At 60.5% G+C, this 57,671-nt stretch carries 47 protein-coding genes and 4 tRNA genes (1 of these 51 running past the window's edge); 21 read left to right on the plus strand and 30 right to left on the minus strand.

Annotated features, from left to right (window positions below):
- From V2391_RS08215 to V2391_RS08225, 3 genes are all read right to left on the minus strand, one after another.
- The coding region (locus V2391_RS08215) for a GH25 family lysozyme (protein WP_329738934.1) at positions 1 to 1,950 on the minus strand (1,950 nt) is incomplete at its 3' end.
- Positions 1,951 to 2,187: 237 nt separating this feature from the next.
- A complete protein-coding gene (locus V2391_RS08220; RefSeq protein ID WP_329738935.1) occupies positions 2,188 to 3,219 on the minus strand; it encodes a glycosyltransferase family 2 protein in 1,032 nt (343 codons plus the stop codon).
- Between the two features lie 7 nt (positions 3,220 to 3,226).
- Positions 3,227 to 4,330 (minus strand): glycosyltransferase, encoded by a 1,104-nt coding sequence (locus V2391_RS08225; RefSeq protein ID WP_329738936.1) that lies wholly within the window; start codon positions 4,328 to 4,330, stop codon positions 3,227 to 3,229.
- A gap of 112 nt (positions 4,331 to 4,442) precedes the next feature.
- Here V2391_RS08225 and V2391_RS08230 point away from each other — a divergent pair, with 112 nt between their 5' ends.
- A complete protein-coding gene (locus V2391_RS08230) occupies positions 4,443 to 5,573 on the plus strand; it encodes an acyltransferase (protein WP_329738937.1) in 1,131 nt (376 codons plus the stop codon).
- A 170-nt stretch (positions 5,574 to 5,743) separates the two neighbouring features.
- Positions 5,744 to 6,763: a glycosyltransferase gene (locus V2391_RS08235; protein ID WP_329738938.1), complete on the plus strand. Its 1,020-nt coding sequence runs from the start codon at positions 5,744 to 5,746 to the stop codon at positions 6,761 to 6,763.
- 27 nt (positions 6,764 to 6,790) lie between these two features.
- Here V2391_RS08235 and V2391_RS08240 read toward each other — a convergent pair whose 3' ends face one another.
- The 5 genes from V2391_RS08240 to V2391_RS08260 all read right to left on the minus strand — a co-directional run bounded on the left by V2391_RS08240 (position 6,791) and on the right by V2391_RS08260 (position 11,683).
- Complete coding sequence (locus tag V2391_RS08240; protein ID WP_329738939.1) at positions 6,791 to 8,587, minus strand: AAA family ATPase; 1,797 nt, start codon at positions 8,585 to 8,587, stop codon at positions 6,791 to 6,793.
- A 201-nt stretch (positions 8,588 to 8,788) separates the two neighbouring features.
- Positions 8,789 to 10,423 carry a hypothetical protein gene (locus V2391_RS08245; protein ID WP_329738940.1) on the minus strand — a complete coding sequence of 545 codons (1,635 nt, stop codon included), beginning with the start codon at positions 10,421 to 10,423 and terminating at the stop codon, positions 8,789 to 8,791.
- Positions 10,424 to 10,549: 126 nt separating this feature from the next.
- Entirely contained in the window at positions 10,550 to 10,969 is a 420-nt protein-coding gene (locus tag V2391_RS08250; protein ID WP_329738941.1) for an HI0074 family nucleotidyltransferase substrate-binding subunit, read from the minus strand.
- A complete protein-coding gene (locus V2391_RS08255; protein ID WP_329738942.1) occupies positions 10,956 to 11,243 on the minus strand; it encodes a nucleotidyltransferase family protein in 288 nt (95 codons plus the stop codon). The genes V2391_RS08250 and V2391_RS08255 overlap by 14 nt, the downstream gene beginning before the upstream one ends.
- An 8-nt stretch (positions 11,244 to 11,251) precedes the next feature.
- A complete protein-coding gene (locus V2391_RS08260; protein ID WP_329738943.1) occupies positions 11,252 to 11,683 on the minus strand; it encodes an RrF2 family transcriptional regulator in 432 nt (143 codons plus the stop codon).
- Between the two features lie 223 nt (positions 11,684 to 11,906).
- Between V2391_RS08260 and sufC the strand changes: the two genes are divergently transcribed.
- Genes sufC through sufU form a run of 5 tightly spaced genes read left to right on the plus strand, consistent with a single transcriptional unit; the run spans position 11,907 to position 17,152 of the window.
- On the plus strand, positions 11,907 to 12,707 hold the full coding sequence (gene sufC, locus V2391_RS08265; RefSeq protein WP_118346006.1) for a Fe-S cluster assembly ATPase SufC: 801 nt from the start codon (positions 11,907 to 11,909) through the stop codon (positions 12,705 to 12,707).
- Positions 12,708 to 12,719: 12 nt separating this feature from the next.
- Positions 12,720 to 14,132: a Fe-S cluster assembly protein SufB gene (sufB, locus tag V2391_RS08270; protein WP_117848423.1), complete on the plus strand. Its 1,413-nt coding sequence runs from the start codon at positions 12,720 to 12,722 to the stop codon at positions 14,130 to 14,132.
- Positions 14,132 to 15,403: a SufB/SufD family protein gene (locus tag V2391_RS08275; protein WP_329738944.1), complete on the plus strand. Its 1,272-nt coding sequence runs from the start codon at positions 14,132 to 14,134 to the stop codon at positions 15,401 to 15,403. The genes sufB and V2391_RS08275 overlap by 1 nt, the downstream gene beginning before the upstream one ends.
- A complete protein-coding gene (locus V2391_RS08280; protein WP_329738945.1) occupies positions 15,400 to 16,725 on the plus strand; it encodes an aminotransferase class V-fold PLP-dependent enzyme in 1,326 nt (441 codons plus the stop codon). The genes V2391_RS08275 and V2391_RS08280 overlap by 4 nt, the downstream gene beginning before the upstream one ends.
- Positions 16,718 to 17,152 (plus strand): Fe-S cluster assembly sulfur transfer protein SufU, encoded by a 435-nt coding sequence (sufU, locus tag V2391_RS08285; RefSeq protein ID WP_329738946.1) that lies wholly within the window; start codon positions 16,718 to 16,720, stop codon positions 17,150 to 17,152. The genes V2391_RS08280 and sufU overlap by 8 nt, the downstream gene beginning before the upstream one ends.
- A 76-nt stretch (positions 17,153 to 17,228) precedes the next feature.
- Here sufU and V2391_RS08290 read toward each other — a convergent pair whose 3' ends face one another.
- Positions 17,229 to 18,038 carry a transposase gene (locus V2391_RS08290; protein WP_329738947.1) on the minus strand — a complete coding sequence of 270 codons (810 nt, stop codon included), beginning with the start codon at positions 18,036 to 18,038 and terminating at the stop codon, positions 17,229 to 17,231.
- Between the two features lie 392 nt (positions 18,039 to 18,430).
- On the opposite strand from V2391_RS08290, the gene V2391_RS08295 reads away from it, so the two are divergent.
- The 3 genes from V2391_RS08295 (at position 18,431) to V2391_RS08305 (ending at position 21,970) form a co-directional block, all read left to right on the plus strand.
- Positions 18,431 to 19,165: an iron-sulfur cluster assembly scaffold protein gene (locus tag V2391_RS08295; protein WP_006235554.1), complete on the plus strand. Its 735-nt coding sequence runs from the start codon at positions 18,431 to 18,433 to the stop codon at positions 19,163 to 19,165.
- An 18-nt stretch (positions 19,166 to 19,183) separates the two neighbouring features.
- The gene (locus V2391_RS08300) at positions 19,184 to 20,188 is read left to right on the plus strand and encodes a GGGtGRT protein (protein WP_117640944.1); all 1,005 of its coding nucleotides are present in this window, start codon (positions 19,184 to 19,186) and stop codon (positions 20,186 to 20,188) included.
- 255 nt (positions 20,189 to 20,443) lie between these two features.
- Positions 20,444 to 21,970, plus strand: a complete 1,527-nt coding sequence (locus V2391_RS08305) for an FAD-binding protein (protein WP_329738948.1) — start codon at positions 20,444 to 20,446, stop codon at positions 21,968 to 21,970.
- Positions 21,971 to 22,189: 219 nt separating this feature from the next.
- On the opposite strand, the gene V2391_RS08310 is transcribed toward V2391_RS08305, so the two are convergent.
- From V2391_RS08310 to V2391_RS08320, 3 genes are all read right to left on the minus strand, one after another.
- Positions 22,190 to 22,262, minus strand: a tRNA-Lys gene (locus tag V2391_RS08310).
- 43 nt (positions 22,263 to 22,305) lie between these two features.
- Positions 22,306 to 22,381 (minus strand) — tRNA-Lys (locus V2391_RS08315).
- A 22-nt stretch (positions 22,382 to 22,403) separates the two neighbouring features.
- Positions 22,404 to 22,480: transfer RNA gene (locus V2391_RS08320), tRNA-His, on the minus strand.
- A 166-nt stretch (positions 22,481 to 22,646) separates the two neighbouring features.
- Between V2391_RS08320 and V2391_RS08325 the strand changes: the two genes are divergently transcribed.
- Positions 22,647 to 23,828, plus strand: a complete 1,182-nt coding sequence (locus tag V2391_RS08325; RefSeq protein WP_329738949.1) for a pyridoxal phosphate-dependent aminotransferase — start codon at positions 22,647 to 22,649, stop codon at positions 23,826 to 23,828.
- Positions 23,829 to 23,969: 141 nt separating this feature from the next.
- Complete coding sequence (locus tag V2391_RS08330; RefSeq protein WP_329738950.1) at positions 23,970 to 24,860, plus strand: ROK family protein; 891 nt, start codon at positions 23,970 to 23,972, stop codon at positions 24,858 to 24,860.
- A gap of 114 nt (positions 24,861 to 24,974) precedes the next feature.
- Here the strand turns inward: V2391_RS08330 and V2391_RS08335 are convergent, their stop codons facing one another.
- The 4 genes from V2391_RS08335 to argS all read right to left on the minus strand — a co-directional run bounded on the left by V2391_RS08335 (position 24,975) and on the right by argS (position 32,402).
- Complete coding sequence (locus V2391_RS08335) at positions 24,975 to 25,424, minus strand: VanZ family protein (protein ID WP_329738951.1); 450 nt, start codon at positions 25,422 to 25,424, stop codon at positions 24,975 to 24,977.
- 7 nt (positions 25,425 to 25,431) lie between these two features.
- Complete coding sequence (locus V2391_RS08340) at positions 25,432 to 26,883, minus strand: hypothetical protein (RefSeq protein WP_329738952.1); 1,452 nt, start codon at positions 26,881 to 26,883, stop codon at positions 25,432 to 25,434.
- Between the two features lie 315 nt (positions 26,884 to 27,198).
- Complete coding sequence (gene rho / locus V2391_RS08345) at positions 27,199 to 29,757, minus strand: transcription termination factor Rho (RefSeq protein WP_329738953.1); 2,559 nt, start codon at positions 29,755 to 29,757, stop codon at positions 27,199 to 27,201.
- 791 nt (positions 29,758 to 30,548) lie between these two features.
- Positions 30,549 to 32,402 (minus strand): arginine--tRNA ligase, encoded by a 1,854-nt coding sequence (gene argS, locus V2391_RS08350; protein WP_329738954.1) that lies wholly within the window; start codon positions 32,400 to 32,402, stop codon positions 30,549 to 30,551.
- A 342-nt stretch (positions 32,403 to 32,744) separates the two neighbouring features.
- Here argS and V2391_RS08355 point away from each other — a divergent pair, with 342 nt between their 5' ends.
- Both V2391_RS08355 and V2391_RS08360 read left to right on the plus strand, forming a co-directional pair.
- Positions 32,745 to 33,230 (plus strand): CarD family transcriptional regulator, encoded by a 486-nt coding sequence (locus V2391_RS08355; protein WP_006235480.1) that lies wholly within the window; start codon positions 32,745 to 32,747, stop codon positions 33,228 to 33,230.
- 115 nt (positions 33,231 to 33,345) lie between these two features.
- A complete protein-coding gene (locus V2391_RS08360) occupies positions 33,346 to 33,945 on the plus strand; it encodes an HD domain-containing protein (protein WP_329738955.1) in 600 nt (199 codons plus the stop codon).
- A gap of 60 nt (positions 33,946 to 34,005) precedes the next feature.
- Here the strand turns inward: V2391_RS08360 and V2391_RS08365 are convergent, their stop codons facing one another.
- A complete protein-coding gene (locus V2391_RS08365; protein ID WP_329738956.1) occupies positions 34,006 to 35,292 on the minus strand; it encodes a glutamate-5-semialdehyde dehydrogenase in 1,287 nt (428 codons plus the stop codon).
- Between the two features lie 113 nt (positions 35,293 to 35,405).
- Between V2391_RS08365 and V2391_RS08370 the strand changes: the two genes are divergently transcribed.
- The gene (locus V2391_RS08370) at positions 35,406 to 36,824 is read left to right on the plus strand and encodes an alpha/beta fold hydrolase (protein WP_329738957.1); all 1,419 of its coding nucleotides are present in this window, start codon (positions 35,406 to 35,408) and stop codon (positions 36,822 to 36,824) included.
- Between the two features lie 253 nt (positions 36,825 to 37,077).
- Here the strand turns inward: V2391_RS08370 and proB are convergent, their stop codons facing one another.
- The 5 genes from proB to V2391_RS08395 all read right to left on the minus strand — a co-directional run bounded on the left by proB (position 37,078) and on the right by V2391_RS08395 (position 41,590).
- Positions 37,078 to 38,205 (minus strand): glutamate 5-kinase, encoded by a 1,128-nt coding sequence (gene proB, locus V2391_RS08375; protein ID WP_117641007.1) that lies wholly within the window; start codon positions 38,203 to 38,205, stop codon positions 37,078 to 37,080.
- A 76-nt stretch (positions 38,206 to 38,281) separates the two neighbouring features.
- Positions 38,282 to 39,787 (minus strand): nicotinate phosphoribosyltransferase, encoded by a 1,506-nt coding sequence (locus V2391_RS08380; protein WP_329738958.1) that lies wholly within the window; start codon positions 39,785 to 39,787, stop codon positions 38,282 to 38,284.
- Positions 39,788 to 39,871: 84 nt separating this feature from the next.
- The gene (locus V2391_RS08385) at positions 39,872 to 40,363 is read right to left on the minus strand and encodes a hypothetical protein (RefSeq protein WP_329738959.1); all 492 of its coding nucleotides are present in this window, start codon (positions 40,361 to 40,363) and stop codon (positions 39,872 to 39,874) included.
- A 65-nt stretch (positions 40,364 to 40,428) separates the two neighbouring features.
- Positions 40,429 to 40,501: transfer RNA gene (locus V2391_RS08390), tRNA-Ala, on the minus strand.
- Between the two features lie 150 nt (positions 40,502 to 40,651).
- A complete protein-coding gene (locus tag V2391_RS08395; RefSeq protein WP_329738960.1) occupies positions 40,652 to 41,590 on the minus strand; it encodes a radical SAM protein in 939 nt (312 codons plus the stop codon).
- Positions 41,591 to 42,117: 527 nt separating this feature from the next.
- Here V2391_RS08395 and V2391_RS08400 point away from each other — a divergent pair.
- Positions 42,118 to 43,317: a glycosyltransferase family 4 protein gene (locus tag V2391_RS08400; protein ID WP_442878003.1), complete on the plus strand. Its 1,200-nt coding sequence runs from the start codon at positions 42,118 to 42,120 to the stop codon at positions 43,315 to 43,317.
- A gap of 159 nt (positions 43,318 to 43,476) precedes the next feature.
- Positions 43,477 to 44,526, plus strand: coding sequence for a tryptophan--tRNA ligase (gene trpS, locus V2391_RS08405; RefSeq protein WP_329738962.1), 1,050 nt, complete (start codon positions 43,477 to 43,479; stop codon positions 44,524 to 44,526).
- A 446-nt stretch (positions 44,527 to 44,972) separates the two neighbouring features.
- Here trpS and V2391_RS08410 read toward each other — a convergent pair whose 3' ends face one another.
- From V2391_RS08410 to V2391_RS08435, 6 genes are all read right to left on the minus strand, one after another.
- Positions 44,973 to 45,293, minus strand: coding sequence for an MGMT family protein (locus V2391_RS08410; RefSeq protein ID WP_329738963.1), 321 nt, complete (start codon positions 45,291 to 45,293; stop codon positions 44,973 to 44,975).
- Positions 45,294 to 45,373: 80 nt separating this feature from the next.
- Positions 45,374 to 46,228, minus strand: coding sequence for a DegV family protein (locus V2391_RS08415; protein ID WP_271758558.1), 855 nt, complete (start codon positions 46,226 to 46,228; stop codon positions 45,374 to 45,376).
- Positions 46,229 to 46,347: 119 nt separating this feature from the next.
- Positions 46,348 to 46,797: a MarR family winged helix-turn-helix transcriptional regulator gene (locus tag V2391_RS08420; protein ID WP_329738964.1), complete on the minus strand. Its 450-nt coding sequence runs from the start codon at positions 46,795 to 46,797 to the stop codon at positions 46,348 to 46,350.
- Between the two features lie 170 nt (positions 46,798 to 46,967).
- Positions 46,968 to 47,687 (minus strand): B3/B4 domain-containing protein, encoded by a 720-nt coding sequence (locus V2391_RS08425; protein ID WP_329738965.1) that lies wholly within the window; start codon positions 47,685 to 47,687, stop codon positions 46,968 to 46,970.
- A gap of 224 nt (positions 47,688 to 47,911) precedes the next feature.
- Positions 47,912 to 49,582, minus strand: a complete 1,671-nt coding sequence (pckA, locus tag V2391_RS08430) for a phosphoenolpyruvate carboxykinase (ATP) (RefSeq protein ID WP_329738966.1) — start codon at positions 49,580 to 49,582, stop codon at positions 47,912 to 47,914.
- A gap of 278 nt (positions 49,583 to 49,860) precedes the next feature.
- Positions 49,861 to 51,432: an L-lactate permease gene (locus V2391_RS08435; RefSeq protein WP_329738967.1), complete on the minus strand. Its 1,572-nt coding sequence runs from the start codon at positions 51,430 to 51,432 to the stop codon at positions 49,861 to 49,863.
- 178 nt (positions 51,433 to 51,610) lie between these two features.
- Here V2391_RS08435 and V2391_RS08440 point away from each other — a divergent pair, with 178 nt between their 5' ends.
- Entirely contained in the window at positions 51,611 to 53,191 is a 1,581-nt protein-coding gene (locus tag V2391_RS08440) for a lipopolysaccharide biosynthesis protein (RefSeq protein WP_329738968.1), read from the plus strand.
- A gap of 318 nt (positions 53,192 to 53,509) precedes the next feature.
- Here V2391_RS08440 and V2391_RS08445 read toward each other — a convergent pair whose 3' ends face one another.
- The gene (locus tag V2391_RS08445; RefSeq protein ID WP_329738969.1) at positions 53,510 to 54,349 is read right to left on the minus strand and encodes a metallophosphoesterase; all 840 of its coding nucleotides are present in this window, start codon (positions 54,347 to 54,349) and stop codon (positions 53,510 to 53,512) included.
- A 323-nt stretch (positions 54,350 to 54,672) separates the two neighbouring features.
- On the opposite strand from V2391_RS08445, the gene V2391_RS08450 reads away from it, so the two are divergent.
- Entirely contained in the window at positions 54,673 to 56,274 is a 1,602-nt protein-coding gene (locus V2391_RS08450) for a potassium/proton antiporter (protein ID WP_329738970.1), read from the plus strand.
- Between the two features lie 115 nt (positions 56,275 to 56,389).
- On the opposite strand, the gene V2391_RS08455 is transcribed toward V2391_RS08450, so the two are convergent.
- On the minus strand, positions 56,390 to 56,614 hold the full coding sequence (locus V2391_RS08455) for a hypothetical protein (RefSeq protein WP_329738971.1): 225 nt from the start codon (positions 56,612 to 56,614) through the stop codon (positions 56,390 to 56,392).
- A 114-nt stretch (positions 56,615 to 56,728) separates the two neighbouring features.
- On the opposite strand from V2391_RS08455, the gene V2391_RS08460 reads away from it, so the two are divergent.
- Together V2391_RS08460 and V2391_RS08465 are read left to right on the plus strand one after the other, a co-directional pair.
- Positions 56,729 to 57,085, plus strand: coding sequence for a nucleotide pyrophosphohydrolase (locus tag V2391_RS08460; RefSeq protein ID WP_195502689.1), 357 nt, complete (start codon positions 56,729 to 56,731; stop codon positions 57,083 to 57,085).
- Positions 57,078 to 57,671, plus strand: partial view of a DNA/RNA helicase domain-containing protein gene (locus V2391_RS08465; RefSeq protein ID WP_329738972.1) — the start only. Its footprint extends 1,149 nt past the window's final position; 594 of the gene's 1,743 nt are visible here — the first part of the coding sequence; the start codon lies at positions 57,078 to 57,080; its stop codon lies off the right edge, out of view. The genes V2391_RS08460 and V2391_RS08465 overlap by 8 nt, the downstream gene beginning before the upstream one ends.

A 57,671-nucleotide genomic window follows, 5' to 3' on the forward strand; every position in this document is an offset into this window, starting at 1 on the left:
GAACTTGTACTTGAGGCCGGAGGCGTCGCCGGACACCCTGGCCTTGAGGGAGACCCCCTGGCCGGCGCGGGCCGAGGAGGGCGCATCGATGCCGTCGACGGTGTAGCGATCGGTGACCTTGACGCTTGCCGTGGCGTGCTTGGCCCCGGCGCCGTCGATCACGTCGAGGGTGACGGTGTAGTCGCCCGGCTCGGTCGGGGTCCAGGTGGCCTCGGGCGAGTCCTGAGACGAGCCGCCCACGACGCCCCACTTCTTCCAATCGTCCTTCTGCCACACGAACTTGTACTTGAGGCCGGAGGCGTCGCCGGACACCCTGGCCTTGAGGGAGACCCCCTGGCCGGCGCGGGCCGAGGAGGGCGCATCGATGCCGTCGACGGTGTAGCGATCGGTGACCTTGACGCTTTCCGTGGCGTGCTTGGCCCCGGCGCCGTCGATCACGTCGAGGGTGACGGTGTAGTCGCCCGGCTCGGTCGGGGTCCAGGTGGCTTCGGGCGAGTCCTGAGACGAGCCGCCCACGACGCCCCACTTCTTCCAATCGTCCTTCTGCCACACGAACTTGTACTTGAGGCCGGAGGCGTCGCCGGACACCTTGGCCTTGAGGGAGACCCCCTGGCCGGCGCGGGCCGAGGAGGGCGCATCGATGCCGTCGACGGTGTAGCGATCGACAGTGCAAGTAGTGCTTTTTGTTACGACGCCTTTCGAATCAATAACATCGCAGCCAACCTTATATGTCCCGCTCCCATCAACAGTCCATTCAGCTGAAGAGTTTTCAGAAGGCCCGGCGATTACTCCGCTTGTTCCAGCATCAGCACCCGTTCCCTGCTTTTGCCAATAGAACTTATATTGCAGACCACTAGTCTCACCAGTCATTTCAGCAGAAATGCTGACGGTATCTCCTTTGAGCACCCCTTCGCTTTTTGAAAGTTTAACACCAATAAAAGAGTATTTTTTTTCGTTAGATGAAGAAAAACCCTCTCCGTACCAATAACTGACATCAACGTCAGTGTTTACACCGGGAACGCTGCCGCGCGCAGAATACTGCCAGCAATCATATTTAGCAGGAGCCTCTGGAGCAAGATCGATGGACTCATCGTAACGACCTCCATACCAATACTGGGCAGTCCAGATGCTCCAGCCGCTAGAAAGAAAGCAAGGGTCGGTAAGGTAGTTCTTGAACCAGTTAACGTTTGCGTAAATACCGGGCTTATACCCCGCAGCTGCAATTTGACCGCAGAAGGTCTTTGCGATCGATGCGAGCTTCGAGGGATCGTTAAATGGCGTCCACATGGGCGAACCATCAGCATTTGTTTTTTGCTCTTCCAAGTCATAGTAAACGGGAAGAGTGGGTGAATGGCCCTTAAGAGCACTTAACATCAAGCGTGCCTCGGCTTGGGCATCATCTTCATTGCGCGCATAGGAGTAAAGGTACACGCCATACGGAATTCCCAAACGCTCGCACTCGCTCACGTTGCGCTTAAAGAAATTGTCCAGCCTTCCGCCGTTTGTATCACCGGCAAAACCAACTCTTAGAATCGCAAAATCGATACCGGCATCTTTCACGGACTGCCAATCAATGGTTCCGTTATGCTCGCTCACGTCGATTCCTTGCGCCGTTGCGCCCTTAGGCATGCTGTGCATTGCACGGCCTTCGAAATCTGCGCTATCGCCATAATCGTCAGCAAGATCGGAGCGGAGCGAACCGTCGGCATAGCGCCACGAGTTCTCAACAAGGGAAGCCTCGATGTCATCATCAGGCGCCTCGTTAGAAACCTCATCGGCAGCTGCATCGGCAGAAGCAGATTCGGCATCCGCAGCCTCGCTGGAGTCAAGCGTCGAGGGGTCCTGGGCAGCCGAATCGCTCTCCGCCTGATCGCCAGACGTATCCGCAGAAACGTTAGAAGAGGCGCTCTCGTTCGCGGGCTGCGATACCTTCGGCTGCTCCTGAGCCAAATCGAGCGTCTCGGCATACAGCGCAAAAGGCTGGAGAACACCGGAAAACCCAAATACAAGGGAGAGCAATACAACAACGCAGCACTTTAGTCGGTTCATAGACATCAGTTCACCTCAATTAATCCTAGATATTAAAATTATAACAGCCCGAGTGGCGTATTTGTGGCCATGATTCATGGCAGCGCGTCAGTAAGCCCGTCGCAAAATCCTGGATTCACCAAAGGCGCAAACCAGTGCCTATACAAACCGCTCCAGGCACACTTTGAGCCCGCGGGTCGATAGGTAAAGCGACACGGCGTCCATAAGCGAGACCGTGCCAGTGCCGCTACTCAGCTTTTTGGAAACGCGGCGAACGGGGGCTTTTAAGGGCAGGCTCGCCCAATCGGGACCAAAAAAGGAGCCAAAACACGTCCTTATGCGGACTGCAATCTGACGCGCCTCGTCCCTTGGCAGGCGCGCAAGGTCGAACACAATCAGATCCAAGAACCACGTCACAAGCTCTCCGGGGCACAAACCCAAAAGCCCTCGCCTGTCCCAGCGCTCCAGTACTTCATGCAGCACCAGCAAATGGGCATCGACCTTGTCCATGCGCTTGGCACCGACGTTAAACACATGCGTCAGAGACTTCTCCTGCATCACGTAGTGGTACAACTTGTCGGGCGCAACGACTGTCTTGGCAGACAGCGGATACGATTCAAACTGAAATACAACATCCTCGGCAAACCGAACATTTTCGGCAAAACGCAAAGACTCACGCTCAATCAGCTCGCGAGAGTATGCCGCACGCCAGACATAGGGCTGCGTATTCGCAGAAAAAAGCAGAACCGGATCAAATGACTCAAACACGCACGCCTCAGGAGAAAGCAACTGCTTAATGCGCTTCGAGGCCAGCTCGGCAGGCTCGCACTCAGCTCCAAACACAACAATCTCCGGATGCTCCTCGGCAAACGTACCAACCAAGAATTCGGCAAGATTAGGCTCGACGTAATCATCCGAGTCAACGAAATCGATAATGGCGCCACGCGCCACATTCATGCCGGCATTACGGGCAGACGACAGTCCGCCGTTAGATTTCTCGACAACGCACACGCGAGAATCCTTGCACGCACACTTGCCAATAATCGCAGCAGAGTCATCCGGCGATCCGTCGTTAACAACGACGATCTCAATATCCGGACAGGTCTGCCCCAAAAGGGAGTCAAGACAACGAGGCAGGAATTCCTGAGTGTTATAGACAGGAACAATAAAAGATACCTTCGGGTTTGCCATAACTCCCCTATTTCTTAATTACATCCAGGACAAATGCCGCGACCACGCCCGGGCCACCGACACGCGCATAATGCTTCGCGCGACCCATCGCGCCGGCATTGGCAAAGTCCGAAGACTCTGCCAGCCACTTTTGCGGATCGTCGACAATAGCCATCAAGTTTGCGCGCTTCCACGGCTTAAGGTCTGTTAGCTCAAACTCGTGGGCTTCAAGCGCCCCATGGAACTCCTGGGCCATACGGTCCAAAAACTCAGCGTAAAACTTGGGATTCAGGCGAATGTAGCTCCACATATACGAATCGTATTTAATGATATTTGCAAACCTAAGCAGCTTGGCAACGTCCTGCGAAGAGTGCGACTCGGCGAAATCCTCAACAATCCAGCGATGAATCTCGGCATACTCGTCGTTAACACAATGAACTTTATTAGGCGAATTGACCGAAGAGCCCTCGTTATCCTGGCGATATGAAAGCACGGAATCATGCAGGTAAACCGCGGTATCGGCAAGAGCGAACACCTTAAAGGTAAACGAGGCGTCCTGAAACGCAGCGCCAGGCGTCGGCAAGAAACGAATGGCATTACGGTTCAAGAAGTCTCGACGATACACCGCAGACCAAATCGATGGCTTAAGCGAGAAGGCATCGACGGTATCACTCGGGTGTACCGGCTTGCGGCAGTCCTTAGCTTTAAAGAGCTCCATCCGCTCTCGGCGCTCCTCCGGCTTCGACCAATACAGGTCAAAATTCGCCTTTGCAAAATCGGCGTCAAAGCACTCGGCAGCTGCCACGAGCTTCTCCAGCGCACCGGGCGCCATAAAGTCATCGGACTCCAGAATGCCCACGTACTTGCCGCGCGCCATATCGAGCCCGCAGTTCATCGAGTCGCCGTAGCCGCTGTTCGCCTTGTCAATCATCTTGACGCGCGCATCGCGATCCATGTACTCGCGGATTATCGCCGGAGAGTTGTCGGTAGAGCCATCGTTGATGCAGATGATCTCGATGTCCTTGAGCGTCTGCGCCACGGCTGAATCGAGGCACTCGCGCAGGTAACGCTCAACGTTGTAGATGGGAATAAGCAGCGACAGGACAGGGCTGCCAGAGGCGTTAGTAGACAAATGTGCTCCTTAGGAAATACCTGTCGTTTCATGGTATCAAAGGGTCGTCCCGCCCGCGGGCGTTTATATAATCTATGGAGCCCGCAGAGACGAACCGATACGAAAGGACGTCATGCAGCCCAAAGCCGCACGCAATATATCCATCGAAGCGCTGCGCTTGGTCGCGGTCGCTGGGATTGCCATATTCCACACGTTTCAGTGGACCTTCCAGGCGACCTGCGTCGGCGTCGTGGAATATACGCCGCTTGCCGTCTTTCCCTATTCGGGATTGCTGGGGTTCATCAACCTGCTTGGCTGCTGGGCCAACGAGGTCTTCTTTATGATCTCGGGCTATTTTCTCATCGCTTCGGCCGCGCGTGCTTGGGACGGTGGGGCAATGCGGAAGTCGCAAATGCAACGAACGGCGCATCGCATTGGCAAGGTCGTTATGCCCACTGCGTTTTATTGCCTCGTGGCGCTCGCGTGGTCCACGGTCGTCTCCCCCATTCCCGATGTTACCCTCAACACGCACTACTGGTTCACACTAGGCCTTGAGTTTATCTGGGTCTATGCCGCCACGGTCTTCATGACGCCATGGTTTGGACTGGCTAAGAGTCGACTCCCCCAGAAAACCTACAAGACGACGGTCATCGCCGTTGGCATCCTCGCATTTGTTGTTAACGGGTATTTGGCCGCCATGAGTGCGGCAAGCGGCGGTGAGTTTTCTTGGCTGCAGAAGCTCATGAGCGCTGCCACGTACGTAATCGCGTTTTTGATCGGCGGGCTGCTCCGCGACGTTACCGATGTCATGGAGTCGGACAGGGCGGGCGCCTTGGGCATGCGCTCGCTCGCAACGGTTTTGGTGCTCGCCACCATCCTGGAAGGAGCGCTCTCCTTCACCGGCAACCTCACGGCGATGGCAGTCCTCTCCTACAAATCGACCTCGTTGATCTCGTTTGCCCTCGCTGCCGCCTCCCTGCTCTTTGCGGCAACCCGACGCAGCGCCTCAGGCAATCCGCGGACTGCGGGTGTCATCGTCACTTTATCGACCGCCACGCTCGGTTTCTATGTGATGCAGTCGCTCACCAGTAGCCTGTGGCGTCCCGTCTTCAATACGTTGCTCGCAAACATACTGGTCAGCCAAAACAGCCCGGCAGCTATATGTATCGTCACGGGTACCGTCATTAGCATCGTCTTTGCCTTAGCGCTCCTCATCATCGATGCAGCTAGAAGCTTTATCGATCGCAAGCTCAAGCGGCAATAGACACGCTGCCGTCAGACGCTAAAGCCGCTACACCCGTGGCAGGTTCCTGCGTTTTATTCAAAGCTTGCCGTCAAGGTGCGCCGACCCTTTACAATAGGACAGTCCCAAGGACGTATTCGATAGCTTCCGTGCAGCGCATGCGCGCCGCGCGTGAAAGGATATATTGCCCCATGTCTTCAACCCTTCCCGCTCCCATCGATAAGCTCGCCATCGTCGTCGTTACGTACAAGCGCCAGGAACTCCTGGCCAACCTGTTCGACTCCATGACCGAGCTCACGGCAACGCCCTGGCGCATCGTGATCGTCGATAACGAGAATTCGCGCGAGACCGAGGCCATGTGCACCGCATTCAACGAACGCCTGGCCAACCTGTGGGGCATCGACACCGAGCAGCCCGACGCGAAGGGCGGCACCGACCGCGTCATCTACGCCCCGCAGCTCGAAAACGGCGGCGGGGCGGGCGGCTTTTCCGCCGGCACCAAATGTGCCTACGACCTGGGCGCCCAGTGGTTTTGGGTCATGGACGACGACGTGCTCGTCATCCCCGAAGGCATCGAGCGCCTTGCCAAGTGGACCGACCGCTACGATGTCATCCAGGGTTCGCGCCTGGACTTCGACGGTGGCGCCTTCTTTTGGCAGTACCAGCTTATCCTTTCGCTTGGTATCCCCAACCCCATCGCTAAGTGGGACCTGGGCCCCGAGGGCTACCGCGCCATGAACCAGCTGTGCTTTGAAGGCGGCCTGTTCTCGCGTCGCGTGGTCGACAAGATCGGCCTGCCCGACGCGCGTTTCTTTATCTACGGCGACGATGCCTGCTACGGCTACGTGGCCAGCCAGCACTTCCCCGCCGCCGTGGTCGCCGACGTGGTTCTCAAGCGAGCCCGTGCCGTCTCTAACTGGGATATCGCGGGCAAACGCCAGCTCAACTCCACGAGCGACACCAACCGCTACTACATCATGCGCAACCGAGGCTTCCTCGCTCGCTACATGCAGATTTACGGCGACTACCACCCCATCTTGTTCCGCTTGGGCAACGCCGCGACCTTCTGCAAGGAGTTCATTCGTCTGGCAGCCGTCGACAAGTGCTTTAAGACCGGCATTCCGGCGCTGCGCCGCGGCATGAAAGACGCCCGCAAGATCATCAAGGATCCCGACTGGAAGCCCATGCCGCCCATGAAGGACACGGATTAGCGGGCACCCCCGCAGCATCGCCTGCCCCTACAGCCGCTGGCACACCGCTGCCACATGCTGCCCGTCAAAACCGAATCCCCAGCGCATACGGCCCACACCGGGTCGCGGCACGCGAATCTTGTCGATGCCGTCGCGCTCTATGTCGAGCAGCGCCTGAACGGCCAGCAGCTCCAGGCCCAGCGCATCCACACCGGGGTCACACATCAAGTTGATTGTTATCAGCGGACGCTCTTCGAGCATGCCGATCGTGTCTGCCACGTCAAACACAGAGCCCGTAGGAAAAACCTGAATGTCCCAGCGATTCGCGCCACGCTTTCGCCTCGAGGCAGGATTGGCATAGCCCGGCAATCCAAAGCAGAGTCCCTGCAAGAGCAGGTGATATGGCAGCGGCGCATCTGGGTCGGTCGAACCGATTCCCGCATCTCCCAGGATGCGGTCTAGCGCCCGCCTCACCGCATCCTCGTTCCCACGACACAACCCGTCGCGAAACGCATCGACATCCCGAATGTCTTCGGCAGCACACTCAAACCACTCAATAATCACCAGACGCAAGGCTTGGCGAAGCTCATTATTGGGCAACCGCAGAGCACGGAGGCGACTGCCATGTTCCGGCTCCTCAGTCATATCTGTCGTGAGGAAACCGGACAGATACAGCGCCGTCCACAGGTCATCATCAGACGAGGCCTCCGGCCCCGCAGTGCCCAAACAAAGCGGGGCCTCAACACATCCATGGGGCTCGAGCAAATCGAACAAGACTGAAAGGCAATCGAGATTCCACCCGGCAACTACCCTACTTAGACAATCGGCATACCCATACAGATCGGCTCGCACAGGCGCTGTGCAGCCTCGGTCCAGAAAACCGATCACACGCGCTGGACTCGAGCAATAGGTCCTGCCAAACCGATATCCCTCGAGCCATTCACGCGCATCATCCAGGTATTCCTCGCGTCCAGCATGATTCAGCAGAGCCTCGACCTCGGCATCCGAAAAGCCGAACCAACGGTCACACCACGCTGACAGCGGCGTCGTCAGACAATACGAGCAGCCGCGCGAAGAAAGCGCCGCCTCGGCAGGGCCGGGACGCTCCCCCATCAGACACGTCAACCGTAGCGAATGGCCCGCGGCGGCAATGGCGTCAAACAGCACGCGATCGAATAGCTCTACCGGATCGGCGCCAGAAGCGTCCCTCGCGCTCGCACGGCCCAGCCACGCCGCGTCGTACCCATCAACGAGCAATACAACCTGCTCATCGCAGGCCATCTCCAGTAGCTCAATGAGCAGACCAAGCACCGAGTCAACCTCGGCCTCGCTCGCCACACCACGCGCAACGCGTTCGATGTGACGCACCTTATCTCGAGCTAAATCCGGGGCTTCCAAGAGTGCCAGCAGGCGAGCGCACTCGTCCGAAAGAGCATCGCGCACGACGTCGGCAACAGCGGCGCCACGTCTCACAGCGTCAGAAAAGTCCAGCGATATCACCGGATAGCAAGCGTACTCGTTCCTATAGCGCCCGCCGTCCGCATCCCAAATCTGAGCACCGGCAAACGAGATCCGACCGGCGCGACCGACCACGGGACGCTCCAGAAAAGCCTTGAGCATCGACAAGTTCATGCTCTTGCCAAAACCCTCGGGTCGGCAGCACACCATAACGGACGCATCGCAATTCAGAACATCGGCAATAAACATGGTCTTGTCGACCAGCGTGCAGCGACCAAGAGCCTCCATATAGTCATGCATGTCAATCGGCAAAACCGCATCGTCGGCACCACCGATCAAGCACACGCCAAAGCCGGCAGCACAACCATTATTTGCCTGTTCAGACATTGCAACGTTCCCCCTAAATCGCAGCACGATGCCAATTGTAATGACCGCCTCGCACGTACTGATGTAGCGCGCAAACATATCGGGCAACGGTAGCAACATGGGGTGTGAGGGGGCATAACTAATCGTTGCACAACAAAACGAAGCATGATGCAGCAGCACCAGGCTCCGTCCCGACTCTTTAGCCGTCTGACAATCGAGAGGCTACTCCTCAGAACTGTCCTCCCCAGCAGCCTTACGCTGCTGATCGAGCTTATTCTTGCCACTCACAATAGAGGTGACACCCAGCGTGGCCAAGCTTGCACTGGCAAGGCTCGCCATAACAATGATGTCGCCCGTCTTGGGCATGGTACCGCCCGAGGTCTTGGTCGTGGTAGTCGTCGCGGTGGTCGTAGTACCGCCCTTGTCACCGGCCTTCTGAGCATCGGCGTCGGATTGCTTCGCGGCGTCATCGATCGAAGCATCGCCGTCAGCCCTGGGCTCAGAGGCCCCATCAGAAGTGTTCTCATCAGAAGAAGAGCTGCCGTTAATGCCCGCCATCAACGACGACCCCAACATAGAGCCAAGCTGCTCGCCGGTAGAAGGCTTATTTTCCGTCGAGGAATCGCCAGCATCGGAGCCCTCGTTCGAACCTTCCTCGGAGACATCAGAGCCAGAACCGTTAGAGGACCCAGCATCGGCAGAAGAGTCGCCGGTACCGTTAGAAGTGCCCGCATCGGAAGAGCCAGAATCCGCACCGCCCGCAGCGCCGTCAGAGCCAGGAGTCGACGAATCGCCAGCCGAAGTGTCGCCAGACGCAGCTCCACCATTGCCGGCATCATCGCTGCCGCCATCAGTCGAGGGCGTATCAGTATCGTTATCGTCGCCCGCATCGTCATCGGTACCAGGCGTCGGTGCGGCGGGAGCAGCGGGCGCCATGCTCGGACCGGGCGTCGGCGCCGGCGCGGGCTCCGGCTCAGGCTCCACAGGCGTTGCTGCGGCAGCCTCGTCCTCGGTAATATAGACCAGACAATCCTTGAGCTCATTGCGGTAGCGGTTCTTCCAGCCCTCGTGGTACTGGGGCTGGCTTGCATACTTGGTCGCCACATTATTGACCACGCTGTTGGAAAGCGCCGTCACAAACTCGCGGTCGGTCATACTGTTAGAAAGGTTTGCCCAGCGGAAAAAGTCCTGGCAGCCACCGGTGCCGCACATATTGGTGATACTCCACACCATACCCTTGACGCAGTCAGCACGACCGGAGATGTCAATGCCAAGAGCGCTCTTGAGCCATGCCTCGGTCACTGCATAGTACGAGTTGTACGCATACGCATCCTGCAGGGCTGAGAACTCAGCAGGGTCGGTGTTATAAGCGCCCTGGAAGGCCTCCTGCGCAATACGGCCCAGCTCGGTGAGCTGGCCGTTCGCATACATTGGGTTGTTCGCGTTGGAAATCTCGCTGCCGCGATCGATCGCGGCCTTAAGCATGCCGTACTTGGCAGAATCGTAGTTGTAGACCTGCTTCATAAACGGAATGAGCGACCAACGACGGTCGAACTGGTAATAGCCCAGCGCGTTATAGCCGTCACCATACGAAAATCCCTGGTTATAGTTGCCGTGGCTCTCGTATTTGGTGAAGTACTTCATCTCGGCGGTCACGTTGACAAACGAAACACCCTGAACCGACCTCAACACGCCCGAGAAGGACTGCTGGGTGTAAAGGCCCTTATCGATATCGGTGGCATCCGAGGCAACGCCCGGCGTGGGCTCCTCGGCAACAGCAGTCACAGGCGCGGCAACGGTGCCAAACGAAAGCGCCAACGTCAGGCCCGCGACAATTGCGGAATGCTTGGGCTGCATAGATCCTCCCTGCATTGGTGTGGTTAAAGAGCAGTTTGCAAAGATGAATTCAGTATTGCAGCTCCCCGTTTGTTGCACAACAACCCATCGGCAAACGGCAACAACCCTCCGCGAAATCTTAAGGAATTAAACAAACTGGTCGTCGGGCACCAGAAGAAGCTCGCCGTAACGCTCCATCAGCCCGTCTCGCAACTGACAGAAAGCGGGGATATAGACGTTCAAGATGCGCTGAATCAAATCCTGAGCGAGCTTATTGTCATAGATATGAACGTTCGTATTGCGGTCTCTGAGCATATCTAGCCAGGCCGCCTCATCAATAAAGTCGTAGAATCGGTAGGCCTCCTTCAAGATGGCACGAGGAGACCCCGACGCGGCAAGCGTGGCACCCTCATACTCGAGCAGACGCTTAAGGAGCTTCCAGCTTAGTTCAAATTGAAGATTGAACTTATTAATCAATCCACTCTGAACAAAATCATTGTTGAGATCCTGATTGGGCGCATCCTCAAGATTCGCCAAGGCGCTGGCAAAGTTCTCATATTTTTTCATACAGAATCACACCATCCCTGGCAATTTCATCGAGCAATTGCTGCGATAAGGACTCGTCGAGATTGACGACATCTACATCTAAAAGAGTATCAAGACGCTCATCGATCAAATATGAGAAACGGCCGAAATCCCGGCAACCTGCTACGGCGATGTCAATATCGCTCTTGGGCAAGTTGTCGCCTCGAGCACGAGAACCAAACAACATGACCTTCTCGGCGTCACATTCCCGAGCAAAAACTTCGATTTGCTTGTACACCTTGTCGAGAGATGCCATTTGCACCCCTACAGCTTAATGTCGAAGTTGATCTCGGGGACGGCTGCCAGGTCGGCCAACGTCACGCCGTCAACGTACTTTTCGATCACGTCGTCCAGACCGCGCCAAAACCTGACGGTCGAGCAAAGGTCGCTGCGGGTACAGCTGTTGTCGATACCGTCGCACGCCACCGGAGCCGTGCTGCCCTCAACGGCGCGCAGGATGTCGCCGGCGCGCACCTCGGCCGGGTCCTTGGCCATCATGTAGCCGCCGCCCTTACCGCGTACGCTCTTAAGCAGGCCCGCCTTCATTAGCGGACGAACCAACTGCTCCAAATACTTTTGCGAGATATGCTCGCGGTCGGCGACCTCGCGCAGGGCAATCTTGCCCTCGGTGTCACCAAGCGCTGCGATATAGATCATCAAACGGAGGGCATAGCGGCCCTTAGAAGAAATGAGCATACCTACCCTCCCATTGTTCCTGGGACAAAATCACCTGGGGCGTTTGTCCCAAATCTTATGCACGCGGGGCAAACAAACCTGATAATTATGTCCCACATCTAAAAAGTCGAGTGGATTAGTCGGGTTTTCCCTTGACTAACGCCGAACCCATAGTAACTTTATTCCGAGAAGATTCCTAGGGTTTAGTACACCTATGAGTACACCATATACAGAGAGGGACAGCATGAGCGCAAATCCGCTGCTTTCCATCGAAGGTCTGACCGCCTCCGTGGACGAAAAGACCATCCTCCACAACGTCAACCTCAACGTCGCCGCCGGCGAGACCCACGTGCTGATGGGACCCAACGGCGCCGGCAAGTCCACCCTCGGCCACCTGGTCATGGGCGACCCCGTCTACACCGTGCAGGACGGCCGCATCGTCTTTGACGGCCAGGACATCACCGAGCTCACTACCGACAAGCGCTCCCGCGCCGGCCTGTTCCTGAGCTTCCAGGCCCCGGTCGAGATCCCGGGCGTGCCGCTGTCAAGCTTTTTGCGCGCCAGCATCGCCGGCCGCCCCGGTCTGGAGATGAAGGGCAAGGAGTTCCGCCGTCGCGTCAAGGAGCTCGCGGCCGAGCTCAACATGGACACCGCCTACCTCAACCGCGAGCTGGGCGTAGGTTTCTCGGGCGGCGAGAAAAAGAAGGTCGAGATGCTCCAGCTTCTGCTGCTGCAGCCCAAACTCGCCATCCTGGACGAGACTGACTCAGGCCTGGACGTCGATGCCCTGTCCACCGTCAGCCACGGCATGGACGCCTACCGCAAGAGCTGCGACGGCTCCATGCTCATCATCACGCACAACACGCGCATCCTGGAGCACCTGGATGTCGACCGCGTCCACGTTATGGTCAAGGGCCACATCGTGCGCGAGGACGACGCCTCGCTGATCCCCTGGATCGACAAGAACGGCTTTGAGACCTTCGAGCGCGAGGCCGCCGAGCAGCGCGCCCAGGCCGAGGCCGCCGCTGCCGAGCAGCAGGCGTAAAGGGGCGACGCAATGACCAAGAACCGCACCGAGGTCGCGGACATCGACCGCAGCCTCTACGACTTCACCTATGGCGAGGAGGGATTCGAGCGCCTCGACGCCGGCATCACGCCCGACATCGTGCGCGAGATCAGCGCAAAGAAGGACGAGCCGCAGTGGATGCTCGACCTGCGCTTAAAGTCCCTCGAGATTTTCAACCGCTTCCCCGACCCGACGTGGGGGCCCTCCATCGAGGGCCTGGACATGGACAACATCGTCACCTACGTCAAGCCCAACACCGACCAAAAGCACGACTGGGAGTCGGTGCCCGACGACATCAAGAGCACCTTTGAGCGCTTGGGCATCCCCGAGGCCGAGCGCAGCTACCTGGCGGGCGTCGGCGCGCAGTACGACTCCGAGCTCGTCTACCACAACATGCAGGACACCGCGTCCAAGATGGGCATCGTCTACTCCGGCATCGAGGAGGCCCTGCACGACCCGCAGTGGGAGCCGCTCATTCACGAGAAGTTTATGACGCTCATCCCGCCCACCGACCACAAGTTTGCGGCCCTGCATGGTGCCGTGTGGTCGGGCGGCTCGTTTGTCTACGTGCCCAAGGGCACCAAGCTCGACTTCCCGCTGCAGAGCTACTTCCGCCTTAACGCCAAGGGCGCCGGCCAGTTTGAGCACACGCTCATCATCGTCGAGGACGATGCCGACCTGCACTTCATTGAGGGTTGCTCCGCGCCCAAGTACAACGTAGCCAACCTCCACGCCGGCGCTGTCGAGCTCTTTGTGGGCAAGCGTGCGCACCTGCGCTACTCGACTATCGAGAACTGGTCCAAGAACATGTACAACCTCAACACCAAGCGTGCGCGCGTGGACGAGGATGGCGACATCGAGTGGATCAGCGGCTCCTTCGGCAGCCACGTGGGCTACCTCTACCCCATGAGCGTGCTCAACGGCCGCCGCGCCCGCTCGAGCTTTACCGGCATTACCTTTGCCGGCGCCGGCCAGAACCTCGATACCGGCTGCAAGGTCGTGCTCAACGCACCCGAGACCTCGGCAACCGTCGAGACCAAGGGCATCTCCAAGAGCGGCGGCATCCAGACCTTCCGCAGCTCCATCGTGGCCACGCCCAAGGCCGAAGGCTCCAAGGCAACCGTGAGCTGCCAGTCGCTGATGCTCGATGACCAGAGCCGCTCCGACACTATTCCGGCCATGGACATCCGCGCCAAGAACGTCGACATCGGCCACGAGGCCACCATCGGCCGCATCGGCGACGACAAGGTGTTCTACCTGATGAGCCGCGGCATCTCGGAGGAAGAGGCCCGCACCATGATCGTCAACGGCTTTGCCAACCCGGTCTCCAAGGAGCTGCCGCTTGAGTACGCCGTCGAGATGAACAACCTGATCAAGCTCGAGATGGAAGGAGCGATCGGATAATGAAACAGGAAACCAACACCGCTGCTACCACGCTCGAGCAGGTTAATGCGATGCCGGCAGCAACTTGGGGCTGGCTCAAAATGAACCAGACCAAGCTCGAGCTTTCGGACGAGCTTTCCGCCGCTCCCGCCGAGGCCGTTGAGGTTGAGGGCCTGGACGAGCAGTTTGCCGGCTCGGCCGACGCCTTCGATGCCGCCATGGAGGCCATGGCCGAGCGCTTCCCCGAGCGCCGCGCCTCCGCCCCCGGCGACGCCGCCGATCGTGCCCGCATCACGCCCGAGACCGAGCTCGACGTGCCCGCTACCTCCGTCTACCAGGCCGGAGCCATCAAGCTCGAAGAGGAGCTCTCCCCCGCCGAGGCCTTCGAGACCGGCATGGGCGAGGCCGCCTACACCTATCTGGCCGATCACGCCACCAAGCGCGTCGTCATCGATGTGCCCGCATACCAGCACGCCACGGTTACCGTGCGCGTGAGCGGTGTCGACGCCGCCGCGGCCATCGCCGCTATCGATGTCGTCGCCCGTCCGCAGGCAACGCTCGACCTGTGCATAGCCCTGGACTCCCCCGTTGCCGGCCAAGGCGTCGTGGGCTCCGTGCTACGCGTGTGCGCCCACGAGTACGCCACCGTCAACGTAACCTGCACGCAGACGCTCGACGATAGCTGGATCGCGCTCGACGACACCGGCCTGTTCCTGGACGAGGGTGCGCGCGTCAACGTGCAGCACACCGTCCTGGGCGCCGGCGCCAGCGCCACCGGCCTTGCCGGCGACCTTCTAGGCGATACCGCCAAGGTCACCATCGATACTGACTACCTGGGCGCCCGCGAGCAGGTGCGCGACTTTAACTACGAGCTGCGCCACCGCGGTCGCAAGACCGAGTGCGAGATCGACGCCAACGGCGTGCTGACCGGCACGTCCAAGAAGGTCTACCGCGGCACCATCGACCTCGTGCACGGCTGCAAGGGTGCAACCGGCACCGAGCGCGAGACGGTGCTTTTGGCCAACAAGGGCGTCGACAACAAGACCGTCCCCGTCATCCTCTGCGACGAGGATGACGTTGCCGGCAACCACGGCGCCACCATCGGCCACGTCCGCGACGAGCAGTTGTTCTACCTCGCCTGCCGCGGCCTTGACCAAAACGCCGCCGAGGACCTGTTCATCCGCGCCAAGTTGGAGGATGCTGCGCTTTCCGCCACTGACGAGCGCACCCGCGCCGCCGTCGTCCGCTTGGGCAACAACCTGATCGACAACTTTGAAGAGGAGCTCGCATGATCGACACCGAGCACGTTAAATGCGACACCTGTACCGCACCGGAGCCTATGGAGCTCGACGCCAGCGACGAGGCCTCGCGCGGCTGGCCTACCGTCGACATCGAAACCAATCCCTACAAGGCGCAGTTCCCGCTGTTCCAGCAGCACCCCGAGATCGCCTTCCTCGATAGCGCCGCCACCGCGCAGCGCCCCGCCTGCGTGCTCGACGCCGAGCGTGACTTCTACCAGCGCATGAACGCCAACCCCCTGCGCGGCCTGTACTCGCTGTCCGTCGAGGCCACCGAGGCCATCGCGAAGGTGCGCCAGCAGATCGCCGACGTCATCGGCGCGCCCCAGGCCAACGAGGTCGTCTTCACCCGCAACACGAGTGAGTCGCTCAACCTGGTCGCCAAGAGCTTTGCGCCCACGGTCCTCGAGCCGGGCGACGAGGTCGTCATCACCATCATGGAGCACCACTCCAACCTGATCCCGTGGCAGCAGGTCTGCCGCGAGACCGGCGCCAAGCTCGTCTACCTCTACCCCACCAAGACCGGCCAGCTCACGACCGAGGAAGTGCTTGCCAAGGTGGGCCCCAAGACCAAGATCTTGGCCGTGGGTCAGGTCTCTAACGTCCTGGGCGTCGAGAACCCGGTCAAGAATCTCGGCAAGCTCGTGCACAAGTATGGCGGCTATCTGGTCGTCGACGGCGCGCAGTCGCTGCCGCACATGCCGGTCAACGTGGCAGATCTGGGCGCCGATTTCTTTGCCTTTAGCGCGCACAAGGCCATGGGTCCCATGGGCATCGGCGTGCTGTGGGGCAAGATGGACCTGCTCAACGCCATGCCGCCCATGCTTACCGGCGGCGAGATGATCGACTCGGTCACCGAGCAGGACGCCGTCTGGGCGCCCGTCCCCGAGAAGTTCGAGGCCGGCACGCAGGACGCCGCCGGCATCTTCGCCACAGGCGCGGCGCTTGATTACCTGGTTAACACCGTGGGCTACGAAAACATCCAGGCCCGCGAGCAAGCGCTCGTCCACTACCTGATGGGCGAGCTCATGCAGCTCGACTTTGTCCAGATCATCGGCTCTATCTATTGGGACAACCATCACGGCGTCGTGAGCTTTAACGTCCACGGCATCCACCCGCACGATATCGCGAGCATCATGGACATGGACGGCGTCTGCATCCGCGCGGGTCACCACTGCGCGCAGCCGCTGCTCACCTGGCTGGGCGTCGAGAACCTCGCCTGCTGCCGCGCCAGCGTGGCCTTCTACAACGACAAGGCCGATATCGACAAGTTCATCGCCGGTCTGCATCACGTTTGGAGCACGTTCAATGGGTAATCTGTACACCTCCACCACGTTTATGGAGCACAACTCACACCCCGACTACAAGTACGAGATGGATGCCCCCACGCACGAGCACGACGGCATCAACCCCAGCTGCGGCGACGAGCTCACCTTGCAGCTACGTGTCGAGAACAACGTGATCGAGGAGGCCTCGTTTACCGGCCACGGCTGCGCCATCAGCCAGGCCAGCGCCGACATCATGGCCGACCTCATCACCGGCGAGACGGTCGAGGAAGCACGTCGCTTGGCAGGGCTCTTCCTCGCCATGATCCGCGGCGAGCAGCTCTCCGAGGAGGACCTGGAAGATCTGGACGAGGCCGCTCAGCTCCAGGACATCTCGCACATGCCCGCCCGCGTTAAATGCGCCGAGTTAGCCTGGCGCACCCTCGACGGCATGCTCACGGGACAAAATAATCAGTAACATTTGTCTCAAATCTGAAGAATTCTGTTGGCCGAATCGCTTAACTTTTGCGATTCGGCCATTTTCTTTACTGCCTTTATCTCGAGCCCTCGACCTGCGCGTCCACCTGCGCATAAGCACGCACAATACGAGAGGCAGTACTTTTGCCAACCCCGGTATACCGCTCAATCTGGCGCACCGTGAAACCGGCATCGTGCAATCCAACAATAACGGTATCGCGCCGCGCCGGCGGTGCGGCTTTAACATCGCGAAGCGGAACCCCGAGGCTCTTCGCCAACCTGTCGGCAAAGGCGTGGCGTTCCCACTCCGTCTCTTTCATATCGCGCAGCGCCGGTTTGCCGCCGTCGGGCATCGCTAGCGAATAGGCAATAAAGCCCTCGGCAGAATCAAAAAGTTCAAGCACGCAAGAAGGATCGGAAAATCCCCTCGTGGCATCGGCCGCATCACTGTCGTAAGCGCGTAGATGCTCCGCAAAGCTGCTCCAGGGATAACGCTCGATTAGGCTAACGCCCGCCTCCTGCGGATCGGCGTGTACAGAGCGAATAGCCTCCATCACCTGCCAGTCGGTATCGAGCGAGCGGCGCTCAAAACGCTCACGAAATAGGCAGCCCGCGCGCCCGGTACGTTTATTGAACCGACGAGCATACGTCAGCAGAAGCCGCTGCATGGCTGTGCTCATTTTGTCCTCGTAATCCAAAAGCACCAGATCCACGTAGTCGCTCATGAGACACCACGCCACAATCGTCACCTGGGCATCGCGGCAGCACTCGCACATCAGCTCCAAAAACTCCCACCGGTCCTCGTCGCTCTCAAAGATCTGCCGCCCGGCCATACCGCGGGCGCAAACATGGTAAAAACCGGTGATCGTTTTCCAAACGCGCTGCATGGCGCTCCCTTCGCCGGGATCTGCTTACCATCCAATACATCACGATTGAAACGTGCCATCAAAACATTCACGCAAAATGGCACCCGTCGACGGTAAAAGGCGGCAAACCGACGGCGAACGGCAATATAGCCACAGGTCAGGCAACGTTGCCTTGCCAAAAGCTTGACCAGAACCGATCCCCTTCAGCGGACCGCGCAACCGCAAACAACTTGATTAAATCGTTTCAATTGAAAGTTCCGCGCTTCTCGCTACGAAAACTGAGCCGTTCGCCGAATATTCCGTGCATTTCGCGGTATTATAGGGGCTGCATGTCATGTCCCTTTCGAAGGGTCGCCCGGCAATCGCCAGCCACGACCCCCAGACGGGACGCCAACACGATAGAGAGGAGAGGCATGCAGTACTCACAGGAAGTGGAGAACATGTGCCCCGTTGCCAAGGGTGCATACCACGGCCCCGCACCCATCCCCGAGGAGGGCAAGTGGGTCCAGGCTAAGGAGATTTCCGACATCTCCGGTCTTACGCACGGTGTGGGTTGGTGCGCACCTCAGCAGGGCGCCTGCAAGCTCACGCTGAACGTCAAGGACGGCATCATCGAGGAGGCCCTCGTTGAGACCATCGGCTGCTCGGGCATGACCCACTCTGCCGCCATGGCTTCCGAGATCCTTCCCGGCAAGACCATCCTCGAGGCCCTCAACACCGACCTCGTCTGCGACGCCATCAACGTTGCTATGCGCGAGATCTTCCTGCAGATCGTTTACGGCCGCAGCCAGACCGCGTTCTCCGAGGGCGGCCTGCCCGTGGGCGCCTCCCTCGACGACCTCGGCAAGGGCCTTCGCTCTCAGGTCGGCACCATGTTCGGCACCAAGGCCAAGGGCGCTCGTTACCTCGAGCTCGCTCAGGGCTACGTCACCCGCATGGCTCTCAACGACAAGAACGAGATCATCGCGTTCGAGTTCCTGAACCTCGGCAAGTTCACCGACGCCGTCAAGGCCGGCAAGACCCCCGAGGAGGCCATCGCTGGCGCTATGGGCCACTATGGTCAGTGGGAGAACGCTGCCAAGTACATCGACCCGCGCACCGACGAGGAGACTCACTCCGTCGCCAGCGTGTTCCCGGTTCACGAGTAGAAAGGGAGGGAAATAACTATGACTGTTACGTTCGAAGGTTACGAGCGCCGCGCTGACAAGATCAACAAGTGCCTCGCCGACAACGGCATCGCCTCCCTCGAGGAAGCTCTGCAGATCTGCACCGACAAGGGCTTCAACCCGCGTGAGATCGTCAACAACACCCAGTCCATCGCCTTCCAGAACGCTGAGTGGGCCTACACCCTCGGCTGCGCTCTCGCTGTCAAGCGTGGCGCCAAGTCCGCTTCTGAGGCTGCTGCCATCATCGGCGAGGGCATCCAGGCCTTCACCGTTCCCGGCTCCGTCGCCGAGGACCGCAAGGTCGGTCTGGGCCACGGCAACCTGGGCGCTATGCTGCTCTCCGACGACACCGAGTGCTTCGCCTTCCTGGCCGGCCACGAGTCCTTCGCTGCCGCTGAGGGCGCTATCGGCCTGGCTCTGAACGCCAACAAGGCTCGTAAGAAGCCGCTGCGCGTTATCCTCAACGGTCTGGGCAAGGACGCTGCTCAGATCATCGCCCGCATCAACGGCTTCACCTACGTGAAGACCCAGTTCGACTACTACACGGGCGAGCTCAAGGTCGTCGAGACCATCCCCTACTCCGATGGTCCCCGCGCTGCCGTTAACTGCTACGGCTCCGACGACGTCCGCGAGGGCGTTGCCATCATGTGGCACGAGAACGTCGACATCTCGATCACCGGTAACTCCACCAACCCCACGCGCTTCCAGCACCCCGTCGCTGGCACCTACAAGAAGGAGCGCATCGAGGCTGGCAAGAAGTACTTCTCCGTCGCTTCTGGTGGCGGCACTGGCCGTACCCTGCACCCGGACAACATGGGCGCCGGCCCTGCCTCTTACGGCATGACCGACACCATGGGCCGTATGCACTCCGACGCCCAGTTCGCCGGTTCCTCCTCCGTGCCTGCGCACGTCGACATGATGGGTCTCATCGGCATGGGCAACAACCCCATGGTCGGTGCCACCGTCGCTTGCGCTGTCGCCGTCGAGGAGGCCCTCAAGGCCTAATCGCGCCCGCGCGATGCTCATACAGTTGAGCTTTAGAGCCGCTACCTTTCGAGGTAGCGGCTCTTTTTGTTTGCGCTGTCGCAGGGTGACTAATGCCGATATAACAGTTGGGGCGAAATACGAGATGTGACGAGATGGAACGCCAGAGCGTCCATGACGCACACCTGCCATATTTGCCCTTTACCGATTTATCCAATCTTTGCGACGCCTTTGCCGATCACCCATGCGACAATGCGCGAACGAGAAAGGAATCCCATGGAATCAACTGATGTACTGGTAATTGGATCTGGCATTGCGGGCCTTTGCGCCGCTATAGAAGCAGCACGCGCGGGCGCGACCGTTGCCATCGCAAGCGCCGGCAAGACCATGAGCGGATCGAGCTTTTTCCCGGGCACCTGGGGCCTCGGCCTTATTGGCCCCGTCGACGAAGACGACGAACAGGAACTCATCGACACCATCCAGACCGTCGGCGGCGGCGTTGCCGACCCCGAACTCGTCCAGACGTTCGTCCACGGCATTCCCCAGGCGATTGACTGGCTCGAACAGGATCTGGGCGTAGAACTCCAGCGCCCGCAAAGCGCCGAGAGCGCCCAGCAAAAGCAGTTTATCCCCTGCTTTGACCATAAGACACGCAATTGGCGCGGCCTCACCCGCAAGCCCCTCGAAGACGCGTGTACGGCCCAGATAGAGTTGCTCGGCATTCGCCTACTCCCCCGCCACGAGCTCATCGACCTTGTTGAAGACACATCCGGGAAGATTGTCGGCGCCATGCTCTTCAACCAAACGGACGAGCGCATTGTGACCTTTGCAGCAAAGGCCACTATCATCGCTGCGGGCGGCACGGGTGGCCTGTTCGAGCGCAGCCTCACTTCGGCAGACGTGCTCAGCTCCTCGCAGGCCATCGCACAGGCGCACGGCGCAACGCTCACTAATATAGAGTTCATGCAAATGATGCCGGGCTTCATCGAGCCCAAGCGCAATCTTGTCTTTAACGAGAAGACCTGGCGCTACGTCAAGTTCGACCAGCCGGTCGATATCGTCGACGACAAGCTGGACGATCTGCTTGAGCAACGCTCCGGATATGGCCCCTTCACATCATGCCTGGCTTCTCGCGCCATCGATCTTGCCATCGACCAGGCGGGCACCGAGGGCCTGGCGCTGCACTACGACTTCCCCCGCGAGGATGTTCCCGAGTTTGTGCAGACCTTTGCCACCTGGCTGAAAGACGAGCACGGTATCGCGCCGAGCGACGAGATGCGCGTGGCGATGTATGCCCACGCCGCTAATGGCGGCATCAAGATCGATAAGACCGCCCACACGGGCGTTGAGGGCCTCTACGCCTGTGGCGAGGCAACAGGCGGCATGCACGGCGCCGACCGCATCGGAGGCTTGTCAAGCGCCAATGGCATCGTATTCGGACGCATTGCGGGCGTATCAGCGGCTCGAGCAGCACTGGGCGCTCCCGAGGCTGGCACACCGGTGGATACCGCCCTCCCCCAGCATGGAATTGCTACAGCAGACGCTGAGCGCCTGACCCGCAGCCTCAGACACACAATGAGCACCTACTGCATGATCAACAGGACCGAGACGGGCCTATCCAAGGCACTACACGAGCTTGAGGGCTTGAAGACGGAGGCAACGACCTTGAGCACGCAGAAAGCCCAGGACAGCGAAGTCGCAGCCCTCGCCCGCCTGCAATCGCAGATTCAGCTGGCAACGGAGATGGTCAAAGCCATGCGCAAGCGGACTGAAAGCCTAGGTTCGCACTATCGAGCCGACTAATTCGATTCTCACTTAGAGTTTGATCACAATTTCTCAACATGCATCGAGCCCCGTAAGTATGATTCCCCCAAGGAAAACACGCTTACGGGGCTTGAGCCGTGTTTTCCCTAAGGGAATCGCGGTGCAGTTTCCTCAGCTCCGCGCCCTGACGGGTTCGACCCCATGCGAGGTAAATAAAAAAGCGACCAGCCGAAGCCAGTCGCTTTTACACTCTTTGGGTGGGCCGTCAGGGGGTCGAACCCTGGACCTTGGGATTAAGAGTCCCCTGCTCTACCAACTGAGCTAACGACCCAAAGCTAAAGTCCGTTGTGGCGGACTTTAGAGGAGATATCGTGTGGTGGGCCGTCAGGGGGTCGAACCCTGGACCTTGGGATTAAGAGTCCCCTGCTCTACCAACTGAGCTAACGACCCGATATCAACACGAAGCAAGAATTGGGGTGGGTAAAGGGACTCGAACCCTCGACCTACGGGACCACAACCCGTCGCTCTAGCCAACTGAGCTACACCCACCGTGTCCTGTGCGCTTCGCGCTCGACTATTATTGCAAGGAACGCCATGCGATGCAAGCCCCAATTTTCAAGAATTTTGAAAAGAGTTTTTTGGATCCATTTCGGTCAAATCCTACCGGTTCCATAGGAGTAAACTTGCCCCACTGCAAATCCTCGAAAGGACCGTCATGAAAGAACTCTCCAACCGCACGGCAAGATTTACCGATTCGGTCATCCGCCGCATGACACGCATCTCCAATAAGTACGACGCCGTCAATCTCTCGCAGGGCTTCCCTGACTTCGATCCCCCGGCGCAGTTGCTCAACAGCCTGTGCGCCATCGCCAGCGACCCCAAGCCGCTCTATCACCAGTACTCCATCACCTGGGGCTCCCAGGCCATGCGCGAGGCGCTCGCCGCCAAGCAGGAGCACTTTATGGGCATGCCGGTCGACCCCAACCAGAACGTCGTGGTCACCTGCGGTTCCACCGAGGCCATGATGGCCGCCATGATGACGGTCACGAACCCCGGCGACAAAGTCGTCATCTTCTCGCCGTTCTACGAGAACTACGGCGCCGACACCATCCTTTCGGGTGCCGAGCCCATCTACGTGCCGCTCAACCCGCCCACATTCGACTTTGACCGCGAGACGCTCGAGGCAGCCTTCCGTGACAACGACCCCAAAGCCATCGTCCTGTGCAACCCTTCCAACCCCTGCGGCAAGGTCTTTACGCGCGAGGAGCTCACCTTTATCGCCGACCTCTGCAAAAAGTACGACGCATACTGCATTACCGACGAGGTATACGAGCACATCGTCTACGCGCCCCACGAGCACGTCTATATGGCCACGCTGCCCGGCATGTTCGATCGAACCATCAGCTGCAGTTCGCTGTCTAAGACGTACTCCATCACCGGCTGGCGTCTGGGCTACACCATCGCCCCGGCTCAGATCACCGAGCGCATTAAAAAGGTCCACGACTTCCTCACCGTGGGTGCTGCCGCTCCCCTGCAGGAAGCTGTCGTCACCGCCCTCAAATTCGACGACAGCTATTACCAGGAGGTCCTCAATCTCTATACCGCCAAACGAGACCTGTTCTGCCAGGGACTCGACAGCATCGGTCTTGAGCATAACGTGCCGCAGGGCGCCTACTACGTCATGATGGACATCTCTGAGTTTGGCTATGACAGCGACCTCGAATTCTGCGAGGATCTCGCGTCTAAGGTGGGCGTGGGCGCCGTGCCCGGCTCGAGCTTCTTCCGCGAGCCCGTCAACCATCTGATTCGTTTCCACTTTGCCAAGCGAGACGAGACGCTCAACGCAGCGCTGGAGAACCTCAAGTCGTTACGTGATAAAATCAAGCCGCGCGGGTAAGGACGGCCCAGCAACTAAAGCAACCAAAGAAGCCTCGCACCGCCCGCCGCGTTGCGAGGCTTCTTTTTATAGCGCTTTCTTAAATGGTTTAGAGCCCTATACTTTAGGCACGGAGCAACTCGTCCCAGAGAGAGGAATACTATGGCAGAACAGCAGCTTATCGGAGCGCTCGAGGCCGGCGGCACCAAGATGGTCTGCGCCACGGGCTATGCAGACGGTACGGTCCTGGAGCGCGAGCAGATCGCGACCACGACCCCGCAGGAGACCGTTGAGGCCGTCAATGCATGGTTTGCCGACAAGGGCATCGCCGCGCTGGGCATCGGCGCCTTTGGCCCCACCGCGGTCAACCCCGCCTCGCCCCAATACGGCAAGATCCTGGAGACGCCCAAAACGGCATGGCGCTACTTCGACCTGCTGGGCACCATCCAAAACGAGCTCAATATTCCCTGCGGCTACGACACCGATGTCAACGTTGCCTGCCTGGGCGAGGTCACCTTTGGTTGCGCCCAGGGCCTCACAGACGTGGTCTACCTGACCATCGGCACCGGTGTGGGCGCCGGCGTGCTCTCGGGCGGTAAGCTCGTACACGGCATGATGCATCCCGAGGCCGGCCACATCCTGGTCACGCGCGACCCGCGCGACACCATCGGCGAGCATAGCGCTTGCCCCTTCCACGACAACTGCCTCGAGGGCCTCATCGCCGGCCCCGGCGTTAAAAAGCGCTGGGATGGCAAGAGCGCCGGAGACATGGCCGATGACCCGGAGGCCATGGACCTGCTCGCAGGCTATCTGGCACAGGCGCTCATGACCTACACGCTGTGCTACGCGCCGCAAAAGATCATCATCGGCGGCGGCGTGGCCGACCACACCCCCATCGTGCCGCTCGCACGCAAAAAGTGCGCCGAGATACTCAACGGCTATATCGTCACGCCCGAGGTCAACGACATTGATACCTACATTGTCAATAACAGCCTCGAGGGCAAGCAGGGCATCATGGGTTGTCTCGCCCTGGGCGCACAGGCGCTCCAGTAAAGGACACCTCAACGGGGCGCGGCGTAGCCAAACTCGCAAAACGCCCGGACAACGCCGTCACGCCCCGCAGAGGCCCTCAAACGCATAAGGCCGCCTAGGACCAAGCAAAACGTCCTAGGCGGCCTTTTTGGTGTACATCAGCGAACGTAAGAGATATCGGAGCACGACGCCTGTCGTCGCCCCGCAGCAGTCAATCATCACATCGGTAATCATGCCGGCGCGACCGGGCACAAAAAGCTGGATCGTCTCGTCGATAGAGGGGACGAGCAGCAAGAACACCGCCGTGGGCAGCAACACATCAAACGTGCGCCGGCCTTCGAGGTCAAAGGCGTGCGTCGCCAAAATGCCAAGCACCATGTACTCGGTAAAATGAGCACACTTGCGTACGACGAAGTTGGTCACCCAATCGAATGGAAGCCCCAGGGCCTGCAAAAAGCCGCGAATGGATTCCATGATCGACAGGCTCAACGAACCAGAGCCTGTACCGGGAACCAGCGAATTGCCCCAAATGAAGAGTACCATGGCGCAGGCGACAAGAGCCCATTTTCGATCGACCTTAACCATGCGGCAATTATGCCTCCGCACGCAGCGGCGTAAAGCTGGCGGTACCGCCCTCGATAACGCTCAGATAGGCACGGCCCGTGCGCTTGACGGCCGCAGACTGCAGACGGTTGATCTCTTCCTCGAGAATCTGATTGACGCGCTCATGACGACGGTTTTCCATAACGCCGGCAGCGATAGCCTCGGCGCGCTCGATACCCTCGCGCGAGATACGCGCGGTATCCTCGGGAAGCACAGAGCTGTGGCGGCCGACATAGACGGGAGCAACCGAGACGGGTGAGGCTGCAGGCGTGGGCACCGCCACGGGGGCGGGCTCAGCGACCTCGGCCATGATCGCCATAGCAGCGGCCCACATGTCCTCGTGGCCCGAATAATCGGCCATGGGGATATCTTCCTCAAGAGAGGCATCGGGGAGACTGTCGGTGTCCACGCGATCCTGTGCATCGATAGAGGCAGTGATGGCGGCGGGTTCGTCCAGATCGGCGAGATCCACACCCTTGGCATCGGAAATGATGGGCATGCTGGCGAGCTTGGCGTTGTACGGCGCCGCCTCCGCGGCCTGCATTTGGGCCGAAGCGCCCCAAAGCGAGCTTTCGGCAGCACGGCGAGCGGCGACGGTCTCCTCATCGACAGCCAGGGGCTCGTCGGCAAAGGGATCGGAGACAGGAGCCGGCTGAGCTGTGCTCTGCTGGCCGGCCGAAGCAGCAGCCGCGGCAGAGGTGTACGCAGCCGACGACGCGCCGTTATAGGCGGCATTGTTGGCGGCATTGGCTACAAGCGCCACGAAAGCTGCGGTGCTGCCCGCAGGGGCGGCGTGAGAGCCCGAGACGGCGCGTGCGGCAGCGGCAATGTCATCGCGATTGTAAGAACCGGTCTTTCCACCGTTGGTGAGCTCGTCGATTGCGACCTGGTAGACATCGCGCGAACGCGCAGGATCGCAGCTGACCGGGGAATCGTCATCGAGCATGCTGTCGATCATAGACCAGGCGTCGGCCTCATCCATGGCGTTAGCCGCGCGCGCGATGGTGGGAACGCCATCGTCGGCGTGGCGGCGCTGGAACGCACCGGTCAGGCCGGAGAGAAATGCGGGAGAAGGCTGTGCGGCATTGGCTTGATCGGCCGGGACCGCAGGCTGAGATGCCGCCCCCTGCTGCTGCGCGGGAATCGAAGCGGTCTTGAACTCGCTGTGGGTCCGGCCAAACTGAGCGGCACCGCCCACAGCATCGGGCTCGAACAGGCGGCCATCGTGCTCGGCACGATACTCGGAGATGCCCAGCGAGACTGCATAGATGCCCACGCCCGCCACCGCACCAACGGCAAAGGGAACCGCGCCCGCGACAACCGTCTCATTAACCGACGAGAACGGCAACGTCGCAGCATACATCACCACGGGGGCGGCAAGGCCGATCCCGCAGGAAAGTCCGGCAAGGACTGCTCGTTGTGTTGCATCAGAAGAAGCCATGAGCTCTCCCCATCTTCCAGCACCCAAATCGCATCATTTAGTTGGCTGCGCGAGAGAAGATGAAGCGGGACATGCGTCCCAAAGCAACGGTATATGGTTCGTTTCATCTGCGTTTTCCGTCGCGAAGCTTAAAAGTTATTATGCGAAACCGACCCTCCGATTGCAAGCGATGAGGCCGGATTGTGACCCGAAATCCGCTGCTTGTCGGTCATAAGGTCAAAAATTGTTGCCGAGTGGCGCCATAAAGAAAGGGCCGGGGCATAAACCCCGGCCCGATTGCCCGTTCTTATGGCGATATAGCGTGCGGCTTATGGTCTAAAACGTCTGCTCGTAGTCGCTGTGTTTTTTGGCCGAACGCACCAGGAACTCCTGGTTGGTGTTGGTGCCCTTAAGACCCTTGATAAACGACGCCGCCGCGCGCTCGGTGTTGTTCATGCCGGCGAGGATGCGACGCAGGCCAAAGACAAACGGGCGCATCTGCTCGTCGACCAGCAGGTCCTCGTTGCGTGTACCGGAGGCAACGGGGTCAATGGCCGGGAAGATGCGGCGATCGGCAAGATCGCGGTCGAGCTTGAGTTCCATGTTGCCGGTGCCCTTGAACTCCTCAAAGATGACCTCGTCCATCTTTGAGCCGGTGTCGATGAGGGCGGAGGCGAGGATGGTGAGCGAGCCACCGTTCTCGATATTGCGGGCTGCACCCAGGAAACGCTTGGGCGGGTAGAGGGCTGCCGAATCGACGCCGCCCGAGAGGATACGGCCCGAGGCAGGTGCCGCCAGGTTGTAGGCACGGGCAAGACGCGTGATGGAGTCGAGCACCACCACGACATCGCCACCCAGCTCCACAATGCGCTTGGCGCGCTCGATAACGAGCTCGGCCACGCGGGTGTGGTTGTCGGCGGGCATATCGAAGGTCGAGGCAACGACCTCGCCCTTGATGGAGCGCTGCATATCGGTGACCTCTTCGGGGCGCTCGTCGACGAGCAGGCAGATGAGGTGCACCTCGGGGTTGTTGATCGAGATGGACTGGCAGATCTTCTTAAGGATCGTTGTCTTGCCGGCCTTGGGCGGCGACACGATCAGGCCACGCTGGCCCTTGCCGATCGGCGACACGATATCGATGGCGCGACCGGTAATGGAATCCTTGCCGTGCTCCATACGCAGCGGCTCGTTAGGATAGACCGGGGTAAGGTCGCCGAACTTGGGGCGGTTGCGGATCTGCTCGGGATCCATGCCGTTAACGGTCGTGATCTTGGCGAGGCCGGCGCGCTTGTCGCCGCCGCGCGAGGGGCGCAGCGAGCCCTCGATGACATCGCCCGTGCGCAGACGCGCGGAGCGGATGAGGTAAGCGGGGACGAAGGCGTCCTCGTTGGACTTCATGTAACCGTGGGCGTGAATGATACCGGAGCTGTCCGGGCGAATCTGCAAGATGCCCTTAATATCGCGGAAGCCCTCGGCCTTCGCGGCAGTCGTGTAGATCTCCTCGACGAGCTCGGCCTTCTTCTTGCCGGTCGTCTCGATCTCGAACTCTTTTGCCTTCTCGCGCAGCTCGGCGACCTTCATGGCCGCAAGCTCCTCGCGCGAAAGCGTGGGCTCGGTGGGGGCGGCGTTACGCTCCTTGTTGCGCTGTTTGCGGTCGCGCTGACGGCCGCGGCGATCGTTGTTGCGATCGTCCTTGCGGTCGTTGCGCTCGTCGTTGCGCTTGTGCTGACGGCGGTTGGGGCGAGCGCCCTCTTCGGTCTCGACGCCTTCGGCAGCCGTGGCAGCAGCATCGGTACCGGACGGAGCCTCGCCCTCTGCCTTGGTGTCGGTGTTGGCATGGTTGCTGGGTTCGGCGTCGCCCTGCTGCTCGGCAACCTTGGCCTTTGCAGACTTCCTGCGCGTACGCCTGGACTTATCAGTCGGCGGCTGATCGGAGTTCTCGGCCTCGGAAGCGGCATCGGCGGTTGCCTCGGAGGACTTGTCGTCGACGGGCTTGGCGTCGGCCTTGGCCTTGGACTTCGTCGAACGCTTTGCCGCGGTGCGACGGCTACGGCCGGGGCGGACATCGGCGGGCTCGGCATCGACAGATGCGGGAGCCTCGGTGGACGGAGCGTCCTGGACCGACGCGTCGGCCGTGGCCGCGGGCTCGGCCGTCACCGCTGCGCTCCGAGCAGCAGCTGCTGCGGCAGCGGCTTTCTCGGCCTCAACAAACGCCTTGGGCTTGCGGCCGCGACGATGCGGACGCAGAGCCGGGTCAACGGCGGGAACCTCGTTGGCCTCAGCGGGCACGACGGGCTCAGCGGAGGGAGCATCCTCCCCTGCCGCGGAACGAGCCGGAGCTTCAGCGACCTCAGGAGTCGGCTGCTCAGCGGGCTGCTGCGTCTTGGCTGCCGCACGGCGACGCGTGCGCGGCGCCGGCTTCTCGGCCATCTGCTCGGCAGCAGGAGCCTCATTGGCCGCCGGAGCCTCGAGTACGCCCGGCACGGCAAGCTCGGTCAGCGCCGCGGCCTCGCGCTCTGCAGCGCGACGGCGGGCGCGCACTACCTGGGCCTCGCTGATCTGTGCCAGCGCACGGGCCTGCGCGACCTCATCGGAAATGGGGGCCGACGCATCGGCGGCAGCGGGCCGCTTCGCGCGCGTGGTGCGCGTCGTGCGACGCTTAGGCTTTGCGGCCTCCTCGCCGTCCACAGCAGGCTTGGCCACACGACGCGTGCGCTTGGGCTTGGCGGGTGCAGCCTCCTCGCTAGCAACGGGCATGGCAGGCGCGGCGGCCTTAGGCGCCTCAGGAGCCGAGACCTGCGCCGGCGCGGGCACCACGGCCTGGTCCGACGTAACCGGTGCAGCGGGAGCCGTTTGCGTCGTCGTTATTTCGTTTTCTTGTTGTTGATCAGACACAGTGTTTGCTCAACTTTCTTTTCAAGCCCTGCGATCACATGCTCCCTGCATATACCTTCAGGGCGGCTAAACAGTCTAGCTCCGTCCAAAAAGCGACGGGCACCATTGATCTGTATCGAGATGATTGCGTCAAATACGCAGCGTAAGTGTAACACAACCGCTGCCACCTGCAACTTAGTCATCGGAGACGTTCATAAACGACTAGTCAAAAGGGACACTCTTGCCCTAAGGCGCCTTCAAATGATGCGACTAGGGAGCAAATCCATGGCGTCGGGATTCGCCGCGCCACGAAACGCGCCTATCTACTACGCTTGCCCCCGGACCCCTAACCATACCATTGTTTTTTCAGAAACAGCGAGTCCGCTACCTGCGGTTTTAATATTGCGATTTTCGGCGTGGTTCGGGGTACGCACTTAAACGTAGTAGATGCCCCCGATTCTTGGCAGAGGGTGTTCCGCCGTTTCTCCACGAGACAAAAATGACCCATTTTCCTCCGTCCCCAAGGGGTCATTTTCAAAACTATGACGGTTTACGGGGCCAGAATGATACAAGCCAACCATACCCTGCATTTTCAAGAAACAATGAGCCATCTACCTTCGGTTTTAATTTCGCTATTGGCGCCATGGTCGCCAGTTGGTGATTCAGCCCCGTAAACCGGTATAGTTGCGATTTGGTAGCATTTCCCAACACACCAAAAAGCACCGCCAAACGCAAGAAGCCCGACATCCGCATGGGAGATCGGGCTTTCAAGGCTCAGTTAAACCAAGCCCGCGCAGTCAAACGGCCAGCGCTTACATCTGCTCGGGAGCAGTCACGCCAACAAGGGTGAGCACCAGGGCGAGCGTCACGCGGACAGCGTCGCAGGCGGCCAGACGGGCGCGCGAGAGCTCGGGGTCGACGGGACGGCCCTCGCTCGGCAGAACCTGGCAGGCGGCGTAGAAGCTGTGGAAGTCGCCGGCGAGCTCCTCGGCAAAGTGAGTCAGGCGGAACGGGGCACGATCGCGAGCGCAGCTGGCGATGAGGTCGGTGAGCTCGTTGAGCTTACGCGAAAGGGCGAGCTCGGTCGGGTCGGTCAGCAGAGAGTAATCGACGTTCTCACCGATGGCCTTGGCGGCGACGGCCTTCATGCCCATCTCAGCGGCCTGCTCGGCAGTAACGTCTGCGGCACGACGCAGGATGGAGCACACGCGAGCGTGAGCGTACTGCACGTAGTACACCGGGTTGGAGTTGTCGCGCTTCTTGACGGCCTCGATATCGAAGTCGACCATCTGGTTGGAGCTCTTGGAGATGAGCGTGTAGCGAGCGGCGTCGGAGCCGACCTCGTCGACGAGCTCCTGCAGGGTCACCATGGTGCCCTTGCGCTTGGACATACGGACGGGCTTGCCGTTGCGCAGCAGATTGACGAGCTGGCCCAGCAGAACCTCAAACTTGCCGGGATAGCCAAGAGCGTCGCAGACACAGCGGACGCGCTCGATGTAGCCGTGGTGGTCGGCGCCCCAGATGTCGATGACGTGGTCGACGCGCTGGAACTTATCCCAGTGATAGGCAACGTCGGAGGCGAAGTAGGTGTACTCGCCATCGGACTTGATCAGGACGCGGTCCTTGTCGTCGCCCAGGTCGGTGGAGCGGAACCACAGGGCACCGTCCTTGGTGTAGAGGTAGCCCATCTTGTCGAGCTTCTCAAAAGCGCGGTCGACGGCGGAGGTGCCGGCGGTCTCGCCCTCGGTGTCCTTCACGTACAGAGAGCGCTCGGAGAACCAACGATCGAAGTCGCAGTTAACGGCGTGGCAAAGGTCGCGCATGTTGTCGACCATCTTTACATAGCCGCGCTCGCGGAAGCTCTCCATGCGCTCCTGCGGATCGGCGTCGACCCACTTATCGCCGTCGGTGCGCCAGAACTCGGCAGCCTCGTCGATGATGTAGTCGCCGCCGTAGGAGTCCTTGCCCAGAGTCTCGGCAAAGTTGTCCTGATACGGATGGGTCTCGGGATGCTCGTCGTTCTCGTCGGCAACAAAGGCGTCGCGGTCGGCAATCAGCAGCTTGTGAGCCTCGTCGATATCCACGCCCTGCTTGGCGATGATGTCGGCAAGCTGCATATAGCGCGTGCTGATGGAATTGCCGAAGGTGTTCATCTGAGAGCCGTGGTCGTTGATGTAGAACTCACGCTGGATGACGTAACCGGCGTGATCCATAACACGGCAAAGGGAGTCGCCCAGAGCGGCCCAGCGGCCATGACCGATGTGCATGGGGCCGACGGGGTTGGCGGAGACGAACTCGACCTGGGTCTTCAGGCCGCCACCGACGTTGGACTTAGCGAAGTCCATACCCTTCTCGCGGGCCTCGCCAAAGATGGCGTTCTTGACGGCAACGGAGAGGTAGAAGTTGATGAAGCCAGGGCCGGCGATCTCGACCTTCTCGATCGCGGGATCCTCGGGCATATGGGCGACGACGGCCTCGGCGATCTTGCGCGGGGCGCAGTGAGCCAGCTTGGCGGACTTCAAGGCCATGGTGGAGGTCCACTCGCCATGAGAAGTGTCAGCCGGTCGCTCGATAGCGCAATCGTCAAGTTCAAATGCGGAAAGGTCGCCGGCCTCCTGGGCCGCAGCAAGCGCAGCGCGTACCAGCTCTTCAATCTTCTCGGGCATAGATCCTCCTTGTGTTAAAGCCCCCGAGCTCTTGGTCACTCGTAGGGCAAAAGCCAGAGTTTGTAGCACTCTATCACAAGCTGTAACTACTGTCGCAGGGTAAAGCTAATAGATATTGCATATGCACAAAAATGACTACCGCTCTTGCGCAGCTGTACAAAGTTGGCGGTTTGCCTGCAGTTTATACACGTTCTAGAAATGCATAAACGTATGAATAAGCCGTTCTATATATCGAATACTCTAACCTATCAGAGTTGTGTGCTTTTCCTGCATAAAGTAATGGTTTGCGCACGTCAGCGTGGTATTCTTAACATACGCAAATTCGTATAAGTTGGAGGTAGCATGTTCTCAATCGGTCAACACGTCATTCATCCGGGTCAGGGAGTCTGCACCGTCGTCGGCTTTAGGGACGACACGCCGCAGCCCATGTTGCTGCTCGAGACCAAGCAGGGACATGCGCAGACAATTCTCATGTACCCCGTGGCGCAGGCCGACCGTCTGCATGCCGCCATCTCTCAGCAAGATGCCGAGCACCTGCTGAGCCACTACGACGAGCTGGAGTGCGACACCTTTACCGAGCGCAATAGCTCGCTCGAGGAGACGCACTTTAAGCAGCAGCTCAAGTTGGGCGCGCCCGAGACGGTTCGCGTGGCAAAAACCATGATGCACCGTATTCGCCAGGCCGAAGAAGCAGATAAAAAGCCCAGCTCCTACTACATGCGTGTGCTCAAGGAGGCCAAGCGCCGCTCCATCGAGGAGTTCGCCGTGGCCCTGGGCGTCACCGAAGAGGCCGCCGAAGCCCGCCTAGCCCAAGCCGCCCTCAACTAACCTGCCCACGCCAAAACCACCACAAAGGGGACAGGCACCTTTGTGGTGGTTTTTTCGTTCTAGTCGTTCTAGTAGTATTCATTCTTAGCAATACCTACGAGCACAAGGAGTCTTTATGGCAGAACTGCTTTCCGCCGGAATCACCCGCGATCGCGCGTTCGAACTGCTCAACGAGCACAACAAGGACCCGTTCCATATCACCCACGGCGAGACTGTCGAGGGAACCATGCGCTACTTTGCGCGCGAGTTCGACCCCGAGAACGAGGAGTTTTGGGGTATCGTCGGCCTGCTGCACGACCTGGATTGGGAGGAGCATGAGGACGACCCCATGAACCACACCATCTATGCTGCCGAGATTCTGGAGGGCGAGGGCGCATCGCCCGAGCTCATTCGCGCTATTCAGACGCACACGTCCGATTTCAACACCTCGCTGCCCAAGCCCGAGCTGCAGATGGAAAAAATCCTGTTTGCCTGCGACGAGCTCACCGGCCTGATCGGTGCTGCCGTGATCATGCGTCCGAGCAAGAGCGTCATGGACTTTACGACTAAGTCGCTCAAGAAGAAGTTCAAGGACAAGCGCTTTGCCGCCGGCTGCTCGCGCGACGTAATTTCGCAGGGCGCCGAGATGCTGGGCTGGGAGCTCCCCGAGCTTTTTGACCGCACCATCGCGGCCATGCAGTCCTTCGCCCCCGATCGCGATACCTTCCAGGCCTAACATTAAAACCACCACAAAGGGGACAGGCACCTTTGTGGTGGTTTTTCGTTTACGAGAGGTTTAGGGGCGAACCTGGCCGGTACCGCGGAGCTTGTATTTGTAGGTGGTGAGGGCCTCGGCGGCAAAGGGGCCGCGGGCGTGGAGCTTTTGGGTCGAGATGCCGATCTCGGCGCCCAGGCCAAACTCGCCGCCGTCAGTGAAGCGCGTGCTGGCGTTGGCGTACACGGCCGAGGCATCGACCGCATCCAGGAAGCGCTCGCAGACGTCCGCGTCCTCGGCGATGATGGCCTCGGAATGCATGGTGCCGTAGCGGTTGATGTGCGCGATGGCCTCGTCCTCGTTCGCCACGACCTTCACGCTCATCTCGAGCGCCAGATACTCACGGCCCCAGTCCTCCTCGGTTGCGGCAACAAAGTCATCGCCCTCGGCAAGACCGGCATCGGCGCATGCGGTGCACGCAGCCTCGTCACCGTGAATCAGCACACCGTGGTCGTGCAACACAGCCACGGCCGCAGGCAAAAACGCGTCTGCCACGGCGCGGTCGACCAGCAGCGACTCGGCGGCATTGCACACGCCCACGCGCTGGGTCTTGGCATTGACGATAATGTTAAGTGCCTTGTCAAAGTCGGCGGATTCATGCACGTAAATGTGGCAGTTACCCGTGCCCGTCTCGATCACCGGCACGAGCGACTCGCGCACGCAGCGCTGGATCAGGCCCGCGCCGCCGCGCGGAATGAGCACATCGACAATGCCGCGAAGCTTCATGAGCTCGCCGGTTGCCTCGCGGTCGGTAGACTCGATCATCGAGACGGCCTCGCGCGGGAAGCCCTGCGCCTCGAGGGCATCGGCCAACAACTCGGCAATCATGGCGCACGAGTGATAGGCCAGCGAACCGCCGCGCAGAATGCAGGCGTTGCCGGTGCGGATGCAGATGCCCGCGGCATCGGCCGTCACGTTGGGACGTGCCTCATACACCATGGCGACCAGGCCCAGCGGCACGCTCACGCGGGTCAGGTCCACACCACTTGCAAGCACGCGGTGGTCGAGCACGCGGCCGACGGGATCGGGCAGTTCGGCGAGCTTCTCCAAGCCGGCGGCCATGCCCTCGACGCGCTCGGGCGTCATAAGCAGGCGGTCGAGCAGGCCGGCCGAGGTGCCTGCATCACGCGCAGCGGACATATCGAGCTCGTTGGCGGCAACGATGGAATCGACGCCGTCGCGCAGCGCCGCGGCCATGGCACGCACGGCCTCCTGGCGCTGGGCATCGCTCGCCGTGGCAAGCGCGCCCGAAGCGGCCTTGGCCTTAACGGCAAGATCGTAAACGTACGTGGCTATATCGACCGACATGGACGGCCCTTTCTCTTAGATGTTTGCCAACCATGGTAGCCGATTTGCACGCATCCTCGCCGACGGCGGTAGAATTGGTCAACCCGAAACACCGCAACGAACGGAAGTACCGCATGGCCCTCATCACTTCGTATCACGTCCCCGGCCTCTATGTCGAGGACCACAGCATCGACGTCCCCCTCGACTGGCGCGGCCTGGAGCCCATGCTTTTGGCCGTCGGCAGCACCATGCGCCGCGGCGCCACGCCAGCACCCATCGCCGGCGCACCCGAGAGCATCAAGCTTTTCTACCGCGTGGTCTGTGCCCCCGACCGCATCAACGACGATCTGCCGCTCCTCCTCTTTTTGCAGGGCGGCCCCGGCGGCGAAAGCCCGCGTCCACTGTCGCCCACAAGCGATGGCTGGATCGAGGAGGCCGTCAAGCATTTCCGCGTCGTGCTGCCCGACCAGCGCGGCACCGGGCGCAGCAGCTGTGTTGACGGGCGCACGATTACCGCCTTGGGCGATCGCGCCGAGGCAGCAGGAGCCGATGCGGCCCGCTCGCAGGCGGATTTCCTTAAGCGCCACCTCGCCAGCTCCATCGTGCGCGATTTTGAGTACCTGCGCCTTGTGGGCTTTGGCGGCAAGCCCTGGGCCACACTCGGGCAGAGCTACGGCGGCTTTTTGACGTTGAGCTATCTATCGCTTTTCCCCGAGGGCGTAACGGCAAGCTTTACCTGCGGCGGCATTCCGCACGTGCCAGCGAGCGCCAGCGAGGTCTACGCGCACACCTTCCCGCGCATGGCGGCCAAGACCCAGCAGTATTACGACCGCTACCCCGCCGACGTTGAGCGCGTGGCGGCGCTGGCCGATGCGATCGAGGAGCAAAAGCCCGCGTTGCCCGACGGCTCGCCGATGACGGTGGAACGCCTGCAGCTCATGGGCAGCGACTTTGGCATGAAGCCGAGCTTTGAGCGCATGCACTGGATCATCGACCATGCGTTTGTTGATGGCGACGGCACGCTGAGCTGCGGTTCCTCGGTATCAGACAGCTTTTTGATGCGCGCCTTCGAGCGCACCAACACGCGTACAAACCCGCTGTACTGGACGCTGCAGGAGTTCATCTACGCCGACGGCGACACCATGCCCATTCGCTGGGCCGCGGCAGAAGAGAAGGCACACCGCGCCGAGTTCGACACGCTCGCGCGCCCGCTCATGTTTACCGGCGAGGCCATGTTCCCGTGGATGTTTGAGCAGATGCCCGAGCTCAAGCCGTTCAAACCCGCCATGGATCTGCTGATGGAAGACACCAGCTGGGACAAGATCTACGACCCGCAGCGCTTGGCCTGCAACGAGGTGCCACTCCAGGCCGCCGTGTACTTCGATGACATGTACGTGGATTCGGGTCTGCAGCTCGACACGCTCAGTCGCGTGGGCAACTCGCATGCCTGGGTGACGAACGAGTTTGAACACGATGGCCTGCACGGCAGCGTGGTGTTCAAGTACCTCTTCGACGAAGCCCTCAACCGCGGAGACCTGCGCCGGATCTTCTAGCAAAGGAGCGTCCCCACCTGCCGGCACAAAAGGAACGTCCTCAAGTGCCAGGTTAATGAAGTCATTGCAGAAAGAGGACGGAAAGCAAAAACGCCCCTAAGCGAGTGGCTTTGTATCGTAGGTCGAACAAAAGAAGCGAGCGCCGCCCAGAGCGAACAAGTTGGCATGAAAAAGGCGAGGCATAGACCTGATGGTCATGCCTCGCCTTTTGAATGACAAATTGTCGCTCTGGGCGGCGCGCAGCGTCGACCCGTTAGGCGAAGACAATCAAGTTATCTCGATGGATCGCGGGCTTTTCGGCCAGGTCTGCCAGCAGGCGGTTGCCGGCGATCTGGTCCTGGCGGCGTCCTGCTGCAAGCTCCAGCACGTCCGAATCGGCTTCGGCGATACCGCGGGCGACAACCATGCCGCTCGGGTCGCACACGTCGAGCACATCGCCCTCGGCAAACTGGCCATCGACCTCGCGAATACCCACCGCAAGCAAGGAAGAACCACGGCTGACCAGCGCCTTCGCGGCGCCGTCATCGACCGTCACCGAGCCATGCGCCTTGTCGCCCAGTGCGATCCACAGCTTGCGGGGCGCAATGTCCAGACGCTCCGCCGGCGGATCGAACAGCGTACCCACGCTCTCTCCGCGGGCGAGGCGCACGAGCGCATCGGGCTCCTCGCCCGAGCAGATCACGCTCTGAATGCCCGCCGTCATCAGAATGCGGCTCGCGCGAATCTTGGTAATCATGCCGCCCGTGCCCACCGATGTGGAAGAATCACCCGCCGAGGCGATAATCTTGGCATCAATCTTATGCACGACCGGAACGAACTCGGCCGTGGGGTCCTCGTGCGGATTGGCGGTATAGAGGCCATCGATGTCCGAGAGCGTCACGCACAGATCGGCAGAAACCAAGCAGCTCACAAGCGCCGCCAGCGTGTCGTTGTCGCCGAACTTGATCTCGTCGACGGTAACGGTATCGTTCTCGTTGACGACCGGCACCACTCCCAGCTCCACGAGGCGCAGCAGGGCGTCGCGCGCATGCAGGTAGGACGTGCGGCGGGCCGTGTCGTGGCGCGTGAGCAGCACGAGCGAGGTGAGCAGGTCGCGCGCATGGAACTCCTCGTCGTAGGCCGACGAGATGATGCACTGACCGGCCGAGGCGCAGGCCTGCAGGCTCGGCAGGTCGCCGACCGGCTTGCGGTCGAAGCCCAGCACGGGATAGCCACAGGCGATAGCGCCCGAGCTCACCACGACCAGACGCCAGCCGAGCTTGCGCAGCGCTGCGGCCTGATCGGCAAGCCCGCCGATAAAGGCGCGGTTGACCTTGCCGTCGGCGCCCACCACCGTGGACGAACCGATCTTTACCACCATCGTTTTATAAGAAGTCGTCATACGTCAAACCAATCGAGTGTTGAGCGGGCGAGCGAGAAAATGATCCGTTTTCCTCCGTCCCCAAGGGATCATTTCATTAGTGAGCCCAGGGAAAGGCGGAAGCCGCGGCCATGTTCTTGCGCACGAGCTCGTCGCGCACCTGTGCCAGGCCCTGCTCCATGCCCACCACATAGGTCTGCGGGTACAGGAAGCGCTTGTAAACCGGATCCAGATGATCGAGTGCCCAAGCACAGCGCTCACGCGCGTCCTCGATGCTCTCACGCGGAGCCACCGCACTGCCATCGCGCACGATCGGCACCAGCAGGTCGCGATACTCGAGCTCGGACACATCGGTCACCAGGGCGGCATCGTTCACGGCCACGAGGGTATTGCCGCGCGCGGCGCCCTCCCCCGCTAGATGATCCTCGTCATAGATCATGTCGCAAATCGGGCCGCCAAAGCCGTCGTAATAGCGGCGCACGCGCTGCACGCCCGGGATCGTGCGCTTGTAAGGCTGCTCGGAGAGCTTGACCACCGGCGTCCACGGGTCCGCCTCGCTCGCACGGCGGGCGGAAAGCTTGTACACGCCGCCCAACGCCGGCTGGTCATAGCAGGTCGCGAGCTTGGTACCCACGCCAAAGCTATCGATGGGCGCACCCTGGTCGATCAGTGACTGAATCGTGTACTCGTCCAAATCGTTGGAAACCGAGATCCCCACATAGGGCAGGCCCTCGGCATCAAAACGGCCGCGGACATACTTGGACAGCTTGGCGAGGTCACCCGAGTCGATGCGAATGGCCGACAGGCGCTCACCCGCCGCCTCCATCTCCTTGGCAACCGTAATGGCATGCTCGCAGCCCTCACGCACATCGTAGGTGTCGATGAGCAACGTGCAGTTCTTGGGGCTCGACTTGGAAAAGGCACGGAAGGCCTCGAGCTCGGAGTCGAAGCTCATCACCCAGCTGTGCGCATGCGTGCCAAAGACGGGAATACCGTAGCGGCGACCGGCGAGCACATTGGACGTAGAGGAACAGCCGGCAACGTAGCTCGCGCGCGCGACGGCCAGGCCGCCATCGGGGCCCTGGGCGCGGCGCAAGCCAAACTCGGCAACGGGACGGCCGTCCGCTGCCAGCACCACGCGCGCCGTCTTGGTGGCGACAAGTGTCTGGAAGCCGACGATGTTAAGCAGCGCCGTCTCGAGCAGCTGGCACTCCAGCGCGGGGCCGGTGACGCGCACCATGGGCTCGCGCGGAAAGACGAGCTCGCCCTCGGGGACGGCGTCGATATTTACATGCGCACGAAAATCGCGCAGGTAGTCGAGGAATCCAGGCTTGAACATCGCGCCGCCGGCCGGGGCCTGGAGCGAGGCGAGGTAGTCGATATCCTCGGGCGTAAAGCGCAGGTTCTCGACCAGCTCGGGCAGCTCGGCGGTACCGCACATGACGGCGTAGGCGCTACCAAAGGGATGGTCGCGGTAAAACGCGGTAAAACAACCCTGCTCATTGGCCTTGCCGCTCTCCCACAGGCCTTGGGCCATAGTGAGCTCGTACAGATCGGTGAGCATTGCAATGTCGGTGGGATGCGAGATGTCGGTCAAAGCCATGGGGCGACCTTTCGGATGCGTTGTGCAGAAGTTGAGGGTTGGACGAGAGCGGAGCATGCGGACATGACGCCCGATGCAAATCGGTTAGAGCAGGCCCATGCTGGTCATGATCGTGTAGCCCATAAAGACGACAAATGCGACCAAGGCGAGCACGATGATGATTTTTTGAGCCGGAGCCATGCCGGGGATCTCATTCTCGCCCGTGGGCTCCTTGGAGGTGACCATGCGCTGGGCAAAGGTCATCTCGTCACGGCTCGGCGTGGGCTCGGCAGGCTTGGGGCGGGCGGCCTTTTTAGGCTGAGGTTTGGCCGCGGCAGGCGCAGGCTTCGCGGCGGCGGGCTTGGGCGCAGGCTTCGCGGCGGCGGGCTTGGGCGCAGGCTTGGGCGCGGGCTTGGGCGCGGGCGCGGCGTTCGCGGCGGCCTCCTCGGCCTTCGCGCGCTCGGCACGCAGGGCAGCCAGCTCCTCACGCTCGCGACGGGCCTCTTCCTGAGCCTCGCGGCGGACCTTCTCGGCGCGGAGCTCTTCCAACTCGGCGCGCTCCTCGTCGGACAATGGTTGGGACTCAAGCTCGGCCATAGTACAGCCCTTTCTTTTTAAAAAAAGCCGCCGACACAATGTCAGCGGCTTATCAAATCCAAGGGTGGAGACGAAGGGAGTCGAACCCTCGGCCTCTGCCATGCGACGGCAGCGCTCTCCCAACTGAGCTACGTCCCCAGGACAAGTTGATATTTTACCTACGGCTCGCCAACTGTCAACGCCCAATACCCAGTCTTTTTGGGACGGAGCCGTTTTGACCACCTTCCGAGCAAGCATTCCACTCGATGATCTTCTAATCCCCGTCCCAGGAAATCATCCGCGTGCGTACTACTTTGCGCTGGTGAGGACGCCGGTGGTATCGAAGGCCGGGGTGAAGCTCTCGTCTACCGCGCCGCCCTCTTGCCAAAACATCGTCGTAAAGCCCAGGTCATCGGCATGGTCGAGTACCTGCTCGTACTCCTCGCGCGTCACGGCACGCGCCAGGTCGCCGCCCTGCTCGCGCATGAGCGCATTGGGCGTGTACTGGTTCATGACCGAGATCGGCACATCGCCCACCGTCCGCCACACCAGGTCCAGCACGCGGCATGAATCGTCTGCATGCCCCGGCAGCACCAGATGGCGCACAATCATGCCGCGCTTCATGAGCCCGTCCTCGTCCACCAGCTCTCCCCCGCGGCGCTCGATCTCGCGCGCCATCTGAGCCAGGCCTGACACGGCCACACGTGGGTAGTCCTTTATATGAGAGAGCGACTGCGCAAGCGCCGCATCGGCATATTTAAAGTCGGTGAGCCACACATCAACCAGGTCACCCAAGGCAGCCACGGCGCTCGCGCGCTCATAACCGCTCGTGTTGTAGACGATTGGGATGACCAGCCCGCGTGCCCGTGCCGCGGCAATCGCAGCCGGCAGCAGGTGCGCGTAGTGCGTCGCCGTCACCAGGTTAATATTGTTAGCGCCCTGGTCCTGCAGCTCCAACATAATCTCGACCAAGCGCTCGGGCGAAATCTCAAGCCCAAAATTGCCCGTCGAAATCTCGTGATTCTGGCAATAGACGCATTTGAGCGAGCAGCCGCTAAAGAAGATCGTGCCCGAACCAGCCTCGCCCGAGATAGGCGGCTCCTCCCACATGTGAAGCGCCGCGCGGGCCACCTTGAGCGTGTCGTTGGCACCGCATACGCCGTGCGCGCCCTCTTCACGCGCCGCACCGCAACGGCGCGGACACAAATGGCAGGCGGGCGAAAAAAGTTCGGTCAACGACGTCGGCATAAAAACATGCTCCAAAAGAACGATTCAGCAGCTCAAACGCAAGGGGACCAACCGCACAGACAGCTCGAGCCCAAGGCGCCGTAATCGTCCGACACGATTTTTGTAATGTCAAGACTGGAATCGATAAAGTGCCGCTTTATGATGTAGGTATTCCGCCCCCCGCGGAGCAACTGGGTGAACCGTCGCGTTTATTTAGGGAGCCCACACAGTCGTACCTAGTACAGGTATCCTTCGTTGTTAAGGACGCTGGAACAGTCGATGAGGGCACCCACCTGTTTTAGGTGGGTTCATTTTCGTAACGTGGGGGGTGGTTTTCTTTTGCCGAAAATCGCCATTGCAAATCCCGCCAAGATCCCCAAAAGGCACCAGGCAGAGCCCCGCTATCACTCGAATATCTGGTAAGCGCGTGATTATCGCCCCGTGCAATTCCTCACACCCTCCTTGGTCGAGTATCATGGGTCAGCTATACCCTTTGCGGCGTGGCATCCTTTGACCTTTTCCTTCGACGCTTGGCGGTTTATCGATTCATGGCTTCCTCCACGAGCTTCATACCGTACCTATGCGTGGCGGTCATGGCTTTTATCACGACCTTCCTTACGGTGCCCCTGGTCAAGCGCCTGGCAATCAAGCTCGACGCCGTCGACTATCCTTCCAAGCGCCGCATCAACACTAAACCCATCCCGCGCATGGGCGGCACGGCGGTCTTTTTGGGCCTCGTCGTCGCCTGCATTGTGCAGATCCTAGGCACCTGGTACCTGGGCTGGCCACCCGTTTTGGTGCCTCATCCCCTCTTGCACATCAGCTACCCCATACTTGCGCTTTCTTTTACCGTCATCTTTGCGACCGGCGCGATCGACGACGTCTACCAGCTCAAGCCTAAGCAAAAGCTGGCCGGTCAGGTCCTCGCCGCGTTCATCGCCTGCGTTGGCGGCCTGCGCATCGGCGTTATCGTCAACCCGTTTGCCCCCGGCGAGATCATGCTCGGCTGGCTCGCCTACCCCATCACCGTGATCTACCTGGTGGCGTTCACCAACATCATCAACCTTATCGACGGCCTCGATGGTCTGGCCACGGGTATCTGCGGCATCGCGTCGTTCACCATGTTTTCGGTCGCCGTGCTCTCGGGCCGCATCGACGCCGCCGCGCTCTCCATCGCGCTCTTTGGCTCGTGCCTCGCCTTCTTGCGCTATAACTTCAACCCCGCGAGTATCTTCTTGGGCGACTCAGGGTCGTTGCTTCTGGGCTTTGCGCTGGGTTCCATCTCGCTGCTCAACGTGAGCCGCACCGCCGCGCTCACCTCGCTCATCATCCCGCTCATCGTGGCCGGGGTGCCCATCATCGACACATTTAGTGCCATCGTTCGCCGCAAGCGCGCCCACATTAGCATTGGGCAGGCCGACAAGGGCCACATCCACCACCGCCTCATTCAAGAGGGCTACAACCAAAAGCAGGCCGTACTGCTCATCTATGCCTGGTGCATTATGCTTTCGGCCGGCGCCGCCGCCATCAACCAGGTCGAGGTCCCCATACGCGTGCTCATCTTTACCGTGCTCGCCATCGGCTCGGCGGCCTTCGCCAAGCACCTGCACCTGTTTGAGCCCGTGCTGCGCCACCATTACAACAAGCGCACGCACGAAGACGAGTTGGTAACCCCCGACGACCCTGCTTTTAAGCAGGAGGAGCAGGCAGCTGAGGATCGTAAGGAAGAGCGCCACCACAAGCTCTAGGATAAGCTGCCGAGGATGCGCTCAGGCGCCGCCGGCCAAGCGCGGCCGGTCCGCACCCAGTGCGCAAGCTACCCCTCTCCCGCCCCTCGCCTACTTACGCCCCGCCCCTTCAATAAACGCGTTATCATCTTGACCCATGAACATACGTTAGGAGCAATCATGCCAAACGAGAACAGCTACGAAGTCGCGCTGCAAAAGAGCAACGCCATTCGCGAGGGTCTGGCCAAGACGCCCGAGAAGTTCACCATGCTTACCGGCGACCGCCCCACCGGCCGCCTGCACCTGGGCCACTACTTTGGCACCCTCAAGGGCCGCGTGGAGCTGCAGAACATGGGCGCCAAGACCAACGTGCTCATCGCCGACTACCAGGTCATCACCGATCGCGACACCACCGAGCACATCCAGGACAACGTGTACAACATGGTCATGGACTACCTTGCCTGCGGCATCAACCCCGACAAGACCATGATCTACGCGCACTCCGCCGTGCCCGCCGCCAACCAGCTCATGCTGCCGTTCCTGTCGCTGGTCTCCGAGGCCGAGCTGGCGCGCAATCCCACGGTTAAGACCGAGATGGAGGCGTCGGGCCACGAACTCACCGGTCTTTTGCTAACCTACCCGGTGCACCAGGCCTGCGACATCCTGTTCTGCAAGGGCAATGTGGTGCCCGTCGGCCGCGACCAGCTGCCGCACATCGAGCTCACCCGCACCATCGCACGCCGCTTTAACAACCGCTACGGCAAGGTGTTCCCCGAGGTCGACGCGCTGCTGTCCGAGACCCCGCTGTTGCCCGGCTTGGACGGTCGCAAGATGAGCAAGAGCTACGGCAACGCCATCAACATCTCGATGACCGCCGAGGAGACGGCCAAGCGCATCAAGAAGAGCCAGACCGATTCCGAGCGCATGATCACGTTTGATCCCGAGAACCGTCCCGGCGTGTCCGGCCTGCTTTCGACGGCCGCCATCTGCACCGGCCGTTCCGAGGTCGAGATTGCCGAGGAGATTGGCATGGGCGGCTCCGGCCAGCTCAAGAAGTACGTGACCGAGGCCGTCAACGAGTACTTCGCACCGATCCGCGAGCGTCGCCAGCGCTACGAGAACGATCTGGACTATGTGAAGGACGTGCTGCACGAGGGCAACCGTCGCGCCAACGAGATCGCCGAGCAGACCTTGGCCGAGGTTCGGGACGCCATGGGCATGGTGTACTAAACCGATTAGCTGACTTGAGCTTTCGATTGCTTTAGGGCGGGCGCTGCAGCGTCCGCCTTTTTTGGTGCCCGACCGATTCGGCTCCACCCATTGCACTCCCCCGACAAACGGGAACGGGCCCGCCGGCAGTCAGTTGCCAGCGGGCCCGTTCCCGAAGTACACCGTTGAATCGCACAGAGGGGAGGAATGCGAATCAAACTCAACAGGGCAGGCTTTTTCATCGCCTATTGCCTGCTCCGTTGCTGAATACAATATAGTTCACCGTGGTTTACTTTCTAACGGCAACGTACGCCGCCACACCTTCTCCATAAGTTAGTCCCGGTAAACCTACCAAAAAGGGACAGGTTTATTTTGGTAGGTTTTATCTGGGGAAATGTCAGCGATAACGGCGTTCCACCACGATGGGTACAGGCACCTTTGTGGTGGTTTTGACCACGGCAGAACTATTAGAGTCCGGCAGGCCAGCGACAGGCGCCCAGATCGACGTGCATGGGATTGGTAAACGTCACGCCCTCCCCCATTAAGAGCTCACGCTGAGCATCGGGGCCGCCAAAGGCAAAGCCCTCGCAGATACGACCGTCGGCAAACACCACGCGATGACAGGGAATTTCGCCAGGGCGTGGGTTGCTATGCAGCGCATAGCCCACATAGCGCGCGCTCCGCGGACGACCGGCGAGCAGCGCCACCTGGCCATACGTGGCGACCATCCCCTCGGGAATCTGCTCGACCACCTCGTACACCCGCTCAAAAAAGCCCTCAGACGCCATTGCTCGCTCCCTTCCATCCGGAAAAGCATAAACCACCACAAAGGTGCCTGTCCCCTTTGTGGTGGTTTATGGCAAGTCGGTTAGTTGGCGGGTTGGAAGAAGGCTACGGCTACGGCACCGGGGCCTACGTGGGTGCCGATGGTGGCGCCGATGGTGTGAACGGGCAGTTCGCCCTCGGCATGGCCAGCCCACAGCGCCGCGCTGTCCTCGATATACTTCTTGAGCACCGCATCCGAAAGACCCGTATAGCCGAGCGCCAGCGGCATGGAGAAGTCGACGCCGCCCGCCTGCTCGACCTTCTGGTTCAACAGGTTTCGACCGTTTTTGGAACCGCGCGCCTTGCCCAGCTGCACGATGAGGCCGTCCTCGGCGGCCACGACCGGCTTCACGTTGAGCAGCGTACCCACGGCGCCGGCCGCAGCAGACAGACGACCGCCACGCACCAGATACTCCAGCGTCTCGAGCAGGCCGATAACCACCACGCGGTCGCGCACGGCCTCGACAGCCGCCGCGATCTGGGCCGCACTACGGCCCTCATCCACCAGGCGCAGCGCATACTCGACCAGCACGCGCTCTCCCAAGGTCACGTTATTGCTGTCCACGACGAACACGTCGCCGCCCGGCGCCTCGGCAAGTGCGGTACGGGCGCTCTGATTGGTGCCCGAAAGCTTGGCGCCCACGGTAATAATCACGGCCTCGTCGCCGGCCTCACGCGCCTCGGCAATCGCCTGCGAAAACGCGTACGGGTTGACCTGGCCGGTCTTGGGCAGCTCATCGCGCTCCACGAGCATCTCGTAAAAGCGCTGGTGATCGATGTCGACGCCATCCATGTACACATCGGTGCCAAAGGTGACGGACAGCGGCAGAACACGCAGAGCGGGGTGCTCCGCCGGCGACATATCGCTTGCGGAATCGGTAATAATGCGGACGGACATAACAAATCCTTTCTTGCGCAGGTCTCGCGCGGGGAATTTAGACAGCATTGCCCCGGCACGGTATACGCGCTCAAACGGGACTATGCAGTTGTTAATGGGAAGCAAATGCCTTGGCGGCCTTAGATCTCGCGCAGGGTGTTGAGAATCGTACGCAGCGACGCATACATCTGCTCGCGCTGCTCCACGCCCATGGCCTTACCGGTGGTGTCGAGCACGTCGTGGATGATACGGTCGGCCTCGTTCATGCTCTCGCCACCCAGCGTGGTCAGGCGAACCGGTGCGCGGTACTTGACGGCAGCATCGCCCGAGTCATCAACCTCGACAAAGCCGCCCTCCTCCAGGTGCGTCAGCGTGCGCGAAACGGCAGCGCGCGTCACGCCGGCCACGCGAGCCAGATCGGCGCCGGTCATGCCGTCCTTGCTGCGCTCCAGGTAGTACAGGCACATAACGTCGGAGCCCTTGAGGCCCAGCCTTGCGCCCTCGGACGTCTTGATACGCTGAATCTCCTTGTACAGCCCGCTAATCAGTCCGACAAAATCCTCAAAACGTGTCTCGTCGTTCTGCTGCATGGGAGACGACCGCCTTTCGCTTGCATGATGCTAACGGGTAAACATCTTAGCCGTACTCAGCGACTGCCGCCTCCACGCGACCCAATTGTTAACCCATCAACATAAAAACCACCACAAAGGGGACAGGCACCTTTGTGGTGGTCTGGGGCATCAATAGGTTCTAGGCGCCGCTACAGCTCCACGCAGGGATTGTCGCGGGTCACAAGCGTCTTAACGACAACCGTCGCTCCCAGATAGCGCTCGAGCAGCTCGGCCAAGCGATCGATGGCGGCCTGGCAATCCCCCATCCGCTCGGGCTCCACGCACTCAATCGCCAGAAATGCGTCCGCCGAATCGTCGGACAGCGCCGTGCGAACGCCATCGCGCCAGTTCCAGCAACGGCACACGGCGCCCGCATCATCGATATAAGCAAGCTCACCGGGCAGCGTCGGATCATCCGCTTCCTCGCCGAGCGGCAAGAACGCATCGCCACCATCGGTCACCTTCAAGCGAAGATCTCCCTCAATCGCATGCAGGTCCTCACCTCCCACGGGCAGCGCGTAGGTCAGCGACACCGTGTTATAGATGTCCACCGCGGGCGTAATGTGGCCCACCGGCTTGCCGTTGAGCACGCGTTTGAGCAGGTTCTCGATTGAGCAACGCGCGCCTTTCTTGGTCTTGAACAGACGATAGGCCTCGCGCCATGCCTTGACCGGCGCGTTCTCGCTGATAGTATCGCTGGTCAGATGACGCTCAGCATCGATATTGGCACGGTCGAGCAGCGCCGCAATCGCGTCCACGTCCTCTTGAGGAATCTGAGACGCAGGCTTCATACCCTCCACGACCACAACACCGACCGCCGCCTGCGGAAACAGCTCCCAAAATGAATCCTCGGCAATAAAGCTCTTCATACATGCTCCCTTCACGATTCGCCCCACGCGAGCGCCTAAACAAAAAGCGCCCTTACAACGGCCACCTTCAAAGTCCTACGGTGCCGTCACAAGAGCGCTTGCGCTGTCCCCATCCGGAGAAGGGGACGATATGTCAGGCATATTGTAACCCGAGTCATCCGCGCGAGCAAAACCACCATAAAGGTGCCTGGCCCCTTTATGGTGGTTTTGGGTCTGAGGCGACGCTAGTGGCGAAGTCCCAGCAGCCCGCGACCGCGATGACGGGCGTCGGCGGGCACATGAGCGTGCGGGCCGGCGGCCTTGACGGACTCGGGCAGGTGCGAGTACTTCTTCTCGAAGTTCTCCTCGAACATCACCGCCAGGTTGTGCGCTGCCTCGTCGTAGCGCGCGGTGCTCTGCCAGTACTGGCGCGGCACCAGGATGCCGTCGGGCACACCGTGGCACGTAGTGGGAATGTCGACATTAAAGATATCGTCGTGCACGAACTCGCTGTCCTCGATGGTACCGTCGAGGGCGCGGGCCACCAGGGCGCGCGTGTAGGCAAGCTCGATACGATGGCCCACGCCGTAGCCGCCACCGATCCAGCCGGTATTGACCAGGTACACGCGCGTGCGACCGTCGGCGATACGCTCGCCGAGCATCTTGGCATAGACCATGGGGTCGAGTGGCATAAACGGCTCGCCAAACAGCGAGGAGAACGTGGGCGTGGGCTCGGTGACGCCGACCTCGGTGCCGGGAATCTTGGCGGTGAAGCCCGTCACAAAGTGATACATGGCGGCATCGGCCGTCAGGCGTGAGATGGGCGGCAGCACGCCAAAGGCATCGCAGGTCAAAAACAGCACGACGCTCGGGGTGGTGCCCATGCCCTTGGTCCACGCGTTGGGGATATGCTCGACGGGATAAGCCACGCGCGTATTGTGCGTAATCGAGACGTCATCATAGTTAGGCTTGCGGTTCTCATCGAGCACCACGTTTTCGCAGATGGCTCCAAAGCGAACGGCGTTGAAGATCTCGGGCTCGTGGAACGCGTCCAAGCCCTCGCACTTGGCGTAGCAGCCGCCCTCGACGTTAAAGATGCCCATGTCGGACCAGCCGTGCTCGTCATCTCCGATCAGCAGACGCGTGGGGTTGGCCGAAAGCGTGGTCTTGCCCGTGCCCGAAAGGCCAAAGAACACGGCCGTCTCGTGCGTGACGGGATCCATGCTGGCCGAGCAGTGCATGGGCAGTACATCGTCCTCGACGGGCAGCAGGTAATTCATGACGCTGAAGATGGACTTTTTGATTTCGCCGGAGTAACCGGTGCCGGCAACCAGAATCACGCGCTCCTGGAAGTTGATGACCACGGCAGCGCTGGAATTGAGGCCCTTGATGGCGGGGTCGCACTGATAACCGGGTGCGGCAAGGACGCAGAAGTCCGGCTCACCGGTGCGCGCAATTTCGCGAGCGAGCGGACGGGCGAGCATTTGCTTAATAAAGAGCGCCTGGCTGGCACGCTCGCAGGCGACGAGCAGGCGACGCGTGTGGTTGCGGTCGGCGCCCGCCATGCCGCGCGTGACGAACACGTCGCGCTCGTTGAGGTAGTCAACAATACCGGCTTTGATGACCTCGTAGCTCTCGATCGAAAGCGGGCGGTTGACGGCGCCCCAGGCAATCTTGTCGTGCACGTCGGGCGTGTCGGCGATAAAGCGGTCGTTGGGCGAACGTCCGGTACGCTCCCCCGTCTCGATCACCAGCGCGCCGTTGGAGGCCATGCGGCCTTCGTTGCGGCGGATGGCATACTCGACAAGCTCGGCTGCCGGCAGGTCAACCAGCAGGCGGGGCTGGTTCTCGGCGGGGTCTTCGACCAGCGTAATGCCAAAGTTGGACAGAACTTCTGCAGGGGTAACACCAGGCATGGGGCCTCCTTTAAAAGCGCGGCACGTGGACGCGGCGCGCACTTTACTCACGTAAAGCCCGTTGTACCCGATATGCAAAAACGTTTTTGCGGCAACGACGAAGCGCCCGCCCAACGGTCAAAAATCGCAGGCAAGCGGCCTAGTCATTGGGGGCGTTCTTAAACGACTAGTCGTTGGGGACACTCTTGAACAGGCAACAGTCAAAGAGTGCCCCCAGATGCCGGCACTTGGGGACGTTCCCAAAGTGCCGGCACATAAGGAACGTCCCTAAGTACCGGCTACAGTGGCAGGCCTTGGCCGAGCATGGCGATGGCGCTCATGAGGACCAGCATGCCGACGGCGTAGGGCAGCGCTGCACCCAGGAGTTCGGCGTCCTTACCGCGCACGTGCACGGCGGCAAGGCCAATCGCGAGCGTTTGCGGCGAGATCATCTTGCCGGCGGCGACACCCAGGGCGTTCAGCGCGACCATCCAGTAGTCGCTCACGCCCAGCGCCGAAGCGGCCTGGCTCTGGATGGGGCCAAACAGCATGCCCGAGGACGTGCCCGAACCGGTCACGAACGCACCGACGGCACCGATCCACGGAGCCAGAATCGGGTACAGGCCACCTGCGACCGCAATGCAGAACGCGCTGATCGAAGAGATCATGCCTGCATAGCCCATCACCTTGGCGCAGCCCAGCACCGAAAGCATCGTGATTACCGTCGGCATCATCTGCTTGACGGTCGCGGCCAGCACCTCGCCCATCATGCGCGGCGAAGCGCCCTGAATGGCGCCGCCGACAAACGCAGCCATGAAAATCCAAACACCCGGCGTGTTGATCCACGAAAACGTAAGCGTGCCGGGGTTCTCGCCGCAATACACCTGCACGTGACTCGCAAAGGGCGCAAGCGCGGCATGCACGGCGGGCACCAGGTTGGACGTACCCAACAGCAGTACAAAAATCAGGATGAAACACGACCAGGCAGAAAGCGCCGACTTAGCGGTGAGCTGCTCACCGGCCTCGATATTCATGTGAAAGCGCGCGTCCAGGTGACCGAACTTCTCGGCGCGCATGGCAAGCGCGGCGGTCAGCGCGAGCGACACGATGGAGCCCACGACCACGGCAAGCTCGGGGCCCACAAACATAGCGACGACCAGGGCAGCGCCGACAAAGGACGCGCCAGAGAGCAGCGCGATACCGGCCACGCCGTGCAGGCGCTCGCCTACGCTCGCAACATCGCCTTGATCGTCGGCCACGCGGCCCGCAACCAACACGATGAGCAGCGGCATCACCACAAAGAACGGTGCGAGCTGCACCAGCTGAACGGTCGCCAGGTGCAGGGAATCCAGACCCACCAGGTCGGCAACGGACACCGTGGGGATGCCGATGGAGCCGTAGGGCGTGGGCACGCCGTTGGCCAGCAGGCAGATCAGCACGGCAGGCACGGCCTCAAAACCAAGGCCCGCGAGCATGCCGGCGGGAATGGCGACAGCGGTACCAAAGCCAGCCATGCCCTCCATAAAGCCGCCGAAGCACCAGGCCACGAGCAGCGCCAGCAGACGACGATCGCTGCTGATGGAGGTGATCATACTGCCGATCACGTCCATGGCACCCGTGCGCACGCACAGGTTATACGTGAACACCGCGGCAATAATTACGAGCACGATGGGCCACAGCGCCATCAAAAAGCCCTCGAGCGAGGCCGTGGCTATCTGCGCCACCGGCAAATGCCACCACGCAAAGGCGAGCACGCACGAAAGAACAAACGAACCAATGGCGGCTTTCCAGGCCGGCCATTTAAAGCACAGCAGCATCACGACAAGCCAGATGATAGGCACAAGAGCCAGCAAAAATGCGGCGACGTCCATGGGTAAAAGCTCCTTGGTACCGCGAGGGCGGCATCGGGGGTGTCATAAAACTTGAACAGGATACCGCACGCTTACCGACAATTTTCTGCCGCCTGCCGAAATATTGAACAATCCGTTCAAAAACACGAGCAAACACCACCGCGACTATACTAGAGCACAGTAAGAGAAAGGAACCGCCTTGAGCATCACGCCCCTCGATAGCATCCGCCGCGCCATCGCCCGCCGCAATGGCGTCGCCGACCCCGCCGCAGCGAGCGGCGGCACCGCAAAGGCCCAAGGCGGACGCATCGAGAACGGCCTCTTCCCCGCATCGCATACCGCCGAGGAGCTCGCACGAATCCAAGAGCTAAGCCAGCGTAACGCCGGCGGTCCCGACAGCAACCAGGCCACACGCCGTCGCCGCGAGCGCGATCGCCAGCCCGGCCCCATCCACCGCATGGTCAATGCCTGGTGGAACCGCCTGCTCGGAGCCGTCTACGGCGGCGGCTTCTCCACGCAAGAAGCCGAGTACGAAGATCATGCCACCCGTCGCGACTACCTTTGGAATACCCTGGGCACCGCCGTATGGGGCATGGCGTTTCCTCTGCTCACCATCGTGTCCACGCAGCTCGTGGGCGCCGAGGAAGCCGGCAAGTTCTCCATTGCGTTTGTCACCGGCACGCTCATCATGATCGCGTGCAACTACGGCGTGCGCAATTTTCAGGTCTCGGATATCGACGAGAAGACGTCCTTTGCCTCCTACCAGCTCAATCGCTGGCTTTGCGGAGCGATCGCGCTGGCCTGCGGCCTTGCATACAGCAGCGCCCGCGGCTACGACGCGCACATGGCGACGATCGGCCTGGGCGTCTACCTGTATAAGGTGATCGACGGCGTCGCCGACGTATACGAGGGCCGCCTGCAGCAGGCCGATAAACTCTACCTGGCCGGCATGAGCCAAACGCTACGCTCCGTCGGCGTCATCGCGGTCTTTAGCGTGGCGCTGTTCCTTACGCGCAGCATGCCCATCGCGGCGATGGCCATGGGTGTCACCGCTATCGCCTCGCTCATGCTGGTCACCGCGCCGCTCGCTCTGCTCGAGACCGAAAAATCGCGCCACGTGAGTCTGCGCGAGGTCGGCCACCTGTTTGTCCAGTGCGCCCCGCTCTTTGGCGCGCTCTTTTTATTCAACCTTATCGAGAGCATGCCCAAGTTTGTGATGGAAGGCACGCTGGCCTACAAATACCAGCTGTACTTTAATGCCCTGTTCTTTCCAGCGCAGGCTATTTTGCTGAGCATCGGATTTGTCTATAAACCGCAGCTCCTGCGTCTGTCGAGCATTTGGGCGAACCCGCGCAAACGCCGCCGTTTTGACTTGATTATTATTGCCGTTATGGCACTAATCGTGGCCATCACCGGCGTGTGCGCCGCATTTATGGCCGGTCCCGGCATTCCCCTCATGAGCTTTATGTACGGCCTCAACTTTGAGCGCTACCGCACATTGGCGCTGCTGATGGTCGTCGCCGGCGGTGTAACCGCGGCCATCGACTTTATCTATGCCATCATCACGGTGCTGCGCCACGCTGGAGACGTCACCAAGATCTACCTAATCTGCTTTGCCGTGAGCGTAGTGCTCCCGGTGATCCTGATCAACCTGCTTGGCCTGATGGGTGCCGTCGTAAGCTACCTGGCTATCATGGCCCTACTGCTGGTGCTGTTGATTGTCGAATACGCCCACATCCGCCAGCGCATAGAACGAGCCCGCAACCCGTACGGCGCCTAATTAGCTGCCCCCGGTCACCGGAATTTGCGATGGAATCACCCCGGCCGGGGTCTCGTTGCGGACAATATGCATCACGCAAACCTAAGTGAGTAGACTTTTACCGAATCCCCGATCACACCGACAAAGCACAAGTCTGTGACCTGCGGTTTTATTGAGGCAAATATGTTGAGTGCTCGGCATTTCCAAAAAAGTCTACTCACTTAGCCAGCGGGCGGCCAAATGATTATTTAATCCCCGTCCCAGAAAAATCAATTAGCGGGCAGAAGGGCAAAAGTAGTCAAAAAGGCCCCGTCCCAAATTAGCTACCCTTTGCAGCGATTATTCGCCCGGGTTGATGTTCGCATAAAACTCCGCCCCGTCATCCAGACGCAGGATCCCGACGCGGCCGAACTCGGAACCGGTGGCCGCCGCGCAGTCGATATCGATGCGATCGGGCACACCGGCGGTATCCTCGCCACCCAAGCGCACCATTTGCCCGCGGCCCGACTCCTCATCGAGCCCTGCCAGGCCGCCAACCTCGCAATAGCGCCCCAGCGACACCGTGGGCGTGTGGCCGCTCACCACGACCGGACCCTTGCCCTCGGCAGAAAGCAGCCCCGTCGGGGCATCCCAATAGCCATGGCGAATCCAGAGCAAGTCATCGGACGACTGCACGGCGAGCATTTGCTGCAGCAGCTCGCGATCGGCATCGACCGCCCCCCTGCCGTCGCCGCAATCGACGCCATGCTCAAGCAAAAACGCGCGCGCCGCCTCGGTCTGAATACCGGCGTGCACCAGCAGGTACGGCCGCTCGACAGTCTCTGTCACCGCATAGAGCGGCAGGGCAGCAGCCCAACGCACTAGCTCCTCGTATGCCTCAAACTCCATTTCGTTGAGCTGCTGGCGCGTGGTCCAACCGCCGTTGATATCCCAGGTCTCGGCATCGAGCGGGTCCTGGCCAATGATCGCGTCGAGCATAATCTGCTCGTGGTTGCCCTTAAGCACGCGAGCGTTGGGCAGCGACCGCACCAAGTTGATGACACCGACCGGATCGGGACCGCGGTCGATCATGTCGCCCAGCACATATAGCGTGTCGTCGGACGTCAGCGAGATCTTGGAAAGGGCCTCGTCCAGTGCGTGCACGTGCCCGTGAGCATCAGATGTCACATAGATCGCCATGGAACGCCTTTCCCTGCATTACGGCCGAAGCCCGATGCCACGACTAAAACTTCAAGTTGAACTTAAACGTTACCCATTGTACTCCGTTGCAATAGCGGTGGAAAGTGCCACCACAGCCAACGGCCACAAGCGGCCGCCCGCACGCTCCGGAAATACCGCGCCATCATCATCAACGCTCCACCCAGCACCACCCCCCCCGCCCCGGCCTCGTGTCGATAATGCGAACGCCCGCGGCTCGGCCCCATAAACCCACCATCTTTGGGTACAAATAACCGCAGACAACTGACCGTGCCACGCCAACCACCCAGGAGCGGACACTACCCATGAACCAGATACTTCTCTTTATCGGCCTCGTCATCATTTTGTGTCTGACCATCAAACCCGTCGGCAAAAAGCTCCCCTTCCCTACCCTGCTCATCTTTATCGCGCTCGGCATGCTGCTGGGCGTCAACGGGCCGGCGCACATCGACTTTAGCGACTACGCGCTTACCGAAACCGTCTGCAGTACGGCGCTGCTGTTCATCATGTTCTACGGCGGCTTTAACACCAACATCGACCGCGCCAAGCCCGTCGCCGCGCCCGCGGTACTGCTGAGCACGCTCGGCGTTATCGCCACCGCCGGCATCACGGGCGCCTTTGCGCATTTTGCACTAGGCTTCGACTGGATCGGCGGCCTGCTGCTGGGCTCGGTCGTGGCGTCGACCGATGCGGCGAGCGTCTTTAGCGTGCTGCGCGAGCACAACCTTTCGCTAAAGGGCGCGACTGACTCGCTGCTCGAGGTCGAATCGGGCTCCAACGACCCCGTCGCCTACATGCTTACCGCGGTGCTCGCGACCCTCGCGGCGGGCGGCGACATCGACATTCCCGTGCTGTTGGCCAAGCAGATCATCCTGGGCGTGGGACTGGGCCTTGCCATCGGCTGGACATCCAGCCGCCTAATTGAACGCGCGCACGCAACGGCCGAGGGCGCGCAGACCATCTTTTTGTTCGCCGTGGCAATCGTTGCCTACGCGCTGCCGAGCTACCTGGGCGGCAACGGCTTTTTGGCCGTATACCTGGCAGGCATTGTGCTGGGTGCAAGCGACATCACCGGCAAGGTCGAGATGGCGCACTTCTTTGATACCCTCACCGAAATGGCCGAGATGACTATCTTCTTCTTGCTCGGTCTGCTCGTGACGCCCGCACGCCTGCCGCAAATGCTGCTACCGGGCCTGGCACTCATGGCGTTTATGCTCTTTGTGAGCCGCCCCATCGCCGTGGGCCTGCTGTTGGCGCCCTTTAAGACTAACCCTCGCCAGGTTGCGCTCGTAAGCTGGGCGGGTCTGCGCGGTGCCGCTTCGGTCGTGTTTAGCCTCTTTGCCGTGGTGGTCGGTGTTCCCGGTGGTCACGACCTGTTTGACCTGGTGTTTGTGATCGCCGTGTCGAGCATTGTGGTGCAGGGCTCGCTGCTGCCGGCGGTGGCGAAGAAACTCGATATGATCGACGCGGAAGGCGACGTGCGCCGCACGTTTAACGACTACCGCGACGAGGACGGCATGTCTTTCGTTAAGCTCAAGGTGGGTGTAGGGCATCCGTTTGCGGGGCGCTCGCTCGCGGACATTGGCAGTGCGACGGACATGCTCGTAGTCCTGGTGCTGCGCGACGGCGCGCACCCGGTGCTGCCCAACGGCGATACCGTGATCGAAGAAGGCGACCTTCTGGTTATGGCCGCGCCGACGTTTGAAGAGCGTGCCGAGGTTACGCTGCGCGAGGTCACCGTGACACCCCACGGTCGCCTGGCAGGACTGCGCCTGCGCGATGTGCCACAAGGCAAGCACCCCTTTATCGTCGTGATGCTCAAGCGCGACGGCCAAACCATCATCCCCGACGGCAACACCCTCATATACGCCGGCGACGAAGCCGTCATCGCCACGCTGGCGTCGTAGCCATCCCCACCCATAAGTTGCGGTGAAATAGGGACTGAATAGGCCTTCTAGCAGCCCAAACAGTCCCCATTTCACCGCATCTTATTGAAGGGATGGGGTTGAAGTTCAATCGCGGCTACCATTCCTCGTCTGCGCCGTAGTCATCGTCCGCGTCACCATCGACGCCAAAGTCGCAGAGGTCGAGGCCTTCGCGTTCGGCTCGGGCTAGGAGCTCTTGGGGCGACTCGTCCTCGATATCCATCACGTCGAGCATGGCGGCCGGAAAACCCACGCCCGCCGCACTCCCCGCGCGGTCGAGCAGACTCTCGCGCAGTTGGTCTACATCAACTTCGATTTTCATGGTGAAACCCCCTACCGGCAATCGCGACCGAACAAACCGCATGCCCCAAATGAGGTGCAATAAATCCCAGATACCGCCATAATAAAACAATGAACATCAGGGAGGTTGCGGACGATGGATAGGCTCGATGCCATGACGGAACAAGTCAGAGACTTTTGTGATGCACGCGACTGGCGCAAGTATCACACGCCAAAAGAGCTCGCCATCGGCATGGCAACTGAGTCCTCCGAGCTCCTTCAGCTCTTTCGTTTTATGAGCGACGAGCGCATTGCAGAAATGTTCGAAGACACCGAGCAACGCCAAGCCATCGAAGACGAAGTCGCCGACACGCTCCTTTTCCTTCTGCGTTTCGCAGATTTAAATGAAATCGACCTGCCAGCGGCGCTTTCGTCCAAGCTCAAGCGCAATGGCGAGCGCTACCCCGTCGACGCATCATCTAATGAATACAGAAAGGCGGACCATCATGAGTAATGAGTTCGCCCTTCGGCAATACACGCTTCCCCTGCCCCAGCCCTTTGAGACAAGCGAATCTCTTCAGGACTTTGGCACGCCAAAGCCTGGAGCCCATCATGACGAGAGTTGGCCCGTCCTTTACATTCTCACCAACAGCAGAAACAAGACGGCATACATCGGCCAAACAACCAACTACCAGCGCCGTATGAAACAACACGCTGCAAACGTGGACAAGGACTTCGACCGGACCCTTCTGATCGACAATCCCACCTTCAACCAATCCGCAACGTTCGAGTTCGAGAATCGACTTATTGAGCTGTTCTGTGCCGACGAAAAATACCAGGTCACCAATGCCAACAACGGCTATGCCCAATTCGATTATTTTGAGCGGCCTCAGTATCGCCAGAGGTTCCGAGACCTCTGGACAAAGCTTCGCGAAGAAAACTACGCGATTCATCCGATTGAAGAGCTCGAGAACTCCGATCTGTTCAAGTTCTCGCCTTTCAAGACGCTTACGCCCGACCAATACGAAACGATCGAGACGATTTATAAACGTCTCGAACAGGAGCATGAAGACGCAAAACATGGCGGCTCAAAAAGAGAA

The sequence above is a fragment of the Collinsella sp. CM84Y_54 genome (assembly GCF_036317945.1).
Lineage (GTDB): Bacteria > Actinomycetota > Coriobacteriia > Coriobacteriales > Coriobacteriaceae > Collinsella.

Excerpts from the sequence above, each read along its gene's own strand:
- V2391_RS08245 (WP_329738940.1), bottom strand. The coding sequence starts at position 10,423 with ATGCAGCCCAAGCATTCCGCAATTGTCGCGGGCCTGACGTTGGCGCTT.
- sufB (WP_117848423.1), top strand. The coding sequence starts at position 12,720 with ATGACCAAGAACCGCACCGAGGTCGCGGACATCGACCGCAGCCTCTAC.
- V2391_RS08305 (WP_329738948.1), top strand. The coding sequence starts at position 20,444 with ATGGAATCAACTGATGTACTGGTAATTGGATCTGGCATTGCGGGCCTT.
- V2391_RS08280 (WP_329738945.1), top strand. The coding sequence starts at position 15,400 with ATGATCGACACCGAGCACGTTAAATGCGACACCTGTACCGCACCGGAG.
- V2391_RS08260 (WP_329738943.1), bottom strand. The coding sequence starts at position 11,683 with ATGCTCATTTCTTCTAAGGGCCGCTATGCCCTCCGTTTGATGATCTAT.
- V2391_RS08460 (WP_195502689.1), top strand. The coding sequence starts at position 56,729 with ATGGATAGGCTCGATGCCATGACGGAACAAGTCAGAGACTTTTGTGAT.
- sufU (WP_329738946.1), top strand. The coding sequence starts at position 16,718 with ATGGGTAATCTGTACACCTCCACCACGTTTATGGAGCACAACTCACAC.
- V2391_RS08450 (WP_329738970.1), top strand. The coding sequence starts at position 54,673 with ATGAACCAGATACTTCTCTTTATCGGCCTCGTCATCATTTTGTGTCTG.
- V2391_RS08235 (WP_329738938.1), top strand. The coding sequence starts at position 5,744 with ATGTCTTCAACCCTTCCCGCTCCCATCGATAAGCTCGCCATCGTCGTC.
- V2391_RS08365 (WP_329738956.1), bottom strand. The coding sequence starts at position 35,292 with ATGTCGGTCGATATAGCCACGTACGTTTACGATCTTGCCGTTAAGGCC.
- V2391_RS08330 (WP_329738950.1), top strand. The coding sequence starts at position 23,970 with ATGGCAGAACAGCAGCTTATCGGAGCGCTCGAGGCCGGCGGCACCAAG.
- V2391_RS08420 (WP_329738964.1), bottom strand. The coding sequence starts at position 46,797 with ATGCAGCAGAACGACGAGACACGTTTTGAGGATTTTGTCGGACTGATT.
- V2391_RS08250 (WP_329738941.1), bottom strand. The coding sequence starts at position 10,969 with ATGAAAAAATATGAGAACTTTGCCAGCGCCTTGGCGAATCTTGAGGAT.
- V2391_RS08385 (WP_329738959.1), bottom strand. The coding sequence starts at position 40,363 with ATGGCCGAGCTTGAGTCCCAACCATTGTCCGACGAGGAGCGCGCCGAG.
- argS (WP_329738954.1), bottom strand. The coding sequence starts at position 32,402 with ATGCCCGAGAAGATTGAAGAGCTGGTACGCGCTGCGCTTGCTGCGGCC.
- V2391_RS08355 (WP_006235480.1), top strand. The coding sequence starts at position 32,745 with ATGTTCTCAATCGGTCAACACGTCATTCATCCGGGTCAGGGAGTCTGC.
- V2391_RS08290 (WP_329738947.1), bottom strand. The coding sequence starts at position 18,038 with ATGCAGCGCGTTTGGAAAACGATCACCGGTTTTTACCATGTTTGCGCC.
- V2391_RS08230 (WP_329738937.1), top strand. The coding sequence starts at position 4,443 with ATGCAGCCCAAAGCCGCACGCAATATATCCATCGAAGCGCTGCGCTTG.
- V2391_RS08395 (WP_329738960.1), bottom strand. The coding sequence starts at position 41,590 with ATGCCGACGTCGTTGACCGAACTTTTTTCGCCCGCCTGCCATTTGTGT.
- V2391_RS08295 (WP_006235554.1), top strand. The coding sequence starts at position 18,431 with ATGCAGTACTCACAGGAAGTGGAGAACATGTGCCCCGTTGCCAAGGGT.
- V2391_RS08360 (WP_329738955.1), top strand. The coding sequence starts at position 33,346 with ATGGCAGAACTGCTTTCCGCCGGAATCACCCGCGATCGCGCGTTCGAA.
- V2391_RS08400 (WP_442878003.1), top strand. The coding sequence starts at position 42,118 with ATGGCTTCCTCCACGAGCTTCATACCGTACCTATGCGTGGCGGTCATG.
- V2391_RS08255 (WP_329738942.1), bottom strand. The coding sequence starts at position 11,243 with ATGGCATCTCTCGACAAGGTGTACAAGCAAATCGAAGTTTTTGCTCGG.
- V2391_RS08455 (WP_329738971.1), bottom strand. The coding sequence starts at position 56,614 with ATGAAAATCGAAGTTGATGTAGACCAACTGCGCGAGAGTCTGCTCGAC.
- V2391_RS08435 (WP_329738967.1), bottom strand. The coding sequence starts at position 51,432 with ATGGACGTCGCCGCATTTTTGCTGGCTCTTGTGCCTATCATCTGGCTT.
- V2391_RS08380 (WP_329738958.1), bottom strand. The coding sequence starts at position 39,787 with ATGGCTTTGACCGACATCTCGCATCCCACCGACATTGCAATGCTCACC.
- pckA (WP_329738966.1), bottom strand. The coding sequence starts at position 49,582 with ATGCCTGGTGTTACCCCTGCAGAAGTTCTGTCCAACTTTGGCATTACG.
- V2391_RS08275 (WP_329738944.1), top strand. The coding sequence starts at position 14,132 with ATGAAACAGGAAACCAACACCGCTGCTACCACGCTCGAGCAGGTTAAT.
- V2391_RS08300 (WP_117640944.1), top strand. The coding sequence starts at position 19,184 with ATGACTGTTACGTTCGAAGGTTACGAGCGCCGCGCTGACAAGATCAAC.
- V2391_RS08335 (WP_329738951.1), bottom strand. The coding sequence starts at position 25,424 with ATGGTTAAGGTCGATCGAAAATGGGCTCTTGTCGCCTGCGCCATGGTA.
- V2391_RS08415 (WP_271758558.1), bottom strand. The coding sequence starts at position 46,228 with ATGTCCGTCCGCATTATTACCGATTCCGCAAGCGATATGTCGCCGGCG.
- proB (WP_117641007.1), bottom strand. The coding sequence starts at position 38,205 with ATGACGACTTCTTATAAAACGATGGTGGTAAAGATCGGTTCGTCCACG.
- V2391_RS08220 (WP_329738935.1), bottom strand. The coding sequence starts at position 3,219 with ATGGCAAACCCGAAGGTATCTTTTATTGTTCCTGTCTATAACACTCAG.
- V2391_RS08445 (WP_329738969.1), bottom strand. The coding sequence starts at position 54,349 with ATGGCGATCTATGTGACATCTGATGCTCACGGGCACGTGCACGCACTG.
- V2391_RS08325 (WP_329738949.1), top strand. The coding sequence starts at position 22,647 with ATGAAAGAACTCTCCAACCGCACGGCAAGATTTACCGATTCGGTCATC.
- V2391_RS08425 (WP_329738965.1), bottom strand. The coding sequence starts at position 47,687 with ATGAAGAGCTTTATTGCCGAGGATTCATTTTGGGAGCTGTTTCCGCAG.
- V2391_RS08240 (WP_329738939.1), bottom strand. The coding sequence starts at position 8,587 with ATGTCTGAACAGGCAAATAATGGTTGTGCTGCCGGCTTTGGCGTGTGC.
- V2391_RS08370 (WP_329738957.1), top strand. The coding sequence starts at position 35,406 with ATGGCCCTCATCACTTCGTATCACGTCCCCGGCCTCTATGTCGAGGAC.
- V2391_RS08340 (WP_329738952.1), bottom strand. The coding sequence starts at position 26,883 with ATGGCTTCTTCTGATGCAACACAACGAGCAGTCCTTGCCGGACTTTCC.
- V2391_RS08410 (WP_329738963.1), bottom strand. The coding sequence starts at position 45,293 with ATGGCGTCTGAGGGCTTTTTTGAGCGGGTGTACGAGGTGGTCGAGCAG.
- sufC (WP_118346006.1), top strand. The coding sequence starts at position 11,907 with ATGAGCGCAAATCCGCTGCTTTCCATCGAAGGTCTGACCGCCTCCGTG.
- trpS (WP_329738962.1), top strand. The coding sequence starts at position 43,477 with ATGCCAAACGAGAACAGCTACGAAGTCGCGCTGCAAAAGAGCAACGCC.